Here is a 57,068-nt window from a genome sequence, read left to right on the forward strand (position 1 = left end):
TGACATGGACGACACCGACGATCTGGTGCCCGTCCGCCTCGCCGTACCTTCACGCTTCCGCCCCGACATCGACGGCGAGCGTCGCCCGTCGTCCACGCGCAGCACTCGGAACTCCACGTACGCCTACCGCGACAGCCACACCGATGTGAGTGACGGCATCGCGGCCACCGACGTGATCGACATGGCCGGCCGCCGTGGCGCCCACCGCAAGGAGCACGCCGGCGCCGTCAAGAGCCGCCTGATGATCGCCGCCATGGCCGCGGGCGCCACCGCCGCGGGCGCCTACTCGCTGGGCAATCCGACCGAGACCCACGCCGACGACACGATCCTGGCCTCCGAGGGCACCCACGTCGAAGGCGCGTCCGTCACCGGCTCGGTGGACGGCATGCAGATCGTCTCGGTCTCCTCCACCGCCGACACCTCGGTGCACGCCGAGGAGATCACCAAGGCCGCCGCCTTCGCGCAGGAGCGTGCCGAGCGCGAGGCCCGGCTGTCCCGGCCGCTGTTCGTCATGCCCACGAAGGGCTATGTCTGGACATCGAACTTCGGCTACCGCTGGGGTGTGCTGCACGCCGGCATCGACCTGGCGAGCCCGATCGGCACCCCGATCGTGGCCGTCTCCGACGGCGTCGTGATCGCCGCGGGCCCTACAGCGGGCTACGGCGCCTGGGTCAAGCTGCGCCACGCTGACGGCACCGTCACGCTTTACGGCCACATCAACACCTGGCTCGTCAGCGAAGGTGACCGGGTGATGGCCGGCGACCAGATCGCGACCGTCGGCAACCGGGGTTATTCGACCGGCCCCCACCTGCATTTCGAAGTTCTGCAGAACGGTACGAGCCGCATCGATCCGGTGCCCTGGCTGAACAAGAGAGGTCTCAGCGTCGGCAGCTATGTTGGCTGAGTGAGCGACGACGAGCAGTTGGCAGCCGATCACCCCGACGAAGACGACGACCGCACCCGCATCATCCGGCGCCAGCCGCAGGACCCGGTTTCCAAGCCCGTGCCGGCCGGCGACGAACCCCACACCAGCATCATCCGACGTCACCCCACCGGCGCCATTCCCACCGCGGCCGGCGCGGAACCGCAGACCAGCCTGATCTCCGGTATCACCGGCAGCTCCGGCAGCGAGGCGCAGACCGGCCTCATCGGCCCCGCGGACGACGCCCGCACGAGCTACGTGCCCCGCGCCCGGCCCGCGATCATTCCCCGCACCTCGCAAAGCACCAATCCGAGAACGGCCATCGTGGCGGCCACCTTCGCGATCCTCAGCGGCTGGGCCACCGGCGTCATCGCCACCGACCTGATCGCCGGCTGGTGGCGTACCGACCGATTGTTCTGCGTGGCCGTCGGTTTCCTGGCCGCGATCTCGGCTGCAGCAACCATCGGCGGGCTCATCGCATTGTTGCTGCGGCGCCGGATGAGCAGGCTGCTGGTTATCGTCGGCGCCGTCATCGGCCTGCTGATCTTCGCCAGTCTGTTCATCGCCGGGGCCCAGCTTCATCCGGTCGTCTACGCGATGCCGGCCCTTCCGCTGGCCGCCATCCTGTTCACGGCGCTGCCCTCGACCGGGCGCTGGAGCGCGCGCCGATAAGGCCAGGTCGATCACCGGTACACCGCGCCGTCGAAACTGCGGGCTTCCGGTCAGCCTGAGCCAAACCGTCGACCCGAAATCGGGGCCGGGAGTCTACTGGGGCGCATTCGCGTGTGTGCTCACGCATTTGACACCTTCGGAGGCCCGCCCCCATGTTCAACCGCTTGTTGCGCACCGCCTTTGCGCTCACCCTCATCACCACGGCGATCTCCTGCAGCAGCGACGACGACAACGCCGAGGGCTACACGCTGCGCGTCGGCGCCACGTCGGTGACGGGGACTCCCGCGGGCTCGCTGGGCTGGGGCGACAAGCAGGGCATCCTCACCGAGCAGCTGAAATCCGCAGGCGTCGGCAAGATCGAATACTCGTTCTTCCAGTCCGGCAGCGATGTCGCGTCGGCGCTGTTCGCCGGTGCCGTCGACGTCGCCGCCATCGGTGACAACCCCGCCCTGCGTGCCCGCAGCCGGGACCCGAAAGTAGTTCTGCTGTCCCTGGATTCGATCAACGGCGACGCTTGGCTGGTGGGCGCCAAGGGCGGGCCGACCGACATCAAGGGCTTGGTGGGCAAGGACATCACCGCCCCGCAGGGCACCATCCGCGACCGGGCCGCCCGCCAGCTCATCGACGCCGCGGGTCTCACCGGCCAGATCCACGTGCGCGACGTGCCGACACCCGAGTCCATCGCCGGGCTGAGTTCCGGCAAGATCGACGCGGCCATCCTGACCGGTGCCAGCGCGGCCGAGCTGGAGTCCAAGGGCTTCCCGATCATCGACAGCCTGTCGCGTCACGGGTTCGGCAGCACCGGCACCAACATCGCCCTCAGCTCGTTCACCGACGCGCATCCGGAGTTCGTCGGCGCCTGGCAAGAGGCCGTCACCGCCGTCAACCGCGACATCACCGAGAACTTCGACGACTACCTGGCCTGGGTCGCCAAAACCGACGACACCGACCTGAAGTTCGTCAAAGAGTCGACCCAAGCTGATGAGTTCAATACCGAACCGTTCCCCAAAGTCGGTGTGGACCAACTTGAAGCGGCATACAAGTTCCTCAACGCCGACGGTTCGTTCGACAACGAATACTCGGTGCGGGAATGGGCCGGAGCCAAGTCGTGACCGCAGCCGCCACCGGGGCCACGGCGGTCAGGACGACGACCACACGCCCGGAACTCGTCGACGTCGCCGGCGGCCACAGTCGACGAAAAGGCTTGTGGGCGCGCATCCCACGGCCGGTGCGCCGGCTGATGAGCCCGGCCCTGATCGTGGCCGCCTGGACCATCGGCTCAACGACGGGGCTCCTCAACACCGACCTGTTCCCACCTCCGACCGAGGTCGCGTCCACCGCGTGGCGGCTACTGGGTGACGGCCAACTCGCCACCCACGTCGGTGCGTCGGCCGTCCGCGTACTGACCGGCACGGTGCTCGGCATCCTCATCGGCGTCCTGCTCGCCGTCGTCGCAGGGCTCACCCGCACCGGCGAGGACCTGCTCGACTGGACCATGCAGATCCTCAAGGCGGTACCGAATTTCGCGCTGACGCCGCTGCTGATCATCTGGATGGGCATCGGCGAGGGACCCAAGATCGTGCTCATCACCACCGGTGTGGCGATCGCCATCTACATCAACACCTATTCGGGTATCCGCGGTGTGGACCGGCAGCTCGTCGAGATGGCGCAGACCGTGGAAGCGTCGCGGCGGACACTCATCTCGCAGGTGATCCTGCCCGGAGCGATGCCGAATTTCCTTGTCGGCCTGCGGCTCGGGCTGTCCAGCGCGTGGCTGAGTCTCATCTTCGCCGAGATGATCAACACCACCCAGGGCATCGGCTACCTGATGTCGCGGGCCCAGACCAACCTGCAGTTCGATGTCTCGCTGCTGGTGATCGTCATCTACGCGGTGGCAGGCCTGCTGTCCTACACGCTGGTGCGGGTCTTGGAGCGGCTCCTGCTGTCCTGGCGCAACGGGTTCGAGGGACTCGGAGCCCCGGCATGAGTTCAACTGTCGTCGACGTGCACGGCCTCACACGAGCCTTCGGTGAGCAGCAGGTGCTCAAGGATCTCGAATTGCAGATCGAGGACGGCGAATTCGTCGCCATGCTGGGGCGGTCCGGTTCGGGCAAGAGCACCCTGCTGCGCGTACTGGCCGGCCTGGACGGTCAGGTCACCGGGTCGGTGCGCGTTCCCCGCTCCCGGGCGGTGGTGTTTCAGAACCCGCGGCTGCTGCCGTGGCGGCGGGCTCTGGCCAACGTCACCTTCGCGCTGCCCGACGGCGGGCCCGACGCACCCAGCCGCACTGCCCGTGGGCGCGCAGCGCTTGAGGAAGTGGGGCTGACGGACAAGGCCAGAGCCTGGCCGCTGTCCCTGTCCGGCGGTGAGGCACAACGAGTTTCACTGGCCCGCGCGCTGGTCCGCGAACCTGACCTGCTACTGCTCGACGAGCCGTTCGGCGCGCTCGACGCACTGACCCGGCTCAAGATGTACGGGCTACTGCACGAACTCTGGTCCCGCAGGCAGATGGCTGTCCTGCACGTCACCCATGACGTCGACGAGGCGATCCTGCTGGCCGACCGGGTTGTGGTGCTCTCGGGCGGACGGGTCTCGCTCGACCGCCGCGTCGAGCTGCCCTTCCCGCGCACCCGCAGCGACGACGGCTTCGACGACCTGCGCCGGGCGCTGCTGGCCGAGCTCGGCGTCCGAGAGGAAGTGGGCCATGACCGTTCCCGCTGACCTCGAGGCCTACCGCACCGACGTCCTGGTGATCGGCGGCGGCCCCGCGGCCACCTGGGCAGCCGTCTCCGCCGCCGAGTCCGGGGCCCGAGTCATCTTGGTGGACAAGGGCTATTGCGGCACCAGCGGTGCGACGGCCGCCGGCGGCAACAACCTGTGGGCGATCGGACCCGGCCCGCGACGCGAGGATTCCGTGCGCGAACGCGAGCTGGCGGCAGGGCGCATCACAGACTCCGAGTGGATGTTCCGGGTACTGGCCACCTCATGGGACCGGCTCGAGGACCTCTCGCAGTGGGGTTACCCGTTCCCGGTCGGCGCCGATGGCCGCGAGATGCGCAGCAGCCTGCAGGGCCCGGAGTACATGCGGCGCATGCGGCGCAAAGCCCACCGCAGCGGCGTGCACATCCTCGATCACCACCCGGCCCTGGAGCTGTCCGCCGACCGCGACGGCGTCATCACCGGCGCCACCGGCATCGCCCGCCAGGACGGCGGACGGCCGTGGCGGATCACGGCGGGTGCCGTCGTACTGGCCACCGGCGGAACCGCTTTCCTGTCCGGAACATTCGGCACCAACGTCGATACCGGTGAAGGCCTGCTGATGGCTGCCGAGCACGGGGCACACCTGTCCGGCATGGAATTCTGCACCGCCTACGCGCTGGCCCCCGAATGGGGCGTGCACACCAAGGGCCGAATGCTGCAGTGGGGCAGCTTCTATGACGAGCACGGCCGCCCGTTCACCACCCAGCGGGGGCTGAGCGGACGCCAGGATGCCCAGCGGGCGCTGACCCGTGGTGAGCGGGTCTTCGCCCGGCTGGACCGGGCGCCCGAAGGAATCCGCCAGACCATGCGCGATGCTCAGCCGAACTATTTCCTGCCGTTGGACAAGGCCGGCATCGACCCGTTCACCACGGCCTACCCGGTCCGGATGGTCTACGAGGGATCCGTGCGCGGCACCGGCGGCCTGCGCCTGGTCGCACCGGATTGTGCGACAACCGTTCCGGGCCTGTACGCCGCAGGCGATGCGGCGACCCGCGAACTCATCACCGGCTCATTGTCCGGCGGTGGCAGCCGTAACGGTTCGTGGGCGATCGCCTCGGGCACCTTCGCCGGCCGCGGCGCCGCCGAGTTCAGCCGTCGCCACCGCGGACAGGTGGCTGAGCCTGCCGGCACGGTCCCCCGCTCACGCCCGGGCGCGCCCACCGTCGAGGAGGTGGTGACCGCCGCGCAGTCGCATATCCTGCCGCCGCAGCGCAGTTACCTGAAATCCGAAGAGCGGCTTCAGGAGTCCGCCGAGGCGCTGGAGCGCGTGTGGCGCGACATCGCCGACGGCCTGGCGCCGGTCTCCGCCCGCGATACCTACAAGCAGCGTCAGGCGCAGGCCATGGTCGCCGTGGCGCGCTGGATCACCGCGGCCTCACTGGCCCGGCCCGAAACCCGCGGCCTGCACCGCCGCGAGGACCTGCCCGACTCCGATCACCGCTACGAGCACCGCATCCTTGTCAGCGGCCTCGACAGGGTCTGGACCACACCCGATCCTGTCGCACCACACCTCATCTCCTCGGAGGCCGTGGCGTGATCGAGATCGTCAGCGGGTCCGCGTGCATCAAGTGCGATGTCTGCATCAAGGTGTGCCCCACCGACGTGTTCGACCGGGGCTCCGACGGCCTGCCGGTGATCGCCCGGCAGTCGGACTGCCAGACATGCTTCATGTGCGAGGCCTACTGCCCCACCGACGCGCTGTACGTCTCGCCGGTTTCCACACCCGTGGGTGCCGACAGCCCACACGCTTCCGAGTCGGCGGTCAGCGGTGCGGGTCTGCTGGGCGGTTACCGGGCGATGGTCGGTTGGGGTGGTGGCCGCACGCCCGGTTCCCGCCTGGACCAGAACCCGGTTCTTGCCTCGATTCCGCCGCTGACGGAGCCGCGGCTGACCTCACCGGCGGTGCTCGCCGAGGACCCTTGGAACCACCCGTGAGCGCTGCGGCACAGCGGGGCGGCATACATTCTTGAACCATGTCTGACGACGCACCCACGGCCGCCCGGAACCCGGCGGCGTCGGAGAACCAGCGACTGCTCCGTGCGGCAACCCTTTTCGCCCGACTGACACTGGCGACGGCATTCCTGTCCGCCGTCGCCGACCGATTCGGCCTGTGGGGCCCGGCGGGCACGCCGAACGTCGCGTGGGGCAACTTCGAGTCATTCACCGCCTACGTTCACGTCTTGGCGCCCTACCTGACCGGTGGATTGCTGCAGCTGACGGCTTGGCTCGCGACCATCGCCGAGGTCATCCTGGCCGTGGGGTTGCTGCTGGGTGTCTGCCTCCGTTGGGTGTCCTTCGGTACCGCGGCGCTGTTGGTCGTCTTCGGCGTCTCGATGTTCGTCTTCGCCGGCTTCGAGACGCCTTTCAGCGCATCTGTTTTCACCGCCGCCGCGGCGGCTCTGCTGCTCGGTCTGGCACCCGAGCACAGTCACATCTTTCGGCTGCACAGGCACGCCAGAGCCTGATGGCGGATTGACGCCCGCCGGCGTACAGAGCCCTGTTAGGTTTGCTCCGACGACGAGGGGGGAGCTTTCCAGATGAACACGATGCCTGCGCAGACCGGCCGCGGTACCGCGATCACCACTGCTGTGCTGAGTCTCGCCCTTGCGGGATTGAGCGCTGTTCTGACCGTGATCTTCCTGTTCACCCGTTTTCTGTTGGAGGCATTCGATCCGTCCTCGGAGGAGCGGCTCAGCGTCTGGGCCCCGACCGGTGTCGCCGGCGTCGTCGCGGCGATCTTCGCGGTGGCTTTCACTGTCGGTGCGGTGCAGTTGTTGCGGCACAAGCCAAGTGGCCGCGTCATCGTCATCGCCTGCAGTGTCGTCTTCGCCGGAGGGTGGATATACGGGGTTGCCACTGACAACCCCGGCCCCTCGTTGTCGTCGATCGTTCTGGTGGGGCTTCCGGTACTGACCCTGGTGTTCGCGCTGCTGCCCGGAACGAAGCAGTGGTGCGCGCGTTAGAGCTTCGTCACCGGAGCGTGGTTGTGCATGAGCTTGACGCGGCCCGCACTGCCGAAGTCGATCAGTGACATCGCCGACTCGCCCACGCCCGAGACTTCCTCGACGCGGCCGAGCCCGTACTTGTCGTGCGTGACGCGGTCGCCGGGCTCCAGCGTGATGACCGCCCGGTTGCGGGCGGGCGCGGGCCGTGACGGCGACGGACGCGGGGTTCCATAGCGGCCGGCGTTGCCGACCGGCGCGCTCAGCGATGACGACGGCTGCTCGACGCGCCGCCAGTTGATCAGATCCTCCGGAATCTCGCGCAGGAATCGCGATTCCGGGTTCAGCATGGGCTGCCCCCACGACGAGCGCACCTTGGCGCGGCTGAGGTACAGCCGCTTGCGCGCCCGGGTGATGCCGACATACGCCAGCCGTCGCTCCTCGGACAGCTCGTTGGGATCACCCAGTGCCCGCATGTGCGGGAACATGCCGTCCTCCCAGCCGGTGACGAACACCGCCGGGAATTCCAGGCCCTTGGCCGTGTGCAGCGTCATCATCGTCACCACACCCGCGCCGTCCTCGGGAATCTCGTCGGCGTCCGCCACCAGCGACACCCGCTCCAGGAACTGGGCCAGCACGCCGGTGTCGGGGATGTCCTCGTCGACCGGCTCGCCCTCATCCTGTTCGGCCAGCGCCCGGGCGTTGGCCAGATCAGTGCTGAATTCGTGTGCGACGCTGACCAATTCGTTGAGGTTGTCCAACCGGGCGAGATCCTGCGGATCACTGGAGGCCTCCAGTTCACGGCGGTAACCGGTGCGCTCGAGCACGGCCTCGACCAGATCCCCAAGCTCGTCGTCGAGCTTGCCGCGCAGCGAGTCGAGCAGCTGGACAAACGATGCGATGGCCTTCTCCGAGCGGGAATTGAGCATCGGCACCCGGCCCTCGGCGGCGGCCTGCAGCGCGTCGTTGAAGCTGGCCCCGGTGTTCTCGGCATACACCGCCACGCACGCCTCGGCCCGGTCACCGATGCCGCGGCGCGGGGTGTTCAGGATGCGACGCATGCTCACCGCGTCACCCGGATTGTCCAGCACCCGCAGGTAGGCGACGATGTCGCGGATCTCGCGGCGCTCGTAGAACCGCACGCCGCCGACGACCTTGTACGGGATGCCTGCGCGGATGAACACCTCTTCCAGCGCACGCGAGGAGTTGTTGGTGCGGTAGAACACCGCGACGTCGGAATACTTCAGGCCCTCGCTGTCGGCGAGCGCGTCGATCTCCTCCGCGACGAAGCGGGCCTCGTCGTGCTCGTTGTCGGCCACGTAGCCGACGATCAGCTCACCCTCACCCTCTTCGGTCCACAGCCGCTTCTCCCGGCGGCCCGTGTTGCGGGCGATCACCGAGTTGGCCGCGTTCAGGATGGTCTGGGTGGAGCGGTAGTTCTGTTCCAGCAGAATCGTCGTCGCGTCCGGGTAGTCGCGCTCGAAGTCCTCGATGTTGCGGATCGTCGCGCCGCGGAACGCGTAGATCGACTGATCGGCATCGCCCACCACGCACAGTTCCGACGGGCCCACGCCGGCGTCCTCGTCGACGTGGTGGCCCACCAATTCGCGCACCAACACGTACTGCGCATGGTTGGTGTCCTGATATTCGTCGACCAGGATGTGGCGGAACCGGCGCCGGTAGTACTGGGCGATCTGAGGGAAGGCCTGCAGGATGCCGACCGTCTCACCGATCAGGTCGTCGAAGTCCAGCGCATTGGCCGCGCGCAGCCGGCGCTGATATTCCCCGTAGACCTGGGCGATGATGCCGGCCATCTCCTCGGCCGCCTCCGACGCCTCGGCCGCCGCCTGCTCCGGACCGATCAGCTCGTTCTTCAGGTTGGAGATGCCGTTGGCCAGCAACCGCGGCGAGTACCGCTTGGTGTCCAGCCCCATGTCCTTGCCGATCATCATCAGCAGCCGCCGGGAATCGTCGGCGTCGTAGATCGAGAAGTTGGAGTTCAGCCCCGGCAGCAGCGAAGCCTGGTTGCGCAGGATCCGCACACAGGTCGAGTGGAACGTCGACACCCACATGTTCCGAGCCCTGGGGCCCACCAGCTGGACCACCCGCTCACGCATCTCGGCCGCGGCCTTGTTGGTGAACGTGATGGCCAGGATCTGCCCCACCCCGACGTCACGGGCGGCCAGTAGATAGGCGATGCGCCTGGTCAGCACCGCAGTCTTACCCGATCCCGCCCCCGCGACGATCAGCAGCGGCGACCCTTCGTGCAGCACTGCCTGGCGCTGCTGCGGGTTCAAGCCGTCAAGAAGTTCATCAACATCTGCAGCAGCTGGGGAGGCGACGGGGGAAGTGGTCATCTTGCGTTCAAACTTACCGCTGGGCGGGGACAGTTTTGCGCTGGCACGGGCCGACTGGGACTATCAGGCTGTGCCTGAGATCGATGACCTGCGTCGGGAGATCGACGAACTCGACGCCACCATCCTTGCCGCAGTCCAACGCCGCGCTGAGGTCTCCAAGCTGATCGGCAAAGCCCGGATGGCCTCCGGCGGCACCCGCCTGGTGCACAGCCGTGAAATGCAGGTCATCGAGCGCTACAGCGTGCTGGGGCCCGAGGGCAAAGACCTGGCCATCCTGCTGCTGCAGCTCGGCCGCGGCCGGCTGGGGCACTGAGCGTCAGCCCGCGGGCCTCGCGGGCTTCTTGAGTGAATCCAGCAGCCACGGAGTCAGCCACTGCACGGCCTCGGACGTCGGGTGCACGCCGTCACTGCGCATCCGGACGCCGTTGATCTTCGCGGTGTACTTGCCGTCCGGGTTCAGCTTGGCGTTGAAATCCAGTACCGACACGTTCGGCCGTTGCCCGGCCACGGTCCGCAGCATGGTGTTCCACGCCTGTACCCGGCCCGGTTGGTCCTCCGGATACAGCGTGCCGTCCGACCGCTCACCGCGGCGGTTGTACGGGGCCGTGGTGACTACCACCCGCGCCCCCGTAGAGCTCAGGATGTCCAGCGCGCGCGTGAGCTCACCTTTGAGATAGGCGTCGTAGGCCTCGTTGCCGATGTGCGTCCACCGCCCCCGCCACATCCGGTCCACGGCTTCCCAGCGCCCGATCATCAGCAGCACGGTGTCGGGGCGGTCATGCGAGATCCGCTGCGTCCACCGCTCCGGCCAGGAATCGCACTCGGGCTTCTGATTCAACGTCTCGCCGGCCGACCGGTAGGGGCCGCCACGCGCGATGCCGCAGCCGATGGTCGTGTAGTCGCTGAAGTGAAAACCGGGCGTGGCGGGCAGATACCGCATCAGTGTCCAGGCCACCGAGTCACCGAACACGGCGACGGTCCGGGTGCCGGGAGCCAGCACCGGGGGCGGTCCCACCGGGACGGCTCGCTCGGCACCGACGTCCTGCTCGGATGCGGCGGCGGCCATCACGTCCGGACCCGGGGGCCGGGCGGGTGCACCGACCGGGACGACAGTCATCGTCACCACCGCGGCGGTGGCCACGGTGGCCGCGGACAACCGCAGCATCGGGACATGCTGCGGGCGCCAATGCCGGACCGGCTGCTCGATCGCCCACCACGACACCCACGACACCGCGACGGTCACGGCGCATCGAAGCGCCAGCAGCGACCAGCCCTGAAGGCCGGTGCGCTCGCCGTTGAGGATCTGGAAGATCGGCCAGTGCCACAGGTAGACGCCGTAGGAGATGACGCCGAGGGTGACCAGCGGGTACCAGGCCAGGGCCCGGGCGACATACCCGTCCTGATCCAGGGCGACCGGGGCGACGACGAGCACCGCACCCAGCGCCACGATGATCAGCAGACCGTGGTGGAACTCGTCGGCGCTGCCGGTCGCCAGGTGCGCGGCCGCGGCCAGCACGGCCACCCCGATCACCGGCAGGATCCAGGCGACCCAACGCCGCCAGCGGGCCCGGATCAACGTGCCCGACATCGTCAACGCCGACCAGTCCCGCACCAGCAGTGCCGCCGCCGCGGCACCGATCAACAGCGCCTGCGCCCGGGTGTCGGTGCCGAAGTAGACGCGGTTGAGCTCGCCGGGATCGCCGGACAGCCAGATCGACGCCAGAGCCGAGGCGGCCACACCGAGCATCGCCAGCCCGAACACCACGACGCGGACGGCGCCGGTCGAGCGGCGGCGCACCAGCAGCGCCGCGGCCAGCACCAGCAGCGGCCAGATGACGTAGTACTGCTCCTCCACCGCGAGCGACCAGGTGTGCTGCAACGGTGACGGCGGAGCGCCCTGGCTGAAGTAGTCGGTATCGGCGGCCACGAAAACCCAGTTGGCCATCCAGAAGAACGCCGCGACCGCATCGTCGCGAAGCGAGGTCACCGCGTCCGAGGGAAACAGGGGGCGGGCGATCACGACGGCCAAGGTCATCAGCACCATGGCGGGCAGCAGGCGCTTGGCCCGGCGGATCCAGAACGCCTTGAGGTCGATGCGCTCGGTCCGGTGGTATTCGTCGAGCAGCAGTGAGGTGATCAGGAATCCGCTGAGCACGAAGAAGACGTCGACGCCGATGAACCCACCGGCCACCCCGGGCACTCCGCCGTGACCGGCGAGCACGAGAGCCACGGCGACGGCACGGATCCCGTCGAGTGCGGGGATGTCACGCCGGAAGGAGGCACGCCGACGCCGGCTGGCAGCACGGACTGGCGCCGCAGTCACGTCATGCCCTCCCGTCTTGCGTTGAACGCCAAGACTATCCCTGCCGAGCAGACGTGAATGTCCCCCGACACCGGCGTGTCGGGGGACATTTGCGGCTGCTCGCGCTGGGGGCTATTTCGTCAGCGCGATGTATTTCGTGTCGAGGTACTCCTCGATGCCCTCGGTGCCGCCTTCACGGCCGAAGCCGGATTCCTTGATGCCGCCGAATGGTGCGGCCGCATCCGAGATGACACCGCGGTTGATGCCGACCATGCCGGATTGGATGCCCTCGGCCACCCGCAACGCCCGGTCCAGCGACTGCGTGTAAACGTAAGCCGCCAAGCCGTATTCGGTGTTGTTGGCGGCGGCCACACCCTCGTCCTCGGTCTCGAAGCCGATGATCGGGGCGACCGGACCGAAGATCTCCTCTTTGAGGATGCGGGCATCGGCGGGAACATCGGACAGCACGGTGGCCGGGTAGAAATTGCCCGGCCCGCCCGGGGCGACACCGCCGACCGCGACGGTCGCGCCTTTGGACACCGCGTCGGAGACCAGTTCGGTGACGGTGGAGACCTGTTTGGAATTGATCAGTGGGCCCAACGTGGACGCGGGGTCGATGCCCTTGCCGAGGGTGAACTCGCTCATTCGCTTGACGAGCTTGTCGGTGAACTCCTCCCGCACGGCGTTGGCCACGTGGAAGCGGTTGGCCGCCGTGCAGGCCTCACCACCGTTGCGCATCTTCGCCAGGATCGCGCCGTCGACAGCCGCGTCAACATCGGCGTCGTCGAACACGATGAAGGGGGCGTTGCCGCCCAGTTCCATCGATGTGCGCAGCAGCTTGTCGGCGGATTGTTTCACCAGCGCCTTGCCCACACCGGTCGAGCCGGTGAAGGTCAGCTTGCGCAGCCGGCCGTCGTCGACCAGGGCGGAGGTGACCCCGCCCGGGTTGCTGGTCGGCAGCACCGACAGCACGCCCTTGGGCAGTCCGGCCTCATCCATCAGCTTGGCCAGCAGCAGCATGGTCAGCGGGGTTTCCTGCGCGGGTTTGACGATCATGGTGCAGCCCGCCGCGAACGCCGGGCCCATCTTGCGCGTGCCCATCGCCAGCGGGAAGTTCCACGGGGTGATGGCGTAACAGGGGCCGACGGCCTGTTTGGTGACCAGGATCCGGCCGGTGCCGGCCGGTGCCGGCGTGAAGCGGCCGGCGATGCGCACCGCCTCCTCGGAGAACCAGCGGAAGAACTCGGCTCCGTAGGCAACCTCGCCCTTGCTCTCGGCGAGCACCTTTCCCATCTCCAGGGTCATCAGTGCCGCGATGTCGTCGGCACGTTCGGTGATCTTCTCGAACACCGAACGAAGGATCTCGCCGCGTTTTCGCGGAGCTGTCGCCGCCCACTCGGCCTGCACCGCACAGGCGGCGTCCAATGCGGCGATGGCATCGGCGGCGGTCGCGTCGGCCACCGTGGCCAACACCTGATCGTCGCTGGGATCCAGCACGTTGAACGTCGATGCAGCCTGGCGTTCCTCACCACCGATCCAGAGACCCGTGGGCACGGATGAAATCAAGTCTTCAATGGCCATACATCCATCATGTACACCCTTGAATCGAGCACCGCACTAAGGTCGCAGGAATGAGTGCTGACATCACCGCAACCCCCGCATGGCAGGCATTGTCGAAGCACTACGACGAGATTCGCGATACCCATCTGACCGAGCTGTTCGCAGAAGATCCGAACCGCGGCACCGAACTCGCGCTGACCGTCGGCGATCTCTACATCGACTACAGCAAGCACCGCGTCACCCGCCGGACCCTGGAATTGCTGGCCGATCTGGCCCGCGCCGCCGGCCTGGAGGCCCGGCGCGACGCGATGTTCGCAGGTGAACACATCAACACCTCGGAGGACCGCGCGGTGCTGCACACCGCGCTGCGTTTGCCTGCCGACGCGTCGTTGACCGTCGACGGCCAGGACGTGGTGGCCGACGTGCATTCCGTGCTGGACCGGATGGGCGAGTTCACCGACCGCCTGCGCAGCGGCGAGTGGGCGGGTGCCACGGGTGAGCGGATCAAGACCGTGGTCAACATCGGCATCGGCGGCTCGGACCTGGGCCCGGTGATGGTGTACGACGCACTGCGCCACTACGCCGACGCCGGCATCTCCGCCAGGTTCGTGTCCAACGTCGACCCCGCCGATCTGGTTGCCACGCTGGCCGACCTGGACCCGGCCACAACGCTTTTCATCGTCGCGTCCAAGACGTTCTCCACTCTCGAGACGCTGACCAACGCGACCGCCGCGCGTCGCTGGCTGGTCGACTCCCTCGGCGACGCGGCGGTGTCCAAGCATTTCGTCGCGGTGTCCACCAACGCGAAGCTCGTGAGCGAGTTCGGCATCGACACCGACAACATGTTCGGGTTCTGGGACTGGGTCGGTGGCCGGTACTCGGTGGACTCGGCGATCGGACTGTCGGTGATGGCGGTGATCGGCCGCGAGCGGTTCGCCGAATTCCTGGCCGGTTTCCATCTGGTCGACGAGCACTTCCGCACCGCACCACTTGCCGCGAACGCTCCGGCCCTGCTCGGGTTGATCGGCCTGTGGTACTCGAATTTCTTTGGCGCACAATCGCGTGCGGTACTTCCCTACTCCAACGATCTGTCCCGGTTCGCCGCTTATCTACAGCAGCTGACCATGGAGTCCAACGGAAAATCGGTGCGCGCCGACGGGAGTGCGGTCACCACTGAGACCGGTGAGATCTTCTGGGGCGAACCCGGAACCAACGGCCAGCACGCCTTCTACCAGCTGCTGCACCAGGGAACCCGGCTGGTGCCGGCCGACTTCATCGGCTTCTCCGAGCCCACCGACGACCTGCCGACGGCCGACGGTACCGGCAGCATGCACGACCTGCTGATGAGCAACTTCTTCGCCCAAACCCAGGTGCTGGCATTCGGCAAGACCGCCGAAGCGATTGCCGCAGAAGGTACTCCGGCCGCGGTTGTCCCGCACAAGGTCATGCCCGGAAACCGACCGACGACGTCAATCCTGGCAACCAGGTTGACGCCGTCGGTGGTGGGCCAGCTCATCGCCCTCTACGAACACCAGGTGTTCACCGAAGGAGTGGTGTGGGGGATCGACTCCTTCGACCAATGGGGCGTCGAGCTGGGCAAGACCCAGGCCAAGGCGTTGCTGCCGGTGATCACCGAACCGGAGGCACCAGGCAAGCAGTCGGACTCATCGACCGATGCCCTGGTGCGCCGGTACCGGGTCGAACGCGGACGCTCCGCCTAAGGCCTTACGGCGCCGGGATGGAGGCGCAGCCTACGTTCGGAATGCAGCCCTCAGCACCGCCGGGACCGGCTGTACCACCGGGGCCGCCGGGGATCGAGCCAGTTGCGCCTTCAGGTCCGGCGGTGCCACCCGGGCCACCGGGGATCACACCGGTAGCACCTTCCGGTCCGGCCGCGCCACCAGGACCGCCGGGAATCGCGCCACTGGCGCCACCCGGGCCTGCGGTACCGCCGGGCCCACCGGGGATCTGGCCGCTGGCGCCGCCGGGACCGGCAGTGCCGCGGTCGGCGCAGGGCGTGCCGTCGGCGTTGACGCACGGGGGCGGAGGCGGCGGATCGGCCAGGCCGATCGGAGCGAATGCAACGGCCCCAGCCGCAGCGCCTGCAAAGAACATCGAGGCAATCAGTCTTGAGGTCATGAAGGTGGGCTACCCATGTTCACCCGGTGCCGAAACCCGGTACTGAAACGCGCTGCCGAACCTGGTGCCGAACCGGCTGCCGATCTTTAGTGCCGAACCCGCTGCTGTGTGGGGTCGAACCCGCTGCTGTCGAGGTTTCGAAACCCGGCGTAGGCGTCTCACCGCGGGCCTGGCGTGTCGCGGGCCCAACTCGGCGTGTCGCGCGGTGGAACGCGTTGTCGACCTGCCCGACTGTGCGCGACTTTTCAGCGACAATCGCCTCATCCACACCGTGAGCCACTCTGAACGCGGGCCGGTGCAGCACTTCTATCACTCCAGTTGGCTTCAGCCTCTTGAGTAACAGGATTCCGGTTGTCCGCCTATCAGCGACAGTGTCGCTCGTAGGCGGGCGCTGGGCAGACGAGTCCGGTGAGGCCAGTGGTACTGAAGTGCCAAAAGCGGCCAGCGACAAAGTGGCTGACGATACCGGTGATGCACGGGAGGCGATTGTCGCTGAAAAGTCGCTGACTGCCGGGCACATCGACACCCGCCCAGAAATCCGGGACGGGCGTGACGGCTGTGACTAGGCGAAGCGCTTGGTGTACTTCGGTGGCAGCAACCGCATCACCTGGGTCAGCGGCGCCCACGGCCAGCGCGGCACCACGGCCCGACCCTTCTCCTTCTCGATGGCGTCGACCATCGCGCGCACGCCGGTCTCGTTGTCGACCATGAGCATGGTGGTCGCCGACTTGGCGGTCATCTCCGACTCGATGTAGCCCGGTTCGATCACCGTCACCCGGATCGGGCCCTTGTCGTACTCGGCGCGCAGCGATTCCCCAAGCGACGTCATCCCGGCCTTCGACGCGCAGTAGGCGGCCTTGCCGCCGGGCACACCGGTATTGCCGAGCACCGACGAGATCAGCACCAGGTGACCACTGCCGGACTTCTTGAACATCTCCAGCGCCGTCTCGATCTGCACAAGACCGGCGATCAGATTGGTTTCGATGGTGGCCTTGTTGGCCCACGGCTTACCCTCGCCCAGCGGCCAGCCCTTGCCGATGCCGGCATTGACGATCACGCGGTCGATGCCGCCGAGTTCCTCGGACAACTCACCGAAGACCCGCGGCACGGCCTCATGGTCGTTGACGTCCAGCGCGGCGACCGCGACCTTGATGTAGGGATGCCGATCGGCCAGCTCGGCCTTGAGCTCGTCGAGCCGCTCGGTGCGGCGGGCACACAGGGCCAGATCACGGCCCTTGGCAGCGAACTGACGGGCCATGCCCGCGCCGAGACCAGAGCTGGCACCGGTGATGAGGATCTTCTGACGGGTCATCGCAGCAGGATAACCGAGTTAGACAACTGTCAAAAACCCGGCCGCTACTTGAGCAGTCGCGACATCCGCCGGTCGGCCAGCACCTTTCCCCCGGTCTGGCACGTCGGGCAGTACTGGAACGACTTGTCCGCGAAAGACACCTCGCGCACCGTGTCCCCGCACACCGGGCACGGCAACCCGGTGCGGGCGTGCACGCGAAGCCCGGAGCGCTTCTCCCCCTTCAGCGTTGCGGCCTGCTGGCCCACCGACCGTTCGACGGCATCGGTGAGCACCGAGATCATCGCGTCGTGCAGTGCCCCGAGTTGCGCATCGGTCAGCTTGCCCGCGGTCGCGAACGGCGACAACTTGGCCACGTGCAGGATCTCGTCGCTGTAGGCATTGCCGATACCCGCGATCACCTTCTGATCCGTGATCACCGTCTTGATCCGTCCGCCCTGTCCGGCCAGCACACCGGCCAGACCCGCCGAATCCAGCGACAGCGCATCGGGTCCCAGCGAGGCGATCTGCGGCACGTCGAGCGGATCGGCGACCACCCACACCGCCAACCGTTTCTGGGTTCCGGCCTCGGTCAGATCGAAGCCGACGGAGTCGCTGCGGCCCGATGTCGCCGCCGGGGCGGCTCCGAGGTGCACGCGCAGGGCGATCGGGCCCTTGCCCGGCTTGAGCGGCGTCGTCGCCAACTTGTCCGACCACCGCAGCCAACCCGCCCGCGACAGGTGCGTGATGAGGTGCCACGGGCCCACTTCCAGACCGAGGTACTTACCCCAGCGGTTCGCCCCGGTCACGGTCTGGCCGTGCAAGGCGGTGGTCGGCGGATCGAACGTCTTGAGGACCGACAACGCCGACACGTCGATCCGGGTGACCACCCGCCCCGTCGCATTCCGGCGCAGATGGTCGGCCAGCGCCTCCACTTCGGGCAGTTCAGGCATGGCTCCAGTGTGTCAGCGAAACGCCGCGCATGCTGTAGACATGTCCGACCGGCCTGCTCCCGGAGCGACCAACCCGATGCGCAACATCTTCGTGATCAACAGCGTGCCGCGGCGGTGGCCGTTCGCGTTGCGCGCCGGAATCTGCATGGCGGTACCGGTTCTGGTGGGCTGGCTGGCCGGCGACACCACCGCCGGATTGATCGCCACCATCGGCGGATTCACGTCGCTCTACGGCAGCGGCCGGCCCTACCTCAATCGCGGTGGATACCTGGCGGTGGTCGTGGTGTGTTTCGCCGCCGTGGTGGCCCTCGGGGATTGGGCATCGTCCGCGCCGTGGCTGGGCGTGCTGACCGTGACGATCATCGCCGCGGTCGCCACGCTGGTCTGCCATGCCCTGAGCGTCGGACCGCCCGGGGCTTACATGCTGGTGCTGGCCTGCGCGGCCGGTACCGGCACCCCGGCGACACTGCATCTGAGCCCGGGCCATCACGCCGCGCTCGTCCTGGCCGGCGGTGCATTCGCCTGGTTGGTGCACATGTCCGGCGCGCTCATCAGGCCGCGCGGACCGGAGAAAGCGGCCGTGGCCGCGGCAGCCGCCGCCGTCGCGGCCTACATCGACACCATCGGCGACGCCCCGGATGCGCAGGCCGCGGCGCGGCACCGCGCCGCCCTTCTCCTGCACACCGCGTGGGTCACGCTGGTCACCTATCAACCGGTACAACCCAAACCCGACCAGGCGCTGTACCGGCTGCGGGTCGTCAACCGCCGGCTGCACGTGCTGTTCGCCGAAGCCATGCGGGCCGCGGACAGCGGTCAACGGCCGGCACGTGACAGCGCCGCCCTGGCGCGGCACCTGGCCACGGTGCCGGCCGATGCCGTCACCGATGAGCATGGCGCCGAAGGCATTCCGCTGGGCCGCCCCAGCGCGCTGCAGCTACTGCGCCGGGCGGTGACGCCCGGTTCGGTGTCACTGCAGCTGGCACTGCGGGTGGGCATCGCGGTCGCGATCTCGGGCGTCATCGCCGTGCTGATCTCGCAGGCCCTGACGATGACGCACGCCTACTGGGCGATGGCCGCCGCGGTGCTGATGCTGCATCAAGGCTTCGACTGGCAACGCACGGTGGCCCGCGGCGTCGAGCGGACGCTGGGCACCTGGCTGGGGCTGGGCGTGGCAGGCGGGATCCTGGCGTTGCACCCGCAGGGCCTGTGGCTGGTGCTGGTCATCGGGGCGTTGCAGTTCATCATCGAGATGTACGTGGTGCGCAACTACACCCTGGCCGTCGTTTTCATCACGCCCGCCGCGCTCACCATCGCCTCCGGCGGTCAACCCGTCGACAACCTCGGCGAACTGCTGCTCACCCGCGGCAGCGACACCCTGATCGGCTGCGCGGTGGCCCTCGCGGTGTACTGGGCCACCCAACGTCTGCGCCACCCGACCGGCCTTCACCATGCGATCACGGCCACGCTCGACGCGGTCACGGCCACGTTGCCGCATCTGGCGGCCGACGACGCCACTTCCCCGTCGGCCCGTACGCACCGGCGCGATCTGCAGTTGCGCGCCATGGAACTGTTGCCTGCCTATGACGCGGGCGTCGGAGGTTCAGCCGCGCAACGCCTTGGGGCCGAACGCATGTGGCCGACGGTCGTGGCCACCGAACAACTCGCCTACCGCACGCTGGCGGCTTGTTGGGGCGCCGAGCGAGACCGCGACACCGAGGCCGGCGCCGAAGCGGCCGCCGACACCGCGGCCGCGCTGAGCGAGCAGGCGTCTGCCCTACGCGAGAGCCTTGACGAACGACAGTAGCCAGCTCACCAGCGACAGCACGATGGCCGCCCAGATGGCGGTCCACCAGAACTCGTCGATGTGCAGACCCCAACCCGTGGTGTTGTCGGTGATCCACGAGGTGATCCACAACATCAGCGCATTGATGACGATGTGGATCAACCCCAGCGTGAGGATGTAGAGCGGGATCGACAGAATCTGCACGATCGGCTTGACGAACGCGTTGACCAATCCGAAGATCACCGCGACGACGAAGATGATGCCGACCCGCGCGATGGTCGTGTCACCGCCGATGAAGTAGATCCCCGGCACGACGAGAGTGACCACCCAGAGCGCGAATCCGGTTATCGCGGCGCGCAGGAGAAATGAGCTCATGGCGGTCTAGTCTGCCGAGCGCAGCAGGTATGTGTCCATGATCCAGCCGTGCCGTGCTCTGGCTTCGGCACGCGCAGCAACGATTTCGTCGCCGATCTCGCCGACCGTTCCGGCATAGAGCAACTCATCGGGGGTGCCCAGATAAGCACCCCACCAGATCCGGGTCTGCGGCGGGCACTGCTGGAACGAACAGTCCGCGTCGAGCATCACCACGGCGCTGCCGGCCAGTCCGTGCTCGCGCAACTGGCGTCCGGTCGTGATCAGCACCGGTTCACCGACGTCGTTGAGCGGGATGCGGTGACGCGCGGTCAGCACCTGGATCGCGGTGATACCGGGGATCACGTCGTACTCGAAATCGACATGCTGCCCGACCATCTCCAGGATCCGCAGCGTGCTGTCGTACAGCGAGGGATCACCCCAGGCCAGGAAGGCCCCGACGCCATCGGGGCCGAGTTCCTTTTCGATCGCCTCAGCCCAGATCCGGGCCCGCTCGGCATGCCAGTCCGCCACCACCTGTCGATAGCCCGGCGCATCACCGGCCGCGGCGCGCGGCGGATCGACCAATTCGACGAAGCGATAGCCGGGATCGGTGATAAAACGGTCGCAGATCAGCTTGCGCACGGCGATCAGATCGTCGGCAGAGCCCCGACGCTGCCCCTTGTCCATCGCGAAGAACACCTGCGTGTCATTGAGTGCGGAAACGGCCTGAGCCGTGACGAAGTCCGGGTCACCGGCTCCGATTCCGATGACATGGATGCGACGCACCGTCGAAGGTTAACCGAACCGGAACGGAGTACCCCAAGTACCCGGTACCCGGGGTATTGACATCATGCATTGTCGGTACCTAACGTCGGAGTGAGGGGGACCACAAACGAAGGGAAAGTCAACGGTGACAACTTCGGTCAGACCCGGCGAAGGCTCGGCCAACGCTGCGCGGCGGGACGCGTTCTCCGAGCGCCTGCTCAAGGGTTCGGTTCGCAAGTCGTATGCACCCGTGGTGGATATCGACTGGCACGCGCCGCTGGATCCCGACAAGTTCTTCCTGCCGCCGAGGATCGTGTCACTGTACGGAACGCCGTTGTGGGACAGCATGTCTCGCGAAGAGCAGATCGAGCTGTCGCGCCAGGAACTGGCCAACACCCTCTCGGCGGGCATCTGGTTCGAGAACATCCTCAACCAGGCACTGCTGCGCAAGATGATGCACCAGGATCCCACCTCGAATTCCACGCACTACGAGCTCACCGAACTGGGCGACGAAACCCGCCACATGGTGATGTTCGGCAAGGCCATCGACAAGATCGGCGCCAAGCCTGTGCGGCCACGGCTGTACCAGCGCATCATCATCAACTCGCTGCCGTTCTTCTTCCGCGGCTCGGTCCTGTGGGTGGCCGCGCTGGTTGGCGAGGAGATCTTCGACTCGCTGCAGCGGCAGATGATGGACGACCCCGAGCTGCAGCCCATGGTGCAGCGCCTGATGCGGATCCACGTCACCGAGGAGGCCCGTCACATCCAGTTCGCGCGGGACGGCCTGCGCCAGCGCACTCCGTCGATGCGTTGGTACAAGCGCGCGTGGGTGGCCAACCTCAACGGCGTCGGCGGTTTCTTCTTCCGCTACCTGTTCACCAACAAGGTGCAGTACGCGCGCGTCGGCCTGAATGCCCGGGCCGCGCGCCGGATGGCACGGGCCAGCGCCCACCGTCGGGAGGTGCAGATCTCCGGCTTCGCCCCACTGGCCGCCTTCCTCGAAGAGGTCGGGCTGATGGGCCGCATCGGACGGCGCATGTGGCGGCGCTCGGGCTTCCTCCCGGCCAAGACGCCGCTGCCGCTCACCGCGGCTGCCACGCCCGCCGAAAGTTCCGAAGAAGGCGTCACAGAAGAGGTGTACGACGGTTTCGCGATCCTGGACAACGGTGACGGCGATCGCCGGGTTCACGTGCGCCTGACCGGCCACTTGGACCCGATCGACGGTCAATATCATTGGCGTGGAACGATTCTCGACGCGCCGAGCACCGTGGCGGCCGGCCGCGTGCGGTTGAGCATCGGGACCCGTACTGTCGACGCCCGCATCACCGAGCGCACCTCACAGGGCACCCACTCGATCGCCGGCGTCGGTGAGCCACCCTTCGAGCTCGATGACGTGGAGGTCAGCGCCGCCGGGTGAGAACCGAGCGGCCGAGCAACGCGACCGCGAACACCGCCCCGCCGATCCCCGAGATCAACAGCGGCAGTTGGCCGGGCTGACCCGGAATGGCAGTCCAGAGCAGCCCGGCCCACACTCCGGCGGCCAGCAGGGCGAATCCGCTGAGCCCCTGGAACACCCCCTGCGCACTGCCCTGCAGGTCGGAGCCGACCAGCGAGGAAACCCAGGCCTTGCTGACGCCGTCGGTGCACCCCGTGAACAATCCATAGGCCCCGATCAGCAGCCAGGCCAACAGCGGATCGTCGGTCAGGCCCAGACCCGCGTAGCCGATTGCGAAGAACACCAGGCCGATTCCGAACACCGGTAGTCGACCGATCCGGTCGGCGAGCAGCCCGGCCGGGAAGCTGGAGAGGGCGTAGACGGCGTTGTAGGTGACGTAGGCCAGGATCACCTCGACCACCGAGAAGCCGATCTCGTTGAGCCGCAACAACAACAGCGCATCGGGAAAGTTCACCAGGGCGAAGGCCACCAGCACGGCCGTCACCCGCCAGTACCGCGCGGGCAGCTCGCGCACCCGGGCGAACACCGGCTCACGCTGCTTGACCGGTTGGAGCTGCTCAGCACGCTTCCCTGTGCGCTTTTCCGAAACCAGGAACACCAGCGCCACGCTGAGGACTGCGGGCACCACGGCAACCCAGAGCAGCGGCGCGATCTGATGGTCGAGCAGTTCGTACCCCGCCAAGCCCAGCAGCGGACCGACGACCGCCCCGAAAGTGTCCATGGCCCGGTGGAATCCGAATACCCGACCGCGGGCGGTGGCGTCGATGTCGGCGACCAGCAGGGCATCACGTGGAGCGCCTCTGATGCCCTTCCCCAGGCGGTCCACGACGCGTCCCGCGAGCACACCGGGCCACGCACCCGCGGCCGCGACCATGACCTTTCCCAGCGCCGCCATGCCGTAGCCGGTGGCGATCAGGGGGCGCTTGGCGAATCGGTCGCCGAGCGGACCCGCGGCCAGCTTGGTCATCGCGGCGGCGCCCTCGGCCGCGCCCTCTACCGCGCCGACCACCGCGGGCGGTGCACCGAGCACGGCCGTCAAATAGACCGGCAGCAGCGGGTAGAGGAGTTCGCTTGCGGCGTCTTGCAGGAAGGACACGGCGGACAGCACCCGAACATTGCGGGTCAGCCAGGCGGGCACCCGGTCATCATGCCTGACGGTGCGCCTCCACGGCGGTTGCCGAAGCGATAGGTGGGATCCACGGCCCAAGAGGCCGTGGTGACACATCGGGCCATTCGCCTCCGACGGTTCTAGAACACGTTCTAGTCTTGCCTGATGCGGTTCACCTACGCCGAAGCCATGACCGATCCCACCTACTACATCCCGCTGGCCCAAGCGGCCGAGGCGGCCGGCTATCACGCCATGACGATCGCCGACAGCGTCGCCTACCCGTTCGAGTCCGACTCGAAGTACCCCTACACCCCTGACGGCAACCGGGAGTTCCTGGACGGCAAGGCATTCGTCGAAGCCTTCGTGATGGCCTCGGCCCTGTGCGCCGTCACCACCACGCTGAAGTTCAACTTCTTCGTGCTCAAGTTGCCGATCCGGCCGCCTGCCCTGGTCGCCAAGCAGGTCGGCTCGCTCAATGCGCTGTTCGACAACCGGCTGGGCCTCGGCGTCGGCACCAGCCCGTGGCCCGAGGACTACGAGTTGATGGGTGTGCCGTTCGCGCGACGCGGCAAGCGGATGGACGAGTGCATCGACATCATCCGCGGACTGACCAGCGGTGAGTACTTCGAATACCACGGCGAGTTCTATGACATCCCCAAGACCAAGATGACGCCGGCGCCGTCGAAGCCGGTGTCGATCCTCGTCGGCGGACACGCCGAGGCCGCCCTGCGCCGCGCGGCCCGCAACGACGGCTGGATGCACGGCGGCGGTAGCCCTGAGGAGCTCGACCAGCTGTTGACGCGGCTCAACCAGATCCGTCAGGAGGAAACGGACACGGCCCAGACCGACGATTTTCAAATCCACGTGATCTCGGGAGACGCATTCACCCTCGACGGGATCAGACGGCTCGAGGACAAGGGCGTCACCGATGTGATCGTCGGCTTCCGGCTGCCCTACATCATGGGCGACGACCCCGAGCCGCTCGACCGCAAGATCCGCCATCTGGAGAAGTTCGCCGAGAACGTCATCGCGAAGGTCTAGCGAGGTCCCGGCGGGCTGTCCGTGCGCCGCTTTCCACACCTGGGTCGTGCCCGGCGTCTGCCAGCAGCCCACGTGTGGAAAGCGGTGCACTTTTGGGCTGCCGTTTGAGGGAACACTCGCCGCCCCGTTAGCGTTGCACCCGCCGTTCTCGCCCAACGCTGCCCGAGAGCTCAGTCCGGCAACCCCCTGAAAGTGCCGGGATATTCAGTCGACTCGGAAAGCCTGCGAATGACGACGTCCCTCGAACGTGCCACTCCGATGGGCGGCCCACCGCCCGTCGGAGTGGGCGGCCCGCCGCCGCGCGCCATCGTTGCGCCCGATCCCACGGTGCGCATGCTCGCGGTGCTCGCCCTGGCCCTCGGCGGCTTCGGCATCGGCACTACCGAATTCGTCGCTATGGGGCTGCTGCCCGACATCGCGGCCGGATTCGGCATCAGCGAGCCCACCGCGGGCCACGTCATCTCCGCGTACGCGCTCGGTGTCGTGGTCGGCGCTCCCGTCATCGCGGCGCTCACCGCCCGCTGGCCCCGCAAGGCCCTGCTGCTCACGCTGATGGCGGTGTTCACCCTCGGCAACCTCGCCAGCATGCTGGCGCCCACCTATCCGACCCTGGTGATCGCCCGGTTCGTCGCTGGTCTTCCACACGGCGCGTTCTTCGGGATCGCCGCGCTGGCCGCCGCCCACCTGATGGGCCCGCAGAACCGGGCCAAAGCCGTGGCCTATGTGTTGTGCGGGCTGACCGTCGCGACCGTGTTGGGTGTTCCGCTGGCGTCCTGGCTCGGCCAGGCCCTCGGTTGGCGCAGCGCCTTCGGCCTGGTGGTCGGCGTCGGCCTGATCACCCTGATCGCCCAGTGGCGCTGGTTGCCCGCACAGCTGCGCACCATGCACGTCACCAGCCCGCTCACCGAACTGGGTGCGCTGCGCCGTCCACAGGTGTGGCTGGCGGTGCTGGTCGGAATGATCGGCTTCGGCGGCATGTTCGCGGTGTACACCTACATCAGCACCACCATGACCGATGTGACCGGCCTGCCGCGGGCGACGGTTCCCGTGGCGCTCATGGTGTTCGGCCTGGGCATGGTCGTCGGCAACCTGATCGGCGGCCGGTTGGCCGACACCTCGGTGATCCGCGCCCTGTACCTCTCGCTCGGTTCCCTCGCCGCGCTGCTCGCCGCGTTCTCGCTGGGTGCGCACAGCCCGTGGACCGCGCTGCCGCTGCTGTTCGGCATCGGCGTGGCCGGCTCGGCCGTCGGGCCCGCGCTACAGACCCGGCTGATGGACGTCGCGCGCGATGCCCAGACCCTCGCCGCTGCCCTCAACCATTCGGCGCTCAACATCGGCAACGCCACGGGCGCCTGGGTGGGCGGCCTGGTGATCGCGGCCGGTCTCGGTTACACCGCGCCGGCCGCCGCGGGCTCGCTGCTGGCGATCGGTGGCCTGCTCGTGTTCACGGTGTCGGTATCACTCCAGAAGCGGACCGCTGTTCGGTGACGACGGGATGATGTGCACCGCGGCTTCTTCGGCAGATGCCGCACCGCCGTCGATGCCGACGTCAGTCCCGAGCAGCTCTGCCTCGTCGTCCACGCCGAAACCCGCATCGGGGGCGACCAACCGACCCGAACGCCGATCTCCGACCTCGTCGTCACCTGCCTGCTCGTCGACATAATCGGATTCGTCGAGCCGCATGGCCGGATCAGGTTCTTCCTCGGCCAGGAGCTCATCGAGCGTCTCGTGCTCACGCGGTTCGCGCCAGCGGTCCGGCGGCGAGTAACCCTCGTCCAGCAAGTCGTCGACCCCCCGGTCGATCAGGGTGTCCTCTTGAGTCAACTGGTCGTCGTCGTCGACGCTGTACCCGTCACTACTCATCTTTCAACGATGTCACAGCCGACGGCTACCTGAGCCGGTGTTGGCCCGTGGAGATGGACCCGAGATGTGCGCGGCGCGAATGCCGTCGACCGTCACCGAGACCGTCCCCGATCAGGACTCGCACGGTGGGCCATCCCGAGCCCGGCAGGCGGGCTGCCTTCCTGAGAAATTCCACACTTTCAGCTGAGAATCATGGAATTTTCGAACCCGAATCCGGATTAAACGTTATAGGCAGCGACCGGACGTAGTGGGACTTCCGGTGCGGCCTGCAACGGAGGGTTGGGAAATGAAGACATCTACCATTGCCGCATTAGCCGCGGGCACACTGGCCGCGGGCGCGTTCTTCGGTGGCATCGCCGCTGCCGCACCGACCGGACAGTCGGCCGAACAAACCGTGAAAAGCCTGCAGACCAGTGGATACCACGTCATCGTCAATCGCACGGGCACCGCACCTCTGGCCAACTGCACCGTGCTGGGTGTGCGCCAGGGGCAGACCCATGCCACCAACGATTCCAGGGGCGGCGGTTCGATCAATACCACCGTCATTTCGAAGACGGCATATGTCGAAATCGCGTGCTGAATAGGGAATAAAACCGGGCACACATTTTCCGAACACACCATTCCGGACATAGCGGTCCGGTGAAATTCGGTGCCCGCAATCGGCCGCACGATGAGTGCGGCCGATTTGTTTTGGGGCGGGGGCCCGATCGGGAGCGCCTGGCTTGTCGGGGGGTCGGCGTACGGTACCGAACATGAGTTCGATAATGGTCTCCGAGCGAGACATCGAGCGGACGATTGTCGGTGAGGCACTCGATCACCTGCACGCCGCCTGTAAAGAAATCGACGCGCTGTCGGTGCACGCCCTGACACGGTCGGAACTCCACGAGGTTTTGAGCCGGCTCGACGCCGGGGAGAAACGACTGGCGACCGCCCAGCAACGGCTGCTCGGGCGGATGGTCGCCACCAACACCGCATCGCCGCCGCGGTTCGATCCGGCCGCCGTGCTCGCCAGACGGCTGCGGATCTCACCGGCCGAGGCGCAGCAACGGATAGCGGCTGCCGGGCAGACATCCGACTGAGATCCGCATGAAAGTTCGGCGGCGCCGGCAGTGGGTATCCCACCCGTCGTGGCATTTGATCTCACCCCCACCGCGGCACAGCATGACCTGGGCCGCCGTACACACGAGTTCGCCGAACAGGTCATCCGGCCGGTCGCCGCCGAATACGACCAGCGGCAGGAGTTTCCCTGGCCGGTGCTCGAAGAAGCGGCCGTCCAGGGCTTCTACAGCCCGCTGTTCTATCGGGACCTGATCGGTGATCCCACGGGGTTGTCCTTGCCGATGTTCATGGAGGAGCTGTTCTGGGGCTGCGCCGGAATCGGATTGGCCATCGTCATGCCGGCGCTGGCGCTGTCGGCGATCGGCCAGGCCGCGTCCCCGGAACAGATGCTTCAGTGGGCGCCCGAATGCTTCGGCACCGCCGGTGATCTCAAGCTGGCCGCCCTGGCCATCTCTGAGCCCGAGGGCGGCAGCGATGTGCGAAACCTCCGCACCTACGCCGTCCGGAGCGGGCCCGGCGCGGAGGCGGACTGGATCATCAACGGCCACAAGATGTGGATCGGCAACGGCGGTATCGCCAACGTGCACGTCGTCAACGCCGTCGTCGACAAGGACCTCGGCCACAAGGGGCAGGCGTTGTTCGTGGTGGAAGGCGGCACGCCCGGTTTGGAGATGGTGCGCAAGCTCGACAAGCTGGGCTGCCGCGCCTCACACACCGCGGAGCTGAAGTTCAACGACGTCCGGGTACCCGCCGGCAATCTGCTCGGCGGCCACGAGAAGTTGGAGCGCAAGCTGGCGCGGGCTCGAGAGGCGGTCGAGGGAGGCAGGAATTCCGGGTCCGCCACGCTCGGAACCTTTGAACAGACTCGGCCGATGGTGGCCGCCCAGGCACTCGGAATCGCCAGGGCGGCATTGGAATACGCCACCGAGTACGCGAACCGCCGGATCGCCTTCGGCGGCCCGATCATCGACAACCAGGGCGTGGCGTTTCCACTCGCCGACCTGGCCACACAGATCGATGCCGCCCGGCTGCTCACCTGGCGCGCCTCTTGGATGGCCGCGACCGGCGTGCCGTTCGAGCGTGGCGAAGGCTCGATGTCGAAGCTCGCCGCCAGTGAGGTTGCTGTACGGACCACTGAGCGGGCCATCCAGACCATGGGCGGCTGGGGTTACGTGACGGATCACCCGGTCGAGAAGTGGTACCGGGATGCCAAGCTGTACACCATCTTTGAGGGCACCAGCGAAATCCAGCGCATGGTCGTCGCGCACGCGCTCGGCGCCGCCGACGGTAAGCCGCCACTGCACGTCGACCTGGAACCGTCGGGTGGGCCTTTGAACAGGTGGTTCGGCCGCGGAACGCCGCTGCGCACCCGCACCGCCGATGCCGCGCTGTCCGCCAAGGACCGCATGCCCGAGCCGGTCATGCGATTGGCGATGAAAGTCTTACGCCCGCCCCGCAGGTAGGAGGGGGACCGGATAGATTCCACCTCCATGACCGTCTCCGTCACCGTCGACGAGCTCGTAGTCGCCGACCCACCCGACGCCTGGACGCGAGCCGGGTTCAGTGTTGACCCCGGCGGAGACGCGGCCCCGGTCTGCCGGGTCGGCGACGTCCGCATCCGACTGGCCGGCACCGATCGCGGCACCGGCATCGTCGGGTGGTCGTTGAGCGGCCTGCCATCGTATTGCATTGACGACATCGACGGCATCCCGACGACGCGGAGCACCGCCACGTCGGACACCTCCACGTCCGACACCGCCATCACAGCACCGGCCACGCACCCCAACGGCGCCACCGCGATCGACCACGTCGTGCTGCTGTCCCCCGACCTGGACCGCACGGTCGCGTCGCTGGCCGCTGTGGATCTGGCTCCGCGCCGGGAACGCAACGGCGAACTCGGCGGGCGGCCCATCCGTCAGGTCTTCTTCCGGCTCGGCGAGGTGATCCTCGAGGTGGTCGGTTCACCGGAGCCGGCGGGTGACGGCCCGTCGACTCTGTGGGGGATCACCTACGTCGTCGCCGACATCGACGCGACCGCCGAGTTCTTCGGTGATCACACCGCGCCGGTCAAAGACGCCGTCCAGCCAGGCCGCCGGATCACCACGGTCCGGCACAAGAGTTTCGGGATGTCGGTCCGCACGGCGGTGATCTCCGCGACTCCTCGCCGCTGACGTGTGTCGGGATACCGGCCGCTCGATGCTGTTGCCTATCCTCAGCGCATGACCGACGCCGGAAACCTCAGCAGCGACGTCGTAGTCATCCATACCGACGGCGGCTGCCGCCCGAACCCCGGCCCGGGCGGATGGGGAGCCGTGCTGCGCCTGCGTGAGCACGTGCGGGAAATGTACGGCGGCGAGCCCGGAGTGACGAGCAACAACCGGATGGAGCTGATGGCCCCGATCATGGCGCTCGAGGCGCTCACGCGGCCCGTGGTGGTGCATCTCCACACCGACAGCACCTACGTTCGCAACGGCATCACCAAGTGGGTCCTCGGCTGGCAGCGCAACGGCTGGCTGACCGCGGCGAAGCAGCCGGTGAAGAACGTCGACCTCTGGCAGCGACTGCAGGCCGCCTGTGAGCGGCACGAGGTCGAGTGGTTCTGGGTGAAGGGGCACTCGGGTATCGCCGACAACGAGTTGGCCGACGTCCTGGCCACCCGGGGTATGGACGAGGCGATCGCCGCGGCCAGTCTCGGCGTCTAGTCAGCTTCCGGGAATCACGATTCCCACACCACTTCATCGGGTGTCTTGTCCGGCCGTAGCCCACGCCAGCTGGGCTGGCGCAACCGGTGGTCCGAGGTGCGCTCGCTGTAGCGCACCTCCCCCACGAGTTCTGGCCGTACGAATGTGACGCCCTTGGCATCGAGCTTCGGCAAGGGCTCGACGAACGGTGACTCCTTGGTATGCAACGGTTTCAGTATGCCTTTGAGCTTTGCCAGCTCTTTCTCGGTGAACCCGGTACCGACGCGCCCGGCGAAGTGCAGGCCGTCGGGGCCGGGCACGCCGAGCACCAGGGCGCCGATGCCGCTGCTGCGCCCGCCCTCACCTTGACGCCAGCCGCCGATCACCACTTCCTGGGTGTTCCAGATCTTGTCCTTGATCCACGACGCCGAGCGCCGGCCCGGCTGATAGGTCGAATCCCGTTTCTTGGCGACCACACCTTCGAAGCGACTCTTGCGGGCATGTTCCATGGCCTCGGGACCGTCACCGGCCAGCTGCTCGGGCACGATGAGTCCACCGCCGACGGCCAAGGCATCCAACACCTTTCGACGATCCGAATACTTGGCCCGCAGCAGGGATCTGCCGTCGAGCCACAGCACGTCGAAGGCCCAGAACTCCACCCGGGTGGAGCGGGCCCGGTTCTGCATCTCGCCGAAGCTGGGCACCCCGTGGTCGTCGAGCGCCACCGCCTCACCGTCGAGCACCACATGGTGTTCGGCGAGGTCGGCTGCCAGTGCCCGCAATTGCGGATACTCGGCGGTCACGTCCCGCCCGCGGCGCGAACGCAGTTGCAGCCGGCCATGATCGGCCTCGACCAGCAAACGGTAGCCGTCCCATTTGCCCTCGAACGCCCACTGCGTGGCCTTCAGCTTGGCCACCGAACCTTCTGTCGCCAGCATCGGCGCGAAATCCTTGGGATCGGCCGACTTCTGCTCTTTCATCCGGTGCGCGAGCCAGTTCTTGCCGTCGGTCTGGATCAGCGCGTAACGCCCGGAGATCTTCTCCCCGTGCAGCGTGACGATGACCTCCCCACCCTTGTCCGGGCCGTCGGGCGCATTGTCGTTGAACTTCTCGGCCTCGTACGTGCCGGTATCCCAGACGATGACCTTGCCACCGCCGTACTCGCCCTTGGGTATCTCGCCGTGGAACGTCAGATATTCCATCGGGTGATCCTCGGTGTGCACGGCAAGGTGATTCACCGATGTGGTGTCCGGAAGATTCTTGGGTACGGCCCAGCTCACCAGTACGCCGTCGCGCTCGAGCCGGAAGTCGTAGTGCAGCCGTCTGGCGTGGTGCTCCTGGATGACGAACTTGTCGTTGTTGCCCGTCGCGGGCGATTCCCGCGGCACCGGCTCAGGAGTCTTGGCGGCGTCACGCATGCTGCGGTACGTGGTGAGTTTGTCCGCCCCAGGCACGTCTTCGTCGAGCCCGGCCAGTAGGTCGCCGTCATCGGAAACCCGTTGCAGCACTTCATCGAAGCGCAGGTGGCGCAGATCCGGATCACCGATTTCCTCCCAGCTCCGCGGCGCGGCGACGGTCGGATGCTCCCGTCCTCGCAGCGAGTAGGGCGCGATGGTGGTCTTGGCCCCGCTGTTCTGACTCCAGTCCAGGAACACCTTCTGCGCCCGCAGGCTGCGGGTCATGGTGGCGGTGACCAGTTTGGGCATCGCCTGTTCCAGTTGCACTGCCACTCGCTTGGCCAGTACCGAGGCCCCCCGGGAGCTGATCGGATCTGCCAGCGGCACATACAGGTGCAAGCCCTTGCTGCCGCTGGTGAGCGGGTACGTCGTCAACCCGATATCGCCCATCAGATCGCGCACCGCCTGGGCCACCTCGCACAATTGCGGCATGGTGACGCCCTCGCCGGGATCGAGGTCGAACACGATGCGGGTGGCCGGGCCCTGACTTCCGTCGGGGGTGAACCGCCATTGCGGCACATGCACTTCCAGCGAAGCCTGCTGCCCGATCCATGCCAGGCCCTCGCGGGTGTTGATGACGGGGTACGCCGTGGTCCCGGATTTGTGCACGATGGTGCCGCGCTCCAGCCACTCCGGGGCCGAAGAGGCCAGCTGCTTTTCGAAGAACGACGCCTCGGCAACCCCGTTGGGCCAGCGCTTGCGGGTCACCGGCCGCCCGGCGATGTGCGGCAGCATCACCTCGGCGATGCTCAGGTAGTAGTCGAACACCTCGGCTTTGGTGGTGCCCGACGCGGGATAGAGCACCTTGTCTGGGTTCGTCAGCCGAACCCGCTCATAGCGCTCCACGACGCCCCTCCATGACGCAAACGTATACCCACATCCGAGACACAGACCCCGTCGACATGTGAGCATGTCCCGATGGCCTCCAACCGTCTGCACAGTTTGCTCCCGCGAATGGCGCTGGCCGTATTGATGCCCGCGGCGGCCGTTTTCGGCGGTCCAGCGCCCGCGGCAACCGCCGAACCTTGCTCGGACATCGAAGTGGTGTTCGCCCGCGGCACCGGCGAGCCGCCCGGCATCGGCCGGGTGGGCCAGGCGATGGTCGACCGGCTCGCAGCCCTGGTCGCGCCCCGCAACCTCGGCGTCTACGCGGTCAACTACCCGGCCGGGATCAACTTCCTCACGACCGCCGACGGCGCGAACGACGCGGCCGGTCACATCGCCTGGCTGGCCGATCAATGCCCCGGCACCCGGGTTGTGCTCGGCGGCTTCTCACAAGGAGCGGCGGCAGTGTCGATGCTGGCCGGGGTACCGCCGATCGGTGACCGGATCGGCACAATCGGCTCGGCTCCCCCGTTGCCGCCGTACAGCGCTGACCGGGTGGCCGCGGTCGCGGTGTTCGGCAATCCAGGCAACAGGTTCGGCACACCGCTGTCGGGCACCGGGCAGTTCGCCGGACGGGCCATCGACCTGTGCAGCCCCGGCGATCCGATCTGTATCCAGGGGGGACGCACCCGCGCCGCGCACAGCAACTACGAACTTCCGCCCTATCCCGATCAGGCGGCTGGTTTCATCGCGGGACGGCTCTAGCCCACGCCACCTACGATGGAGCCATGAGCCGGGCCCTGGTCATTGGCGAGGCGCTGATCGACGTCGTCGAGAGCGACGGCAGGATCAGTGGTGAATATGTCGGCGGCAGCCCGCTCAACGTGGCCGTCGGCCTCGGCCGGTTGGGCCGCGGCGTCGACTTCCTCACCCACATCGCCGGGGACGACCGGGGCCGGCGCATCGCCGATTATGTGGAAAACTCTGGTGTGCAACTGGTTTCGGGTAGCACGACAGCCAGCCGAACACCTTCCGCGCTGGCCACCCTGGACTCCGCCGGATCGGCTCATTACAGCTTCGACATCGACTGGCAGCTGGCAGGCACACCCGAGGTGGCCACGCCGCTGCTGGTCCACACAGGTTCGATCGCCACCGTGCTGGAGCCGGGCTGCCGCGCTGCCGCCGCTCTGCTCGACGCCTACCGCATGTCGGCAACCATCAGCTTCGATCCCAACATCCGGCCGGCCGTGATCCGGGACGCCGACATCGCCCGCGGGCGCATCGACCGGCTCGTCGAGCGCGCTGACATCGTCAAAGCCTCCGAGCAGGACCTGCGCTGGATGGATCCCCGGCACTCCCCCGAACAGATCGCGCGGGCCTGGCTGGAGGTGGGCCCGTCAATCGTCGCGGTGACCTCGGGCGAGCGGGGCGCCTTCGCGGTGTGCCGGGCGGGCACGGTGTCGGTTCCGGCGCGGCCGGTGCAGGTGGCGGACACCGTCGGGGCCGGCGATGCCTTCATGGTGGGCCTGCTCGATGCGGTGTGGTCGTTGGGGTTACTCGGCGCAGACCACCGTCGCGAGCTGGGGCGGATAGGCACCGAGGCCCTCGAAGATGTCCTGGAGTCCGCGGCGCTGTCGGCGGCGTTGACAGTGGCCCGCCCCGGTGCCGACCTGCCGGACGTCGCCGCGCGGGACGCCGCGGCACAGGCGTGAGTGGCGGTCAGGCGCGGCCGATCACGTCCGCGATGAGCTCGGCCACCAGGTGAGCCTGCGTCTCGGCCAGGCGGGCGTATCCGCACACCAGCCCCTGGGCGCCGGCGGCCTCCGAGGAGCCCGAATAGTACGCAGCCAGCGGCGAGACGCTGACACCCCGATCACGGAGTGCGGCAGCGATCGCGATGTCGTCGCTCCCGTCAGGCAGCCGGAGCACCAGGTGAAGCCCCGCCTCGACTCCCTCCAGTCCTGCACCTGTGCAATGCGTTTCGAGCGCTTCGACGAGCGCTGCCCGCCGCGCCGCGTACGTCCGGGCCGCCCTGGCGAGGTGACGGGTCATCGCACCCGACTCGATGAACCGCGCCAGCGCGAGAGAGGTTACCCCGCAGACTGATTCACCACTGGCGTTCAGCGCATCGACCACCGCGTGCCGCAGAGCCGGCGGTGGCAGCAGCCAGGCGATCCGGAGCGTGGGCGTGAGCATCTTGGACGCCGTCCCGATGTAGACCACGCGGTCTCGGCCGCCGTCGATACCGCGCATTGCGGGCAGTGCGGAGACGTCGTACCGGAATTCGCCGTCGTAGTCGTCCTCGATGAGCAGGCTGCCGGTCCGGGCCGCCCAGTGAACCAGGCGGGCACGGCGGGACACGGGTAGTCGCGCCCCGAGCGGATACTGATGTGCCGGAGTGCAATACACGGCCGCATCGGAATCCCGCAACGCTTCCGGGTCGAGGCCGTCTGCGTCGACCGGCACGGCGCGGGGCCGGGCTCCGCACAACTCGAACGCCCGCCGCGCCTCGTCATAACCCGGTTCCTCGAACGCGATGTCGTGGCCGGTCAGACCGGCGGCCGCGGTGACGGTACGCAGTGCCGAGGCCACGCCGGGCACGATGATCAGTTCACCGGGGTCGGCGACGATGCCGCGGGTGCGCCGAAGATGGCCGGCCAGTGCCAGACGGAGTTCGGCATGCCCGTCCGGCCCTGCTGCGAGGGCCGGAACGGGTGCGGCCGCGGCGGCCCGCCAGGCACGCCGCCAGTCAGTGGTCGAGATCAGCTGCGGATCGGGGTGACCGGGCATGAGATCCCACGCCGGCGGCTGCTGACGCGGTTCGGGTGGCGGCGCGGCGGCCGCGCCGCTCGAGTCGACGTGCGAAGCCGCACCTGCGCGGGCTGCGGCGTCGGCGCCGTCGGCGATCCGGGTGCCCGATCCGAGCCGAGCGGTGGTGTAGCCCGCGGCGGCGAGCTCGTCGTACGCGTCGACCACCGACGAGCGGGCCACGGCGAGTTCGGCAGCCAGGCCGCGTGTCGATGGCAGCAGGTCGCCGGGACCGAGCCGGCCCAGCCGGATCTGTTCGATGATGGCCGCCGCGACGCGCTGGCGCAGCGGTGACCCGTCGTCGGGAAGCCGCAATGCCAGGTGCAGCTCGGGTGCGTGGCGCGCCATGCCGCCACAATAGTGGTCTGCCCTTCTTCGCCAATTCTGGATCTTCTGGCCATGCCGGAATAGCGCCAGAATTCAGGGCGTGAAGCAGATCAGGAGACTCCAGGAACACGCCCGCGGCCATCGCACCGACCTCGACTCGGTGCTCGACGCTGCGTCCGTGGGGACGCTCGCGACCGTGGTGGACGGACAACCGTGGGTCGTGCCCATGCTCTACGCCCGCGACGGCGATCGGGTGATCCTGCACGGGTCGACGGGGGCCGGAGCCCTGCGACACGTCGCGGCCGGGTCGCCTGCCGCGTTCTGCGTGACTCTTCTCGACGGAATCGTGGTGGCGGACACGCTTTTCGACTCCACGGCCAACTATCGATCAGCTGTCGTACGCGGGCACCTGGCCGTCATCGATCCGGGTGAGGCCGCCTACGCACTGAATCTGATGAGCGATTCACTGATTCCCGGCCGCAGTTCGGAGGTGCGGTCCAGCACCAAGAAGGAGCTCGCCGCGACGCTGACGATGGCCCTCCCGATCACGCCCGACGGCTGGACCGTCAAGGTGCGCGACGCACCGCCAGAACTACCGGATGACGCGGCCGATTCCGGCGGATGGGCCGGAGTGGTGCCATTGCGGACCGTGGCCGGTGATCCGGTCCCCGCGCCGTGGATCGGCACGGATGTCGAGCCGCCCGAGTCGGTGTACCGCCTGGTCAAGGGCAGCTGACGCGGCGCACCGAGCCGCTGGTTCTTCGCACACGCGCCGATATCAAGCCATACTGGGCAAATGCGATCCATCTGGAAGGGTTCGATCGCCTTCGGCCTGGTGAACGTGCCGGTCAAGGTCTACAGCGCGACCGAGGACCACGACATCAAGTTCCATCAGGTCCACGCCAAGGACAATGGGCGGATCCGCTACAAGCGGGTCTGCGAAGTATGTGGCGAGGTCGTCGAGTTCCGCGATATCAACAAGGCGTTCGAATCCGACGACGGACAGATGGTGGTGATCACCGACGAGGACATCGCCACGCTGCCCGAAGAGCGCAGTCGCGAGATCGAGGTCGTCGAGTTCATCCCGGCCGAGCAGCTCGATCCGTTGATGTACGACAAGAGCTACTTCCTGGAGCCCGACTCGAAGTCCTCGAAGTCATATGTGCTGTTGGCCAAGACTCTCGCCGAGACCGAGCGGGTGGCCATCGTGCACTTCTCGCTGCGCAACAAGACGCGGCTGGCCGCGTTGCGGGTCAAGGACTTCAGCAAGCGCAACGTCATGGTGATCCACACCCTGCTGTGGCCCGATGAGATCCGCGATCCGGATTTCCCGGTGCTGGACAAGGAAGTCGAGATCAAGCCGGCCGAGTTGAAGATGGCCGGTCAGGTCGTGGAGTCGATGACCGACGACTTCAAACCGGACCGGTTCCGCGACGACTATCAGGAACAGCTGCATGAGCTGGTTCAGGCGAAACTCGAAGGCGGAGAGGCATTCGCGGTCGAAGAGCAGCCCACCGAACTCGACGAGACCGAGGATGTGTCCGACCTGCTGGCCAAGCTGGAGGCCAGCGTGAAGGCCCGCGGCGGCGGCGATTCCAAGGAGCCCGCCAAAAAGGCGCCCGCCAAGAAAGCACCGGCGAAAAAGGCTGCGAAGAAGGCTCCGGCCAAGAAGGCCGCCGCCAAGAAGTAGCTCAGCGGCGGCAATCCAGATCCACGTACACCGTTGTGTACTGCAGGTTCTGTCCGGGGTTGAACGACGTGATGCTTGCCGCACCGGCCGGTACCTGCGGTCCGGTGACCGAACGCCCTTGGCGGACGGCGCTCACCGTGCACTCGTCGATCGCTTTGGTGCCGACCTTGCTCAAGATCACCCGGTATCCCTCACTCTGCAACTGACTGATGGTCTCGCTCGCCGACGCCTCGCTCGGTGCGGCGGCAGCCGTCGCGGCCGATGCCGCTCCGAGTCCACACAGCCCGACACCTACGGCAAGCACGTTCCTCATGTTCTGCGTCACTGGATTAGCCGATCCTTCCGATTCCGTTGAAGTGGGCTAAACCGTAAGTCGCCGAATTCCGTTGTCCGACAGACTCATACCGAATCCACACTGGTTAACGCACAGCGAACACCGCGGAAACACTGTGTTTACATCGAGGCAGCGGAACCGCCGTCAGGCCGGAACGTCGACGCGTAGGGCCTCGTGTTCATCCAGAATCCGGCGCAGCGCCGCGTCCATGGGATGGGCCGACTCGAGGTCATGGCTGCACCGGCGATCGACGGCGACCACCGCGGCCGGCCGCAGGGGTGTGTGGTCGATCTGATCGACGAATCCGTCGAACATCGTGCGCGGGGTCGCCAGGTAGTAGAGGCCGTGACGAGCGTCGACGAACCGCGCGCCGTACATCAGGCCGCACTGAGTGATGACGAACAACTCCGATGCCGCATGCACAGGGCCCGGCTGACCCAGCTCCTGCTCACCCCATGCTTCCGCTGCCATTCGGGCCGAGGCCAACCGGTCCTGCAGGTCATCGGTGCATGCCAGCAGCCGGTGGACGAGGGTGCCCGCCGTCGACGGGTAGTGGTCGATCGCGGGGCTGAAGTACCGCGCGAAAACGTCGCCGAAGAAGTCATAGCGCTGCTGGGTCATTGCGGCTCCCACCTTGAGCTGACCCCTCAATTGTGCGCCCGCACCCGGCGGCCGCGCAGCGGCTTTGGGCAACCCATCGCGACACGCGAAGCAACATGCGGGACGACTAGAACGTGTTTCAGAAACAGCCCACAGCCGGCGTACGACCCTGCTAGCGTGGCGCCGAGCCACAGAACGGAGCGCACGTGATTCTGGACAGATTCCGCCTCGACGACAAGGTCGCGATCGTGACGGGAGCGGGGCGTGGGCTGGGTGCCGCCACCGCGCTCGCTTTCGCCGAAGCTGGTGCCGACGTGCTCATCGCGGCCCGCACACAGGCTCAACTCGACGAGGTGGCCGCCCAGATCGCCGAGACCGGACGCAAGGCGCACGTCGTCGTCGCCGACCTCGCCCACCCCGAGGCCACCGCCGAGCTCGCGGCCGCCGCGGTGGAGGCGTTCGGGAAACTAGACATCGTCGTCAACAACGTCGGCGGCACCATGCCCGCGCCGCTGCTGAACACCTCGACCAAGGACCTGCGCGACGCGTTCACCTTCAACGTGTCGACCGCGCATGCGCTGACGTGTGCGGCCGTGCCGCTGATGCTCGAGCACTCCGGCGGCGGCAGCATCATCAACATCACCTCGACGGTGGGGCGCCTGGCCGGACGCGGATTCGCCGCCTACGGCACCGCGAAAGCCGCCCTCGCGCACTACACCCGGCTCTCCGCACTGGATCTGTGCCCCCGCATCCGCGTCAACGCCATCGCCCCGGGGTCGATCCTCACCTCGGCGCTGGACATCGTCGCCTCCAACGACGCGTTGCGTGATCCGATGGAGAAGGCCACCCCGCTGCGTCGGCTCGGCGACCCGGCCGACATCGCCGCCGCCGCGGTGTATCTGTCTTCCCCGGCGGGCAGCTACCTGACCGGCAAGGTGCTCGAAGTCGACGGCGGCCTGAACATGCCCAACCTCGATCTGCCCATCCCCGACCTCTGAGGAGAACAATGACCATTCGCGTTGCGGCGGTCGGCACCGGAAACGTCGGCAAGCATGCGCTCGCGCAACTCGTCACCAATCCGGACTACGAACTCATCGGAGTCTGGGTGTCCTCGGCGGCCAAGGCCGGTAAAGACGCGGGAGAGCTTGCCGGCCTTGATGTTTCGACCGGAGTTCTGGCCACCGATGATCTGGACGCCATTCTGGCCGACAAGCCGGACTGCGTGGTGTACACCGCTCTGGCCGACCACCGGTTGCCCGAGGCACTCGAGGATTACCGGCGCATCCTGGCTGCCGGGGTCAACGTGGTGGCCAGCTCCGCGGTGTTCCTGCAGTACCCGTGGGGAGTCCTGCCGGCCGAGCTGATCGAGCCCATCGAGAGTGCCGCCGAGGCGGGCGGCGCCAGCATCTTCGTGAACGGTATCGACCCCGGTTTCGCCAATGACCTTCTGCCCCTTGCTCTTGCCGGCACCTGTCAGCAGATCGAGCAGATCCGGTGCATGGAGATCGTCGACTACGCCACCTACAACAGTGCGGCGGTGATGTTCGATGTGATGGGCTTCGGCAAGCCCATCGACGAAACCCCCATGCTGCTGCAACCGGGCGTACTCAGCCTGGCCTGGGGTTCGGTGGTCCGGCAGCTCGCCGCCGGCGTCGGCATCGAGCTCGACGAGGTGACCGAGGAGCACACCCGGGTCCCGGCGCCCGAGGACTTCGACATCGCGGCCGGGCACATCCCGGCCGGCACCACCGCGGCATTGCGGTTCGAGGTACGCGGCATGCGCGACGGAAAGGCCGCAGTGGTGCTGGAGCACGTGACGCGGCTGCGCGCAGACCTGTGCCCGGAATGGCCCCAACCCGCCCAGGAGGGCGGCTCGTACCGCGTTGTGGTGACCGGCGAACCCTCCTACACGCTGGATTTGTGCCTGAGCAGCCCCAACGGCGACCACAACCACGCCGGTCTGGTCGCCACCGCGGCGCGGGTGGTCAACGCGATCCCGGCCGTGGTGGCCGCGGATCCGGGCATCGTGACCACGCTCGATCTGCCGTTGATCACCGGTCGGGGTCTGTACGCTGCGGCTAGAACCCCGTTGGAAGGATCGCTGCCATGAGAATTCGCTTCACCACGCTCACCGGTTGTCTGATCGCCGGCGGCGCTTCCGCGGCGATCGCCTTGGCCCCGCTGGCCTCGGCCGAACCCAGCGCTCCGAGCGAACCTCGCCTGCTGCCGCAGTGCGAGGTGACGGGCGGCAGTTCGGTCGAGGGCGGGCAGACCACCGAGTGCGCGTCGGAAGGCAACGTGCAGATCGACTCCACCCCGCCACAGCCCGGTTACGGGATGTTTCCCTGGGACGACGAGTTCTTCGTTCTCTGACCAGCGCTGACAACACTTTTCAGACGTAGACTTGCTCCAGCGATCGGAGCAGGTCATGACCAACATCTCTCGGTGCCTGGCCGCGTTGCTGGCGGTGCCGTGTTTCGCGATTCTCACGGCCCCGGCCGGTTCTGCCGCACCCAAGTGCACCAACACCGGACCGACCACCACGCAATGCCAAACCAACGGCAGCACTCAGATCGTCACCTCACCGCCGGCGATGAACTACGGTCCCTGGTACGGCTGGGGATTCGGAACCGGCATCATTCTTGGATGGTGAAGGTCATTTTCGGCACGGCAGTCTTGTCCGCCGCAGTAGGGCTCGTCGCCGCGCCGCCGGCGTCCGCCGACCCGCAATGCACCGATGTCGGTGGCGCGACGCGTTGTTCGAGTCCCGGCAATGTGCAGATCAACACCAATCCCCCGCAACACGGGCCGTACCTTCCCTACGGCTGCGATCCGGCGTACGCGGCGCTCTGCTACGACAACATCCCTGGGATCGCGATCGACATCGGCGGCGGTGGAGACCACAACGGCGGTGGTGGCGGAGGGCGTCACCCCCACCGCCGTTGACCACCGAGGCAAGGTTTCGGGTACCCTAACTTTTCTATTCGCATACCCGGATAGAAGGTGGGGACGTTGTTAGAGGACACCAAGGTGCGCACGACGCCGAGCTGGATACTGCTCGGACCGGCGTTCGTCGCCGCGATCGCCTACGTCGACCCCGGGAACGTCGCCGCGAACGTCAGCGCAGGCGCACAGTTCGGCTACCTGCTGGTCTGGGTCATCGTCGTGGCCAACGCCATGGCCGGCCTGGTGCAATACCTCTCGGCCAAGCTGGGCCTGGTCACCGGTCGCTCACTGCCCGAAGTGGTCGCCGACCACACGCGCACCCCGACCCGGATCGCCTACTGGATACAGGCCGAATTGGTCGCGGTGGCAACCGACCTCGCCGAAGTCGTGGGTGGAGCGATCGCCCTACACCTGCTGTTCGACCTACCGCTGCTGATGGGCGGTGTCATCACCGGCGCCGTGTCACTGCTACTGCTGAGCGTGCAGAACCACCGCGGCCAACAGGTGTTCGAGCGGGTGATCACCGGACTGCTGATGATCATCGCGATCGGCTTTCTGACCAGCCTGTTCGTCGAGCCTCCTCCGGCCGCCGACGTCGCGTCCGGCCTCATCCCCCGATTCCAGGGCGCCGAAAGCCTGCTGCTGGCCACCGCGATGCTCGGCGCCACGGTGATGCCGCACGCGGTCTACCTACACTCCGGCCTGGCCCGCGACCGCCATGGCCACCCCGAGCCGGGCGCCCGGCGACGGCGTCTGCTGCGGGTCACCCGCTTCGACGTCGGCCTCGCGATGCTGCTGGCCGGTGCGGTGAACCTGGCCATGCTGCTGGTCGCGGCCACCAACCTGCAGGGACTCGACAACACCGACTCGATCGAGGGTGCCCACGCCGCCGTCCGCGACACCCTGGGCCCGACGGTCGCCCTGCTGTTCGCCATCGGACTGCTGGCCTCCGGGTTGGCCTCCACCTCAGTCGGCGCGTACGCGGGCGCGATGATCATGCAGGGGCTGCTGCGTCGCTCCTACCCGTTGTTGCTCCGCCGATTGGTCACCCTGATCCCGGCGCTGGCCATCCTGGCCATCGGCGTCGACCCCAGCCGCGCCCTGGTGCTGTCACAGGTCGTGCTGTCCTTCGGCATACCGCTGGCTCTGATCCCGCTGGTGCGGTTGACCAGCAACCCGACCCTGATGGGCGACGACGTCAACCACCGCGTCACCACCACACTCGGATGGGGTGTTGCCGGGTTGATTAGTGTGCTCAACGTGGTGCTGATCTATCTGACCGTGACGGGCTGAGTGCTTCACCCGTACTTCGCCTACGGCTCGAATCTGTGCGTGACACAGATGGCCCGGCGCTGCCCGGGCGCGCTCGATCCCCGACCGGCGCGCCTGGACGGCCACGGCTGGCTGATCAACCAACGCGGCGTGGCCACCATCTCGCCGCTCGACGCCGGACATGTGCACGGCGTTTTGTGGCAGGTCACCGACCACGATCTGGCCGCACTCGACATCGCCGAGGGAGTGCCGGTGCGCTATCGCCGGGGCCGGCTGACCGTGCACACTGCGGGCGGGCCCGAACCGGCCTGGGTCTACATCGACCATCGCGTCGAACCCGGCCCGCCACGGCCCGGCTATCTGGAACGGATCCTGGCCGGTGCGGCGCACCACCGGCTCCCACACCCATGGGTCGAGTTCCTGCGATGCTGGGCCGGCTAGTCCTTGGCCACACAAGCCGCCAATTCACCTATCACGTCGGCGATTTCGCGCCGCCTCCGCCAAGCCAGACGCTGCCGCATCGCGCCGTTGCCCTCGGCCGCGACGCACGCGATCTCGTCACGCACCATCTCGTAATCACCCAACCGGAGCAACGCGGGCCGCACCGATTCGACGAATCGGTCGAGTAACTCGCGCAGCGGGACCGTCGACTGGTCTCCCAACAGATCGATGCCGTCGCCCTCCAGGCCGTCGTGAGCGGCCTTCCAATGGGCCGCGCGAATCTGGTAATCCGCCAAACGCGGAACCGATTGGCCGTCGTCGTGCCCGTGCAGCGCCGTCATCACCCCGGCGCGGATCAGCGTGGCGACCAGCACCGTCTCGGCCACGGTGGCCGGCACGTCGGACACCCGCACTTCCACGGTCGGGAAGTTCGCCGACGGACGGACATCCCAATAGATCATGCCGTCGTCCAGCGCAGCGCCTGCCCGCTCCATCATCCCCACGGCAGCGTCGTACTGCGCGGCCGAATCGAAATGCGGCGGAGGCCCTGAGCTCGGCCACCGCGACCACAGCACGCTGCGGAAGCTGGCGTAGCCGCTGTCGGTGTTGCGGTAGATCGCCGAGTTGGCGGTCAGCCCCAACAACACATGCAGCCAAGGCCGCATCCAGTTGCTCACATAGATGGCATGCGACCGGCTGGGCACCGCGACGTGGACGTGGCAGCCGCAGATGCCCTGTTCGTGGGCGATCATGCCGAATCGGTGGGCGATTCTGCGGTAGCGCGCCGTCGGAGTCACCGGAAACCGGTGCGGCACGGTCGGCGGCAGCCCGACAGCCAGCAGCTGGGCCCCGCTGGCGGCGGCGGCCTCGCCGGCAACCCGGCGGAGCCTGATCAGCTCGGAGCGCAGAGCGCTACTGGAGTCCATCACGTCCGTGGTGGTTTCGACCTGGCAGCTGGTCAGCTCCAGTTGCAGGTCCACCCCGTGTTCGGCGGCGTAGGCGGCGACCTGTTTGTTGCGAGCGATCGGTTCGCCGCGCTCTGGATCGACGAGCAGGAACTCCTCCTCGACACCCACCGTCGGCAGACTCACCACGGCTGAGAATTGCCCGCCGCAGACGCCCCCAAACCTTCAGCTGCCGTGCCTAAGATCGGGTGATGCCCAACGATTTCCGCTTTGGTGTCAGCCTGCGCGCCACCGGATCCCAAGCTCAGATCGCCGACGCGGCACGACGGGCCGAAGATCTCGGCTTCGACGTGCTCAACGTGCCCGACCATCTCGGTGCGCCCGCCCCTTTTCCCACACTGACCGCGGTGGCCGCGGCGACCAGCACGCTGCGCATTGGGACGTTCGTGCTCAATGCCGGCTTCTACAAGCCGGCACTGCTGGCACGCGACGCCACCGCGCTGCGGGATCTGTCCGACGGGCGCTTCGACCTCGGCCTCGGCGCGGGCTACGTGCAAGAGGAGTTCGAAGCCGCCGAACTGCCGTTCCCCAGCGCGCGCGCCCGTATCGACTATCTGCGCCACACCATCGACCACCTGCGTGAGCACGCACCCGACATTCCTATCCTCGTGGCGGGTAACGGTGACCGGCTGCTGACGGTGGCGGCCCAGACCGCAGACATCATCGGCCTCACCGGCGGCGACGGCGTCACCGACGGCAACAGCGACCCATTGGCTGAGCGAATTTCGTTCCTGCGCAACGCAGCCGGTGACCGGTTCGACGAGCTGGAACTCAACATCGCGATCACGGCGATGCCCGCCCCCGGCAGCGAGATGCCGATTCTCAACGTTCCCCGGCACTTCCTACCCGGGCTCAGCGACGAAGAGCTCCTGCGGCACCCCGGGGTGCTCTCGGGCTCGGTGAGCGCCATCGCCGACCGCATTCGCGGTCTGCGTGAGAACTACGGCATCACCTACATCATCGTGCAGATCGCCCATGCCGAGACGTTCGGAAAGGTGATCGCCGAACTCCGGTGAATGTCCTGACCGGCATGGCCCGGGCGCAATCCGGGTATCACTGACCTCACCGCACAAGCCGGGAAAAGGAAGTGGTGAACGACATGTCACACGCCGCAGACGACCTCAGCAAGGCGCCCACGCCGGATCCGGCCGAGGACAACGCGTTCTTCCCGTCGCCCTACTCGTTGAGTCAGTACACCTCAGCCACAACCGACTTCGCCGGCGTCGAACACCCAGGCGCCTACACCGAGGGCCGGTGGAAGATACTCATGATCGCCACCGAAGAGCGCTATGTGTTGTGCCAGAACGGCAAGATGTTCTCGACGGGTAACCATCCGGTGGAGATGCTGCTGCCCCTGCACCACCTGATGCAGACCGGATTCGACGTCGACGTCGCGACCATCACCGGATATCCGGCCAAGCTGGAACTGTGGGCGATGCCCCACGAGGACCACGCCGTCACATCGACCTACGAGGCCCTCAAACCCAAACTCAAACAACCCCTCAAGCTCTCCGAGGTCGTCGCAGATCTCAAGCGAACATCCGACTATCTCGCCGTCTTCATTCCCGGCGGACACGGCGCGGTCGTCGGGCTGCCGGGCAGCGAGGCGGTGGGCCAGACACTGAACTGGGCCCTGGACCACGGCCGGTTCATCATCACCCTGTGCCACGGCCCGGCCGCACTGCTGGCCGCCGGTCTCGGCAAGGCCCGCTCACCGTTGGCCGGATATTCGGTGTGCGTGTTTCCCGACTCGCTGGACGAGGGGCCCAACATCGATATCGGTTACCTGCCCGGGCGTCTGCAGTGGCTCGTCGCCGACCTGCTCGCCAAGCAGGGGCTCACCATCGTCAACGACGACATGGCCGGCACCGTGTACCAAGACCGCCGGCTGCTCACGGGCGACAGTCCGCTGGCTTCCGACGCGCTGGGCAAACTGGCCGTCGACTGCCTGCTCGACGCGCTCGGGCAGCAGCATCAGGCCTGACCGGGGACCCGAGGCGGCACCGGCACGGTGGGTTTCGCGACCCTGCGTTTCAGCCGGGCGCTTCTCAGCACCTGGGCGGCCATGTTGGTGGATGTGATCATCGGGATCACGCCGAGAAACGTGCGCTCGGAGGGCGTATGCCCGTGCAGCTGTTCGAGGCTGCCGAACACATAGAAGCACCCGATGCAGAACAGCGTGGCGGGAATGGCCAGGGCCAGCATGCTGCCGCGGTCGGCGAGGACCTCCCGGGCCAGGGCCAGTTCCTCATCGGTGAGCGGTTCGCGCTTGCGGACCTTGCCCAGCGTTGCCGCCAGCGTGCCGATGGCAAGGTCCGACGTCACATGAACCCGTGCCCGCATACGGCGGGTGAACACGAACGCGGCGGTCGCCGATACCCAGATCAACGCGAAGGCGATGATCGCCAGAAGGCCGAACAGGCTCGAAGTCGTCATGTCACACCGCCTGTCGTTGCCGCACGGGGCGCTTTCGCAGCGGACGCTGCCGGATGAACGTCGGCCACCAGAACCACGGGCCCAGCAGGCGCAACAGGCATGGCACGATGAACGACCGCACGATCAGCGTGTCGAGCAACAGGCCGATGCAGACCGTCGAACCGAGCTGACCGATGGTGCGCAGGTCGCTGATGAGCATCGCCAGCATCGTGAATGCGAACACCAGACCCGCCGACGTCACCACCCCGCCGGTGCTTCCGAGGGCGCGGATCAGCCCGGTGTTGAGTCCGGCGCCCGTCTCCTCCTTCACCCGCGCGATCAGCAACAGGTTGTAGTCCGAGCCGACCGCCACCAGGATGATGAACGTCAGCGGTAGCACCAACCAGTGCAGGTGCAGCCCGATCAGGTGTTGCCACACCAGCACCGACAGCCCGAAGGCGCCGGCATAGGAGAATGCGACCGTGCCCGGAATCACCATGGCCGCCACCAGACTTCGGGTCAGGTACAGCATGATCAGGAAGATCAGCACGAATGCGGCGATCGCCACGATCAGCAGATCCGACGCGGCGTAGGTCTTGATGTCCTTGTTGTTGGACCCGGCGCCGCCGATGTAGATCTTGGCGCCGGCCAGTGACGTTTCCTTCAGCGCCATCTTGATCGCGTCGGGGAACTGCTCGACGTGGTCGATGCCTTCGGGCCCCATCGCGTTGCCGTCGTGGGTGACGATGAACCGGGCCGCCTTGCCGTCCGGTGACATCATCAGCTGCATACCGGTTTTGACGTCCTCGTTGTCGAACGCCTCCCTGGGAATGTAGAAGAAGTCGTCGCTGCGAGACCGGTCGAAGTCGTTGCCCACGTTGATCAGGTCGTAATACGTCTGGTCGGTCTGTGTGGTCTGCAGATGCGCCGGTCCGTAGTTGTTGGTGATCACGCCGAGCAGCGAACGACTGTCCGACATCATCCGCTCCAGTTGCGAGATCATCTGCGGCAGCAGCCGGTCGACGGCCTCGAAGGATGTGACGGCGTTGGAGATCTCGGCATCGAGGCTGTCGATACCGTCCAGTGAATCGAACAGCGAGCGCATCGCCCAGCACGCGGGGATGTTGAAACAGTGCGGCTCCCAGTAGAAGTAGTTCTTCAGCGGGCGCAGAAAATCGTCGAGGTTGGAAATGCCGGCGTTGACGTCGTCGGTGACCTGTTTGAGGTTCTCCAATGTGAGTACGGTGGAATGGAATTCGTCCGACAACTGCTGGGTCAGTCCGATCACCTGCTGCAGCACCTCGACCGAACGTTGTTGAATCTCGGCCTGCTTGTCGGTGTTCTCGTTCTGCAGCTCGTTGAAGGGCAGCTGCTGGCCGCTTCCGCTGCCCTGGGTGGTGAACAGGTACGGAATCGTCGCGTGCTCCAACGGGCGGCCCAGCGGTCTGGTGATGCTCTGCACCATCGCGACACCGGGCAATCGGATCAGGCTCTTGGCGACCCGATCCAACGAGATGAAGTCGGCCGAGTTGCGCATGTCGTGGTCGGACTCGATCATCAGCATCTCGCTGAACAACTTGCTCTGCGAGAAGTGGCGATCAGCGGCCTGGAAACCGAGATTGGCCGAGGCCGCGGCCGGTTGGTACGCACGGTCGTCGTAACTGACCCGATAGGTCGGCAGGAAGACCGCTCCGGCCAGGACAACAGCGCAGCTGGCCACCAAGATCGGCTTGGGCCAGCGCACCACGCTCGTCCCGATGCGCCGATACAGGTGGCCCTTGGTGACTCGTTTCGGATCGAACAGGCCGAACAAGCTGCCGAGAGTGAGCAACGACGGCGCCAGCGTCAGGGCCGCCGCGATGGTGAACAGCATGCTGATGGCGACGGCCGGTCCCATGGTGTGGAAGTAATCCAGGCGCGCCAGACTCAGGCAGTAACACGCCCCGGCGATCGTCAACCCCGAGCCGATGATGATCGGCGCGACACTTCGATAGGCGGTGTAATACGCGGCTTCTCGGCTCTCACCGGCCTGTCGGGCCTCCTGGTAGCGGCCGAGCAGGAATATCCCGTAGTCCGTTCCGGCGCCCAGTGTCAGCGCCACGACGATGTTCACCGCGAACGACGACAACGGGATGACGCCGAGGTGCCCGAGCGTGGCGATGACACCCTTGGCCACCAGCATCTCGATCAGGACGCTGACCAACGGCACCAGCAGGGAGGAAACCGAGCGGTAGACCATCAGCAGCATCAGCACGATCAGGATGATCGTCAGGATCGTGATGTTGTTCAGGCTGGAGTTGGCGATCTCCAGGGTATCCGCGGCCAGCGGTGCGGCCCCACTGACGTATACCTTCAGCCCGGGCGGCGGGGTGTCGTCGGCGATGATGTCGCGGACCGCCTGGACGGATTCGTTCGCCTGCAACTGCCCGATGTTCCCCGCGAGCCGCAACAACACGAATGTCGCTTTGCCGTCGACACTTTGGGCGCCCGCGGCGGTGATCGGCTTGCCCCACAGGTCCATGACGTACTGGACGTGCTCGGGGTCGTGCTTGAGCCGCTGCATCAGATCGTCGTAGTACCGGTGATCGCCGTCGTCGAGCGGCCGGTCGGCCTCCAGGACCAGCATGGTGAGGCTGGTGGACGTGGACTCCTGGAACTTCTCACCGATGCGCAGCATCGCGACCTGCGATGGCGCGTAGCTCGGGATCATCGAGCCGGCGAGCGCCTCGGCGACGCGCTCCACCTGCGGGACGAAGGTGTTGGTGCTGACTGCCACCAATGCCCAGAACACGATGATCGGCACGGCCAGGATCCGTACCGTTCGGGCGACGACGGGCCGGCCGTCCCGATGCATACTCACGCCGACTTCACCCGGCAGGTGACGTCCGCGTCGGAATGGGTCGACGATTGCTCGTCGCGCACAACGTCATTCACCAACATCCGGCAGCCCACCTCGCCACCGTCGACCTGCACCGAGATGCTGCCCGAGACCACGGTGAGCGTCGTCGTCTCGGTGTGCGTCCAGGGCAGCTCGGTGACATCGACCTTGTGGGGATGCCCGTCGATGTCGACGTAGCTCAGTATTCCGCCGTTGCCGAGGGACCCGAACACCTCGTAGGTGAGCCGCTTCGGCGTGAACTGCTCGGGCGCCTGCGCCGCCAGGACGGTCGGAACCGGCCCCGGCTCCGACATCTGGTGCACCTTCCACACCCCGAGCCCTCCGACCACGAGAGCGATGACGGTGACCAGCGGCAGCCATCCCTTGCCCAGGACGGTCCGGCCTCGTTGGCCGCGGCGCGCGCGACGGCCTCGGGTGCCCCGCCCGCTCACGGGTTGCTCGCCGATCATGACGGAAATATATATCGCATACAGGAACCATTACTCAAGACGTCCGCAGCACCTGGGCACACATTCACAGCAGGCTGACAGGCAGGAACTGAATGGCTGCGATGGCATAGAACACCGGTATTGGCGCGACTTCCGTGGGTGCGCCACTGCTGATGTCGCGACCGCGCACCAGGCGAGGGAGCGCTCAAATTGCTCAATTTACTTCCTGTCAATGATATAAATGAGCCGTGACCGGCACCCCCACCGACAGCAGCGTGGAAGCGATTTCGGCGATGCTCGTGGCGAGCGCCGATCTGATGTGGCGCCACCTCGCCGATCGCAAGGGATTGAGCGCGAGCGCGACGCTGGTGCTGGTCCGCCTCAACCGGGAGGGACCGATGCGGGTCACCGCCCTCGCCGAGGCGGAAGGGGCGAGCCAATCGGGCATGACGCAGCTGGTACAACGTCTGGAAAGCCAAGGGCTGCTGGAACGTTGTAGCGATCCCGACGATGGACGGGCGTGCCTGGTGAAGGTCAGCGAGGGTGGCCGCCGGCTGTGGGAGGAACGTGCCGTCGTCCGCAAGCAACGCATCGCCGAACTGTTGGCCGCGTTGCCGGAGGATGACCAGACGACACTGTGGCTGGCCGCGCAAGTCGCGGCCCGGCTGGTCGATCAGATGCGCGAGATCGCCGACGCTCCGGACATCGCCGGCGACTAGGGTGATGCCACAGACCTTCACCCGTCGACGATCACACCGGCCACCGTCGCAGCGAACCCCGGAAATCTCGTGGTTCTCGACCGCACCGGTGCTACGTCGACGCCGATCCCCAGGAGGCGAACGCAATGGCCATGGACGGCTCAGTCACGGTGCGGATGCCCGCGCCGGCAGACCAGATCTGGGACCTCATCTCCGACGTCCGTAACACCGGGAAGTTCTCGCCGGAGGTGATGGAAGCCGAGTGGCTCGACGGTGCGACCGGCCCCGCGCTCGGCGCGCGGTTCCGCGGGCACGTCAAGCGCAACGAGATCGGGCCGATCTATTGGACGACGTGCAAGGTGACGGCGTGCGAACCGGGGCGCGAGTTCGGCTTCGCGGTCCTGGTCGGGGACCGGTCGGTCAACAACTGGCACTACCGGTTGGAGCCCGCCGGAACCGACACCGATGTCACCGAATCCTTCCGGATGACACCAGGAGCGTTCACCGCCGTGTTCTCACTTCTGGGTGGGCAGCTCCGTCGTCGTCGCAACATCCGCGACATGCGCAAGACCCTGGAACGGATCAAGGCGGTCGTGGAGGGCTCGGAGCAATAGCAGCCAGGGCGCTGGTCCCCGTGGCGATGCCAAGCGGCATTTAGTTATGCTTATTATTGCTTAGGCATACATATCGGGGCCGGATCACCGGCGCCCGGACATCGGGACATCACGCGGTCGGGAGTGATGTGACCAGGCCACTGGTCATCATCGAGGAGATCGGCATGACGGCACTCATCCCCCCGCCTCTCGACCTGCGCTCTTTGCAGCCCGCCGAGCCGCTGCCGCGGCGTCGCAGGCTCATCCCCCGGTCACGCCGAGGCAAGGCGGCCATCGCCGGTGGACTGGTGGTGCTGCTCGTCGCCGGACTGCTCGGCGCGACGTACCGCGCTTCGCCGGGAGGCACGTTGTGGGGCGTCCAGAAGTCGATCTTCCCCGACCACGCGCAAGAGGTGGCCTTGACCGCTGTCGTCGACGACCTGAAGAAAGCGCAAGACATTCTCGGGAGCGGACAGCAACCCACACCGGATCAGTTGACCGACGCGCGCACGGCACTCAATCAGGCCAAGAAGAGCCTGGACTACGTGTCCCCATCACCTCAACGCACCAGCCTGCAGAACCTCTATTTGCAGCTGACACAACAACTTCTGCAGTACACACCCGATACGGTCCAACGCCTGACGGCGCTGCCGGTGCCACCTCCAGCGCCCCAGGCACCCGACGCGGCACCGACCAGCGCGGCCGCGCCAACCTGGGGGTACACGACCCAGAGCGCCGACGAGTTCATTCCGCCCCCACCCGATGTTCCGGCCGCCCCACTGGCGGACTGGCCCCAGCCGGTCGATCCTCCGTTGACACCCAACCTGGGGTACCTGGGTTATTACGATCCATCCTGGAACCAGCTCTACGGCTACGACCGCAACGACTGGTACAACTACGACCTCGGTGGCTACAACCAGTACGGCTTCGACTTCCTTGGTTACGACCGGTGGGGCTACGACCGCTGGGGATACGACCGGTGGGGCTATGACCGCTGGGGATACAACTGGGCCGGCTACAACTGGGCGGGCTACGACCGCCAAGGCTGGGACCGCAACGGCTGGAACGAATGGGGTCAAAGGCGCGACTACCCAGGTGACCCGCGCAGGCGGGACTGGTACGACCGCCACCATCCGTACAGGCAGTACTACCAGTGGAAGTTCCACATCCACGATCCGGTGTACCGGCGCACGCAGTGGAACAAGGCCCACGGCTTCAACCCGGATCGGTACCGAGACTGGAACCGGCACCGGGATTGGCACAATCCGCGCCACCGCGACTGGGCGCCTCCTCGTCCAGTCGTCAACGTGGACATCCACGTCTCGCTGCCGGTGGTGAACCTGAACGCCTCACTGTCGCAGTTCATCTCCAACGACAAGGCGACAGCTACGGCTCGGCCGCTGATGAAGAGCCTCGCCGACAAATCCGCGCGTGACTTCGCCGATGAACTGACCCCGCGGCACTACACCCTCACCGGGCCGCCGCTGGAGTCGGCGCTACGTAAGCAGCCCGACACAGTCACCGCAAACCGCGAGACATCAGTTGCCCCACCGGCTTTGACAGCACCTGCGCCTGCGGCTCCGCCGTCGAAGGTGTCACCGGAGTTCACTGCGCCCAAACTTGAACCGGTGCCCGCCTACACACCGCCCACGGCCGACGAACCGCGGGAAAAGCGGGAGCCGCGACCGGACAACGTTTCGCCGGGAACCGACTCCGATCCGTCCTCCGGGAAGACTGCGATCCCGCCAAAAGCAGGCGACCCCGACCACGGCGGGGCCCTGCCGCCCGAGTTGAGGCCGGAGACCCCCGATACTCCTGCGGAGGCCACGTCGCCGAAAATGGAGAGCCCACCCAACCCTGCGGTGACACCTCCCCATGAGGACTCGTCGCCGCACCCGGACAATCCCGTTCGTGAGACGCCGGCCGCGCCGGAGCCACCCGCACAGGAGGCCCCGGCTCAGGAGGAGCCACCCCGGCAGCGGACGGCTCCAGAATCACCGGCACAGCCTCCGGTCCGGGAAAAACCGCAGCAGCGGAGCACACCGGAACCGCCAGCGGAGGCTCCCGTCACGCAGGCCCCGGTTCAACAAGCCCCCGCCCCTGAGGCGCCGGTCAAGCAAGCGCCGGCGCCTGAGGCCCCGGCGCGCGAGGCGCCCCAAAGGCAGGACCCGCCCTCATACGAGGCACCCGTTCGGCAAGCACCGCCCGTGCGCGAAGCGCCCGCTCGGCAAGATCCTCCGAGACAGGCACCGCGCGCACACGAGGCGCCACGAGGGGATTCGGGGCCTCGTCAGGCGCCCGAGCAGCCGAAGTCAAAGGGGCCCAAGTGTTCATCATTTCCGATGTGTTGAGGCCCGGCTTCTAGCCGTTCATGGTCCGATGCGGATCGGCGCCGGATTCCACAGGCCGCTGCGAGTGGCGGTGCCGAGGTCGAGGTTGGCTTCGGGCGCATCGACGATGGGGGTGAAGCGACGCAGGGAGCCCCAGTCTCGTCCCCAGTCCCGGGACAGATAGGTGGGCATGACCTGAGCGCGTAACAGGAGGTCGGTGATTCCCAGCGGACCGCCGTTGTCACCGCTCTGCCAGGTGTCGGGCATCTCGACCTTGGCCGGGTAGTCCGGGGAAATCCGGTATTTGGGGACTTGAGTGACACCATTGGCATGCAGCATGGGTTGCTGGCAAGGGAACACCAATCCCACGGCCCAGTCCAGCAGAACCGGTTCAGTGGACCCCAAATACTCTTGCACCGACCGCAATTCGGGCATTCGCGGTGGTGTGACGGCCACCCAGTCACCAACGTTGAGTGAACGGTCGTCGGCAATCACCCGGACGAAGCGGGCATCGGCGGGAATCTCGGCGCGGGGGAAACGCAAGTTACGCCAAGCGGGTTGCGGGCCGATGTCATATGGGGTCAGCCGGCCACCGGGCACCGGGGCGCCGTCGGGTCCGGGTGTCCCGTACTCGAGGGCAACGGTTTGCGCTGCGGTGTGCCCGGACAACACGCTGTTTCCGGTGATGGTGCCGGCGGCGGTGATCACCACGAGCGGGTGGTCTTTGTCTGCAGCAGGCAGTTGATACCACGCCGAGGTCAACGTGCTGACTTGTTGGGGGCCGGCGGTGAAGCTGGCCGCGACCGGTACCCGCGCGGGATCCAGGTTGTAGGGCACCACGACGCTGGACCCGTTGACCCCGGGCCGGTCCAAGGCGGTGGGGGCATCCCAGTCGTAATCGGTTCCGGACTTGGGCTGGCTCTGCCAGATCGCCTCGGCCAGTGTGTGTTCGGGTACTCCGTCGGGGCTGAAGCCGATGGATTCGCTACCTCCCAGCGGCCCCAGTGCGCCGTACCGTCCGGGCAGAGCGGTCAGGAAGCCGATGTTGGGGTCGGGTTCGACGAGGACGTCGTCGGCGAGCCCGCACCCGCCGGCCAGCTCGCGCAGGTTGGCCCACCCGTTGGAGTAGCTGGGGTACTCCTTGATCGCTCCGGTCAGCATCGAGCCGGCCGATACCACCACCATGAGCCCCGCCGCGACCGGCACGGGTGCGGTAGTCACGACGCGGATCAACCGCGTTTCGGGACGCGTCGGCGCGGCCATGTGCAACCAACCGGCATAGCCGGCGGTCAGCAGACTCAAGGCGAAAAGGACGGCGCTGGCGGTGACCGGCCCCCAGTGCGGACTGCTGTCGTTGAACGGCACTCCGTAGCTGGATACGTACCAGTAGCCATTGGTGGATGCGAAACACAAAGCGAGAACGAAAATTACGGTCGCCGCGAAGGCCACCCGGTTGCGCGCCGACCGCAGCACCGTCGGCCCCAGCAGTACGGTCGCCACCGCGGCCATGGCGGCGCCCACGGCGGCAAACAGCCCGAAATGGTGGATCCACTTTGTCGGCGCGAACGTCAGCAGGAACAGGGTGGCGAAGATGACACCCATCAACCGCCACACCGGGCCGGTGGCAATCCCCGGAATCCGCTTGCGCCGCAACAACAACAGTATCGACGGGAACAGACACGCCATCGTGATCAGAATTCCGAAACGCCGAGACAGGGCGGCGTCGGTGGTCGGCAACACCAGATAGAAGTAGCGCAGGTTCTCGGTGTACCAGGGCTGAGCGGGGCCGATGGTGGTGCGCAGTGCCGTGGCCTCGCGCACCGCGGCGATGGTCTGGTCGGCGAAGATCACCGTCAGTACGACGACCCCGGCCGCCGCCAGCGGCAACAGCACCGGCCAGATCCCAACCGTTTTCGCGCGGGCGACGATGATGCGCAGGATCGGGCGCCCGCCTGCCAGCAGGACGGCGACAGCGATGATCCCCGTGGGCTGGATCCCGAGCGTGAATGCGGCGACGACAATCGCGAGCCCTACCGGGGTGGCACGGCGGGTGATGATGGCGCGTTCGACGAGCACGTAGGTGATCAGAGCGCCGGTGGCGATCTGGCCTTCGGGCCGCAGCCCGTTGTTGAACGGCATCCACGCTGCGATGAACACCAGCGCGGCCGCCCACACCGCCACGCGGTTGCCTGCCACCGCTGGACCGAGCCTGGGCAGCACTTCACGGGAGAGCAGCAGCCAGCACACCAACGCGCAGATCAGATCCGGCAGACGCAACCACAGGCTGGCGTGGCTGACATGGGTCATGGCGGCGATCAGTTCGTAGTACCAACCGAACGGGTCCTCGGGACTGCCGAACCAGCGGAAGTAGTTCGCCATGTAGCCGGCATGGCTGGCGGTGTTCGCCATGCCGAACTGATAGCCGTCATCCGAGGACCCCGCGCCGGCGACGAACCAGAACACCGACACCGCGATCACGGTCGCGTCCACCCCGTTGAAGTAGCGCCAACGAGCGGGAACGAGTCGGCGCCCGCGGCGCCCGTCGAGACGGTCCAGGCGCCACAATGCCAGCAGCCCAACGACAGTGCCCAGAATTCCGGCGAGCATCGCCACCGTTTTCAGCGGTGACGGCGAGCTGGTGAAGCGGGTGTCGATCGTCGCGGACAGGGTCAGTCCGGGCGGGGCCGGACCAACCAAATCGGTGAACACCCCCACGATCTGGGGCCGTAGGTTCGGGTCGGCGTATCCGCCGCGCAGTGTCGTGCCAGTGTCGGGATCGGTGAGTCCGCTCACCGTGGCGAACGTGCCCGCCGTCGATGAGGACACGTCGAGCCGTTGACAGGCCGGATCCGCCGTGCGGTTGCGTGGCACGCTGAGAATGACCACATTGCGTGCGATCACGTCGACGCGTTGTGCGGTGGCCGTCACGAACAATCCGTTGAGCATGGCCTGTTTGCCGGCCGCCGGCGCCGTTCCCAACACCAGCTCAGCCGCATTCGGCATCTCGCGAATCACGGTGCACGGCACCGAAGCGGTCATCGATACCGGCGTCAACGACATCAGTGGTGCGGTGACACTGCCCAGCTGCCCGGCTTGAGGCCAATTGAGCGTCGCGGTGGTCTGCACGACCGGCAGCACCGGGATCAGGACACTGGCGACAAACCCCACCAGCCCGGCGACGATCGCCACCCATCGGGTCACCCGTAATGGTCGGCGCGGTTGAGCCGCCGGCCCGTCAACGGGTGCACCGTCGGCGACAGAGGTGGCGTCGCGCACCAGGCTCACCGGGCCACCCCGGCCCTCGTGTTCGCGCGCACCGCACCATCAGTATCCGAAGCAACTGTTACAGTCAAGTGTGCCGCGGCCGTTCGACCACGCCAAACGTGAAGAACTACTGGCCACTGCGGGCGCGATCTTGGCGCGCACCGGCGTGGTCGATACCTCGCTGCGCGAGCTTGCGTCGCAGATGGGAACCAGCGCTCGGATGCTGGTCTATTACTTCGGCAGCAAGGAGCACCTCACCCTCGAAGTCCTGAACCGCCAGCAGCGTGCGGCGATACCGCGGACCGAGGAGTTAGATCTTCCGGACTCGATTGCAGCGCACCGAAAATGGTGCTTCGAGGACTGGTATGCGTGCACGCGCGGTGAACGCCGAGACAGTCTCCGGATCGTGCTGCAGGTCTTTGGTGCCGCATGCGGGGTCGACAGCGCCTATCGCGAATATACCTGGGACACACTGTCCTTGCTGACCCGCAACTCCAAGGCCCGCCTGCAAGCACTCGGTATGCCTGCCCACGTCGCCGAAACCCGTTCACGTATCGCGCTGGCGGCGTTCCAGGGCTTCATCATCGAGTTCTTCACCGCTCCCGATCCGGCCTTCGTCGACGACACCTTCGCCAGATTCGTCGACGAATTCCTGCTCGCACCGTTCGATGCCGAAGACCCAGCGGGCTCCCCCGATGCCACCGATTCGCCGCCCGCCGACTAGCATGAATCGTCCCTGTGGGTTTTTTCGACACCTATTCCGATAGGTCC

The 57,068-nt window shown here is 67.0% G+C and carries 55 protein-coding genes and 1 pseudogene (1 of these 56 only partly in view); 37 read left to right on the forward strand and 19 right to left on the reverse strand.

Going from position 1 to position 57,068, the window contains the following annotated elements:
• The 9 genes from QQ25_RS25540 to QQ25_RS25580 all read left to right on the forward strand — a co-directional run.
• On the forward strand, window positions 1–904 hold the 3' portion of the coding sequence (locus tag QQ25_RS25540) for a M23 family metallopeptidase (protein ID WP_039324702.1). Its footprint begins 212 nt before the window's first position; the window shows 904 of its 1,116 coding nt (coding positions 213–1,116); its start codon lies beyond the left edge, outside the window; the stop codon is at window positions 902–904.
• On the forward strand, window positions 905–1,594 hold the full coding sequence (locus QQ25_RS25545; RefSeq protein WP_052236077.1) for a hypothetical protein: 690 nt from the start codon (window positions 905–907) through the stop codon (window positions 1,592–1,594).
• Window positions 1,595–1,746: 152 nt separating this feature from the next.
• Complete coding sequence (locus tag QQ25_RS25550; protein WP_039381894.1) at window positions 1,747–2,706, forward strand: ABC transporter substrate-binding protein; 960 nt, start codon at window positions 1,747–1,749, stop codon at window positions 2,704–2,706.
• Window positions 2,685–3,581 carry an ABC transporter permease gene (locus QQ25_RS25555; RefSeq protein WP_039381896.1) on the forward strand — a complete coding sequence of 299 codons (897 nt, stop codon included), beginning with the start codon at window positions 2,685–2,687 and terminating at the stop codon, window positions 3,579–3,581. The genes QQ25_RS25550 and QQ25_RS25555 overlap by 22 nt, the downstream gene beginning before the upstream one ends.
• Window positions 3,578–4,315, forward strand: coding sequence for an ABC transporter ATP-binding protein (locus QQ25_RS25560; protein WP_039324708.1), 738 nt, complete (start codon window positions 3,578–3,580; stop codon window positions 4,313–4,315). The genes QQ25_RS25555 and QQ25_RS25560 overlap by 4 nt, the downstream gene beginning before the upstream one ends.
• On the forward strand, window positions 4,299–5,891 hold the full coding sequence (locus QQ25_RS25565) for an FAD-dependent oxidoreductase (protein ID WP_039381897.1): 1,593 nt from the start codon (window positions 4,299–4,301) through the stop codon (window positions 5,889–5,891). Before QQ25_RS25560 ends, QQ25_RS25565 begins: the two co-directional genes overlap by 17 nt.
• Window positions 5,888–6,289 carry a 4Fe-4S dicluster domain-containing protein gene (locus QQ25_RS25570; protein ID WP_039381899.1) on the forward strand — a complete coding sequence of 134 codons (402 nt, stop codon included), beginning with the start codon at window positions 5,888–5,890 and terminating at the stop codon, window positions 6,287–6,289. The genes QQ25_RS25565 and QQ25_RS25570 overlap by 4 nt, the downstream gene beginning before the upstream one ends.
• 38 nt (window positions 6,290–6,327) lie before the next feature.
• On the forward strand, window positions 6,328–6,819 hold the full coding sequence (locus QQ25_RS25575; RefSeq protein ID WP_110812359.1) for a DoxX family membrane protein: 492 nt from the start codon (window positions 6,328–6,330) through the stop codon (window positions 6,817–6,819).
• 72 nt (window positions 6,820–6,891) lie between these two features.
• On the forward strand, window positions 6,892–7,317 hold the full coding sequence (locus QQ25_RS25580) for a hypothetical protein (RefSeq protein WP_039381900.1): 426 nt from the start codon (window positions 6,892–6,894) through the stop codon (window positions 7,315–7,317).
• Here QQ25_RS25580 and pcrA read toward each other — a convergent pair.
• Window positions 7,314–9,653, reverse strand: coding sequence for a DNA helicase PcrA (gene pcrA / locus QQ25_RS25585; protein WP_039324716.1), 2,340 nt, complete (start codon window positions 9,651–9,653; stop codon window positions 7,314–7,316). The genes QQ25_RS25580 and pcrA overlap by 4 nt on opposite strands.
• Before the next feature lie 19 nt (window positions 9,654–9,672).
• On the opposite strand from pcrA, the gene QQ25_RS25590 reads away from it, so the two are divergent.
• The gene (locus QQ25_RS25590; protein ID WP_407661827.1) at window positions 9,673–9,966 is read left to right on the forward strand and encodes a chorismate mutase; all 294 of its coding nucleotides are present in this window, start codon (window positions 9,673–9,675) and stop codon (window positions 9,964–9,966) included.
• Between the two features lie 3 nt (window positions 9,967–9,969).
• On the opposite strand, the gene QQ25_RS25595 is transcribed toward QQ25_RS25590, so the two are convergent.
• Together QQ25_RS25595 and QQ25_RS25600 are read right to left on the reverse strand one after the other, a co-directional pair.
• On the reverse strand, window positions 9,970–11,976 hold the full coding sequence (locus QQ25_RS25595) for an SGNH/GDSL hydrolase family protein (protein ID WP_039381902.1): 2,007 nt from the start codon (window positions 11,974–11,976) through the stop codon (window positions 9,970–9,972).
• Window positions 11,977–12,087: 111 nt separating this feature from the next.
• Window positions 12,088–13,536 (reverse strand): NAD-dependent succinate-semialdehyde dehydrogenase, encoded by a 1,449-nt coding sequence (locus QQ25_RS25600; RefSeq protein WP_039381904.1) that lies wholly within the window; start codon window positions 13,534–13,536, stop codon window positions 12,088–12,090.
• Window positions 13,537–13,586: 50 nt separating this feature from the next.
• On the opposite strand from QQ25_RS25600, the gene pgi reads away from it, so the two are divergent.
• Entirely contained in the window at window positions 13,587–15,236 is a 1,650-nt protein-coding gene (pgi, locus tag QQ25_RS25605; protein WP_039324722.1) for a glucose-6-phosphate isomerase, read from the forward strand.
• A gap of 4 nt (window positions 15,237–15,240) precedes the next feature.
• Here pgi and QQ25_RS30295 read toward each other — a convergent pair whose 3' ends face one another.
• The 3 genes from QQ25_RS30295 to QQ25_RS25615 form a co-directional block, all read right to left on the reverse strand.
• Entirely contained in the window at window positions 15,241–15,654 is a 414-nt protein-coding gene (locus tag QQ25_RS30295; protein WP_234711982.1) for a hypothetical protein, read from the reverse strand.
• A 562-nt stretch (window positions 15,655–16,216) separates the two neighbouring features.
• The gene (locus tag QQ25_RS25610) at window positions 16,217–16,966 is read right to left on the reverse strand and encodes an SDR family oxidoreductase (RefSeq protein WP_039381906.1); all 750 of its coding nucleotides are present in this window, start codon (window positions 16,964–16,966) and stop codon (window positions 16,217–16,219) included.
• A gap of 44 nt (window positions 16,967–17,010) precedes the next feature.
• Window positions 17,011–17,895, reverse strand: coding sequence for an Fpg/Nei family DNA glycosylase (locus tag QQ25_RS25615; RefSeq protein WP_039324726.1), 885 nt, complete (start codon window positions 17,893–17,895; stop codon window positions 17,011–17,013).
• A gap of 40 nt (window positions 17,896–17,935) precedes the next feature.
• Between QQ25_RS25615 and QQ25_RS25620 the strand changes: the two genes are divergently transcribed.
• Entirely contained in the window at window positions 17,936–19,699 is a 1,764-nt protein-coding gene (locus tag QQ25_RS25620) for an FUSC family protein (RefSeq protein WP_039381908.1), read from the forward strand.
• On the opposite strand, the gene QQ25_RS25625 is transcribed toward QQ25_RS25620, so the two are convergent.
• Entirely contained in the window at window positions 19,670–20,053 is a 384-nt protein-coding gene (locus QQ25_RS25625) for a phage holin family protein (protein ID WP_039324731.1), read from the reverse strand. The two genes, QQ25_RS25620 and QQ25_RS25625, sit on opposite strands and share 30 nt — an antisense overlap.
• A gap of 6 nt (window positions 20,054–20,059) precedes the next feature.
• Window positions 20,060–20,818, reverse strand: a complete 759-nt coding sequence (gene cobF / locus QQ25_RS25630; RefSeq protein WP_039324733.1) for a precorrin-6A synthase (deacetylating) — start codon at window positions 20,816–20,818, stop codon at window positions 20,060–20,062.
• A gap of 124 nt (window positions 20,819–20,942) precedes the next feature.
• On the opposite strand from cobF, the gene QQ25_RS25635 reads away from it, so the two are divergent.
• Window positions 20,943–22,214 carry a diiron oxygenase gene (locus tag QQ25_RS25635; protein ID WP_039324735.1) on the forward strand — a complete coding sequence of 424 codons (1,272 nt, stop codon included), beginning with the start codon at window positions 20,943–20,945 and terminating at the stop codon, window positions 22,212–22,214.
• Here QQ25_RS25635 and QQ25_RS25640 read toward each other — a convergent pair.
• Entirely contained in the window at window positions 22,198–23,391 is a 1,194-nt protein-coding gene (locus QQ25_RS25640; RefSeq protein ID WP_039381909.1) for an MFS transporter, read from the reverse strand. The two genes, QQ25_RS25635 and QQ25_RS25640, sit on opposite strands and share 17 nt — an antisense overlap.
• 135 nt (window positions 23,392–23,526) lie before the next feature.
• Here QQ25_RS25640 and QQ25_RS25645 point away from each other — a divergent pair, with 135 nt between their 5' ends.
• Window positions 23,527–24,402: an LLM class flavin-dependent oxidoreductase gene (locus QQ25_RS25645; protein ID WP_039381912.1), complete on the forward strand. Its 876-nt coding sequence runs from the start codon at window positions 23,527–23,529 to the stop codon at window positions 24,400–24,402.
• Between the two features lie 258 nt (window positions 24,403–24,660).
• The gene (locus tag QQ25_RS25650; protein ID WP_052236147.1) at window positions 24,661–25,890 is read left to right on the forward strand and encodes an MFS transporter; all 1,230 of its coding nucleotides are present in this window, start codon (window positions 24,661–24,663) and stop codon (window positions 25,888–25,890) included.
• Here the strand turns inward: QQ25_RS25650 and QQ25_RS25655 are convergent.
• Window positions 25,861–26,265, reverse strand: coding sequence for a DUF5709 domain-containing protein (locus QQ25_RS25655; protein WP_039381913.1), 405 nt, complete (start codon window positions 26,263–26,265; stop codon window positions 25,861–25,863). The two genes, QQ25_RS25650 and QQ25_RS25655, sit on opposite strands and share 30 nt — an antisense overlap.
• A 286-nt stretch (window positions 26,266–26,551) precedes the next feature.
• Between QQ25_RS25655 and QQ25_RS25660 the strand changes: the two genes are divergently transcribed.
• From QQ25_RS25660 to rnhA, 5 genes are all read left to right on the forward strand, one after another.
• Entirely contained in the window at window positions 26,552–26,845 is a 294-nt protein-coding gene (locus tag QQ25_RS25660; RefSeq protein WP_039324743.1) for a hypothetical protein, read from the forward strand.
• A gap of 172 nt (window positions 26,846–27,017) precedes the next feature.
• Entirely contained in the window at window positions 27,018–27,344 is a 327-nt protein-coding gene (locus QQ25_RS25665; RefSeq protein WP_234706204.1) for a hypothetical protein, read from the forward strand.
• A gap of 48 nt (window positions 27,345–27,392) precedes the next feature.
• Window positions 27,393–28,787, forward strand: a complete 1,395-nt coding sequence (locus QQ25_RS25670) for an acyl-CoA dehydrogenase family protein (RefSeq protein WP_039381915.1) — start codon at window positions 27,393–27,395, stop codon at window positions 28,785–28,787.
• Window positions 28,788–28,814: 27 nt separating this feature from the next.
• A complete protein-coding gene (locus tag QQ25_RS25675) occupies window positions 28,815–29,495 on the forward strand; it encodes a VOC family protein (protein WP_039381916.1) in 681 nt (226 codons plus the stop codon).
• 48 nt (window positions 29,496–29,543) lie between these two features.
• The gene (rnhA, locus tag QQ25_RS25680; protein ID WP_039324751.1) at window positions 29,544–30,026 is read left to right on the forward strand and encodes a ribonuclease HI; all 483 of its coding nucleotides are present in this window, start codon (window positions 29,544–29,546) and stop codon (window positions 30,024–30,026) included.
• 14 nt (window positions 30,027–30,040) lie between these two features.
• Here the strand turns inward: rnhA and QQ25_RS25685 are convergent, their stop codons facing one another.
• The gene (locus tag QQ25_RS25685; protein ID WP_039381918.1) at window positions 30,041–32,308 is read right to left on the reverse strand and encodes an ATP-dependent DNA ligase; all 2,268 of its coding nucleotides are present in this window, start codon (window positions 32,306–32,308) and stop codon (window positions 30,041–30,043) included.
• A gap of 126 nt (window positions 32,309–32,434) precedes the next feature.
• On the opposite strand from QQ25_RS25685, the gene QQ25_RS25690 reads away from it, so the two are divergent.
• Together QQ25_RS25690 and QQ25_RS25695 are read left to right on the forward strand one after the other, a co-directional pair.
• Complete coding sequence (locus QQ25_RS25690; RefSeq protein ID WP_052236148.1) at window positions 32,435–33,052, forward strand: cutinase family protein; 618 nt, start codon at window positions 32,435–32,437, stop codon at window positions 33,050–33,052.
• Window positions 33,053–33,075: 23 nt separating this feature from the next.
• On the forward strand, window positions 33,076–33,999 hold the full coding sequence (locus QQ25_RS25695) for a carbohydrate kinase family protein (protein ID WP_039381920.1): 924 nt from the start codon (window positions 33,076–33,078) through the stop codon (window positions 33,997–33,999).
• A 7-nt stretch (window positions 34,000–34,006) separates the two neighbouring features.
• Here the strand turns inward: QQ25_RS25695 and pdxR are convergent, their stop codons facing one another.
• Window positions 34,007–35,443, reverse strand: coding sequence for a MocR-like pyridoxine biosynthesis transcription factor PdxR (gene pdxR, locus QQ25_RS25700; protein ID WP_039381922.1), 1,437 nt, complete (start codon window positions 35,441–35,443; stop codon window positions 34,007–34,009).
• 79 nt (window positions 35,444–35,522) lie between these two features.
• Here pdxR and QQ25_RS25705 point away from each other — a divergent pair, with 79 nt between their 5' ends.
• Complete coding sequence (locus QQ25_RS25705) at window positions 35,523–36,158, forward strand: pyridoxamine 5'-phosphate oxidase family protein (protein ID WP_039381924.1); 636 nt, start codon at window positions 35,523–35,525, stop codon at window positions 36,156–36,158.
• 60 nt (window positions 36,159–36,218) lie between these two features.
• The gene (gene ku, locus QQ25_RS25710; RefSeq protein ID WP_039324761.1) at window positions 36,219–37,112 is read left to right on the forward strand and encodes a non-homologous end joining protein Ku; all 894 of its coding nucleotides are present in this window, start codon (window positions 36,219–36,221) and stop codon (window positions 37,110–37,112) included.
• A gap of 1 nt (window position 37,113) precedes the next feature.
• Here ku and QQ25_RS25715 read toward each other — a convergent pair whose 3' ends face one another.
• On the reverse strand, window positions 37,114–37,437 hold the full coding sequence (locus tag QQ25_RS25715) for a hypothetical protein (RefSeq protein ID WP_234706205.1): 324 nt from the start codon (window positions 37,435–37,437) through the stop codon (window positions 37,114–37,116).
• A 153-nt stretch (window positions 37,438–37,590) separates the two neighbouring features.
• Complete coding sequence (locus QQ25_RS25720; RefSeq protein WP_039381925.1) at window positions 37,591–38,067, reverse strand: glucose-6-phosphate dehydrogenase; 477 nt, start codon at window positions 38,065–38,067, stop codon at window positions 37,591–37,593.
• 185 nt (window positions 38,068–38,252) lie between these two features.
• Here QQ25_RS25720 and QQ25_RS25725 point away from each other — a divergent pair, with 185 nt between their 5' ends.
• From QQ25_RS25725 to QQ25_RS25755, 7 genes and pseudogenes are all read left to right on the forward strand, one after another.
• Window positions 38,253–39,044 carry an SDR family oxidoreductase gene (locus QQ25_RS25725; RefSeq protein ID WP_039381927.1) on the forward strand — a complete coding sequence of 264 codons (792 nt, stop codon included), beginning with the start codon at window positions 38,253–38,255 and terminating at the stop codon, window positions 39,042–39,044.
• An 8-nt stretch (window positions 39,045–39,052) separates the two neighbouring features.
• Entirely contained in the window at window positions 39,053–40,156 is a 1,104-nt protein-coding gene (locus tag QQ25_RS25730) for an NAD(P)H-dependent amine dehydrogenase family protein (RefSeq protein ID WP_039381929.1), read from the forward strand.
• A complete protein-coding gene (locus tag QQ25_RS25735) occupies window positions 40,153–40,419 on the forward strand; it encodes a hypothetical protein (protein ID WP_039381931.1) in 267 nt (88 codons plus the stop codon). Before QQ25_RS25730 ends, QQ25_RS25735 begins: the two co-directional genes overlap by 4 nt.
• Before the next feature lie 55 nt (window positions 40,420–40,474).
• Complete coding sequence (locus QQ25_RS25740) at window positions 40,475–40,699, forward strand: hypothetical protein (RefSeq protein WP_039381932.1); 225 nt, start codon at window positions 40,475–40,477, stop codon at window positions 40,697–40,699.
• Window positions 40,693–40,992: a hypothetical protein gene (locus QQ25_RS25745; RefSeq protein ID WP_039381933.1), complete on the forward strand. Its 300-nt coding sequence runs from the start codon at window positions 40,693–40,695 to the stop codon at window positions 40,990–40,992. The genes QQ25_RS25740 and QQ25_RS25745 overlap by 7 nt, the downstream gene beginning before the upstream one ends.
• A gap of 66 nt (window positions 40,993–41,058) precedes the next feature.
• The gene (locus QQ25_RS25750; RefSeq protein ID WP_039325110.1) at window positions 41,059–42,285 is read left to right on the forward strand and encodes an Nramp family divalent metal transporter; all 1,227 of its coding nucleotides are present in this window, start codon (window positions 41,059–41,061) and stop codon (window positions 42,283–42,285) included.
• 48 nt (window positions 42,286–42,333) lie between these two features.
• A pseudogene (locus tag QQ25_RS25755) lies at window positions 42,334–42,696 on the forward strand (gamma-glutamylcyclotransferase family protein); the annotation flags it as partial.
• Window positions 42,697–42,701: 5 nt separating this feature from the next.
• Here the strand turns inward: QQ25_RS25755 and QQ25_RS25760 are convergent.
• Entirely contained in the window at window positions 42,702–43,781 is a 1,080-nt protein-coding gene (locus QQ25_RS25760) for a glutamate--cysteine ligase (RefSeq protein ID WP_409370979.1), read from the reverse strand.
• Window positions 43,782–43,861: 80 nt separating this feature from the next.
• On the opposite strand from QQ25_RS25760, the gene QQ25_RS25765 reads away from it, so the two are divergent.
• Window positions 43,862–44,686: an LLM class F420-dependent oxidoreductase gene (locus tag QQ25_RS25765; RefSeq protein WP_039324774.1), complete on the forward strand. Its 825-nt coding sequence runs from the start codon at window positions 43,862–43,864 to the stop codon at window positions 44,684–44,686.
• Between the two features lie 83 nt (window positions 44,687–44,769).
• The gene (gene hchA, locus QQ25_RS25770) at window positions 44,770–45,654 is read left to right on the forward strand and encodes a glyoxalase III HchA (RefSeq protein WP_039382626.1); all 885 of its coding nucleotides are present in this window, start codon (window positions 44,770–44,772) and stop codon (window positions 45,652–45,654) included.
• On the opposite strand, the gene QQ25_RS25775 is transcribed toward hchA, so the two are convergent.
• Genes QQ25_RS25775 through QQ25_RS25785 form a run of 3 tightly spaced genes read right to left on the reverse strand, consistent with a single transcriptional unit; the run spans window position 45,645 to window position 49,433 of the window.
• Window positions 45,645–46,106 carry a hypothetical protein gene (locus tag QQ25_RS25775; RefSeq protein WP_039381937.1) on the reverse strand — a complete coding sequence of 154 codons (462 nt, stop codon included), beginning with the start codon at window positions 46,104–46,106 and terminating at the stop codon, window positions 45,645–45,647. The two genes, hchA and QQ25_RS25775, sit on opposite strands and share 10 nt — an antisense overlap.
• Window position 46,107: 1 nt before the next feature.
• Window positions 46,108–48,963, reverse strand: coding sequence for an MMPL/RND family transporter (locus QQ25_RS25780; RefSeq protein ID WP_039381938.1), 2,856 nt, complete (start codon window positions 48,961–48,963; stop codon window positions 46,108–46,110).
• Complete coding sequence (locus QQ25_RS25785) at window positions 48,942–49,433, reverse strand: MmpS family transport accessory protein (protein ID WP_082017687.1); 492 nt, start codon at window positions 49,431–49,433, stop codon at window positions 48,942–48,944. The genes QQ25_RS25780 and QQ25_RS25785 overlap by 22 nt, the downstream gene beginning before the upstream one ends.
• 227 nt (window positions 49,434–49,660) lie before the next feature.
• On the opposite strand from QQ25_RS25785, the gene QQ25_RS25790 reads away from it, so the two are divergent.
• The 3 genes from QQ25_RS25790 (at window position 49,661) to QQ25_RS25800 (ending at window position 53,054) form a co-directional block, all read left to right on the forward strand.
• A complete protein-coding gene (locus QQ25_RS25790; protein ID WP_039381940.1) occupies window positions 49,661–50,131 on the forward strand; it encodes a MarR family winged helix-turn-helix transcriptional regulator in 471 nt (156 codons plus the stop codon).
• Window positions 50,132–50,262: 131 nt separating this feature from the next.
• Window positions 50,263–50,724 carry an SRPBCC family protein gene (locus QQ25_RS25795; protein WP_039382628.1) on the forward strand — a complete coding sequence of 154 codons (462 nt, stop codon included), beginning with the start codon at window positions 50,263–50,265 and terminating at the stop codon, window positions 50,722–50,724.
• A gap of 128 nt (window positions 50,725–50,852) precedes the next feature.
• Window positions 50,853–53,054: a hypothetical protein gene (locus QQ25_RS25800; protein ID WP_052236079.1), complete on the forward strand. Its 2,202-nt coding sequence runs from the start codon at window positions 50,853–50,855 to the stop codon at window positions 53,052–53,054.
• An 18-nt stretch (window positions 53,055–53,072) separates the two neighbouring features.
• Here the strand turns inward: QQ25_RS25800 and QQ25_RS25805 are convergent, their stop codons facing one another.
• A complete protein-coding gene (locus QQ25_RS25805; RefSeq protein WP_082017688.1) occupies window positions 53,073–56,318 on the reverse strand; it encodes an arabinosyltransferase domain-containing protein in 3,246 nt (1,081 codons plus the stop codon).
• 70 nt (window positions 56,319–56,388) lie between these two features.
• Here QQ25_RS25805 and QQ25_RS29870 point away from each other — a divergent pair, with 70 nt between their 5' ends.
• The gene (locus tag QQ25_RS29870) at window positions 56,389–57,021 is read left to right on the forward strand and encodes a TetR/AcrR family transcriptional regulator (protein ID WP_052236080.1); all 633 of its coding nucleotides are present in this window, start codon (window positions 56,389–56,391) and stop codon (window positions 57,019–57,021) included.
• Window positions 57,022–57,068: the final 47 nt, after the last annotated feature.

The organism is Mycolicibacterium setense, from assembly GCF_000805385.1.
Classification (GTDB): domain Bacteria; phylum Actinomycetota; class Actinomycetes; order Mycobacteriales; family Mycobacteriaceae; genus Mycobacterium; species Mycobacterium setense.

Excerpts from the sequence above, each read along its gene's own strand:
- QQ25_RS25730 (WP_039381929.1), top strand. The coding sequence starts at position 39,053 with ATGACCATTCGCGTTGCGGCGGTCGGCACCGGAAACGTCGGCAAGCAT.
- QQ25_RS25775 (WP_039381937.1), bottom strand. The coding sequence starts at position 46,106 with ATGACGACTTCGAGCCTGTTCGGCCTTCTGGCGATCATCGCCTTCGCG.
- QQ25_RS25575 (WP_110812359.1), top strand. The coding sequence starts at position 6,328 with ATGTCTGACGACGCACCCACGGCCGCCCGGAACCCGGCGGCGTCGGAG.
- QQ25_RS30295 (WP_234711982.1), bottom strand. The coding sequence starts at position 15,654 with ATGACCTCAAGACTGATTGCCTCGATGTTCTTTGCAGGCGCTGCGGCT.
- QQ25_RS25795 (WP_039382628.1), top strand. The coding sequence starts at position 50,263 with ATGGACGGCTCAGTCACGGTGCGGATGCCCGCGCCGGCAGACCAGATC.
- QQ25_RS25720 (WP_039381925.1), bottom strand. The coding sequence starts at position 38,067 with ATGACCCAGCAGCGCTATGACTTCTTCGGCGACGTTTTCGCGCGGTAC.
- hchA (WP_039382626.1), top strand. The coding sequence starts at position 44,770 with ATGTCACACGCCGCAGACGACCTCAGCAAGGCGCCCACGCCGGATCCG.
- rnhA (WP_039324751.1), top strand. The coding sequence starts at position 29,544 with ATGACCGACGCCGGAAACCTCAGCAGCGACGTCGTAGTCATCCATACC.
- QQ25_RS25625 (WP_039324731.1), bottom strand. The coding sequence starts at position 20,053 with ATGAGCTCATTTCTCCTGCGCGCCGCGATAACCGGATTCGCGCTCTGG.
- QQ25_RS25740 (WP_039381932.1), top strand. The coding sequence starts at position 40,475 with ATGACCAACATCTCTCGGTGCCTGGCCGCGTTGCTGGCGGTGCCGTGT.
- QQ25_RS25695 (WP_039381920.1), top strand. The coding sequence starts at position 33,076 with ATGAGCCGGGCCCTGGTCATTGGCGAGGCGCTGATCGACGTCGTCGAG.
- QQ25_RS25785 (WP_082017687.1), bottom strand. The coding sequence starts at position 49,433 with ATGATCGGCGAGCAACCCGTGAGCGGGCGGGGCACCCGAGGCCGTCGC.
- QQ25_RS25645 (WP_039381912.1), top strand. The coding sequence starts at position 23,527 with ATGCGGTTCACCTACGCCGAAGCCATGACCGATCCCACCTACTACATC.
- QQ25_RS25580 (WP_039381900.1), top strand. The coding sequence starts at position 6,892 with ATGAACACGATGCCTGCGCAGACCGGCCGCGGTACCGCGATCACCACT.
- QQ25_RS25565 (WP_039381897.1), top strand. The coding sequence starts at position 4,299 with ATGACCGTTCCCGCTGACCTCGAGGCCTACCGCACCGACGTCCTGGTG.
- QQ25_RS25610 (WP_039381906.1), bottom strand. The coding sequence starts at position 16,966 with ATGACCCGTCAGAAGATCCTCATCACCGGTGCCAGCTCTGGTCTCGGC.
- QQ25_RS25560 (WP_039324708.1), top strand. The coding sequence starts at position 3,578 with ATGAGTTCAACTGTCGTCGACGTGCACGGCCTCACACGAGCCTTCGGT.
- QQ25_RS25550 (WP_039381894.1), top strand. The coding sequence starts at position 1,747 with ATGTTCAACCGCTTGTTGCGCACCGCCTTTGCGCTCACCCTCATCACC.
- QQ25_RS25665 (WP_234706204.1), top strand. The coding sequence starts at position 27,018 with ATGAGTTCGATAATGGTCTCCGAGCGAGACATCGAGCGGACGATTGTC.
- QQ25_RS25600 (WP_039381904.1), bottom strand. The coding sequence starts at position 13,536 with ATGGCCATTGAAGACTTGATTTCATCCGTGCCCACGGGTCTCTGGATC.
- QQ25_RS25675 (WP_039381916.1), top strand. The coding sequence starts at position 28,815 with ATGACCGTCTCCGTCACCGTCGACGAGCTCGTAGTCGCCGACCCACCC.
- QQ25_RS25615 (WP_039324726.1), bottom strand. The coding sequence starts at position 17,895 with ATGCCTGAACTGCCCGAAGTGGAGGCGCTGGCCGACCATCTGCGCCGG.
- QQ25_RS25690 (WP_052236148.1), top strand. The coding sequence starts at position 32,435 with ATGCCCGCGGCGGCCGTTTTCGGCGGTCCAGCGCCCGCGGCAACCGCC.
- pcrA (WP_039324716.1), bottom strand. The coding sequence starts at position 9,653 with ATGACCACTTCCCCCGTCGCCTCCCCAGCTGCTGCAGATGTTGATGAA.
- ku (WP_039324761.1), top strand. The coding sequence starts at position 36,219 with ATGCGATCCATCTGGAAGGGTTCGATCGCCTTCGGCCTGGTGAACGTG.
- pgi (WP_039324722.1), top strand. The coding sequence starts at position 13,587 with ATGAGTGCTGACATCACCGCAACCCCCGCATGGCAGGCATTGTCGAAG.
- pdxR (WP_039381922.1), bottom strand. The coding sequence starts at position 35,443 with ATGGCGCGCCACGCACCCGAGCTGCACCTGGCATTGCGGCTTCCCGAC.
- QQ25_RS25555 (WP_039381896.1), top strand. The coding sequence starts at position 2,685 with ATGGGCCGGAGCCAAGTCGTGACCGCAGCCGCCACCGGGGCCACGGCG.
- QQ25_RS25620 (WP_039381908.1), top strand. The coding sequence starts at position 17,936 with ATGTCCGACCGGCCTGCTCCCGGAGCGACCAACCCGATGCGCAACATC.
- QQ25_RS25650 (WP_052236147.1), top strand. The coding sequence starts at position 24,661 with ATGGGCGGCCCACCGCCCGTCGGAGTGGGCGGCCCGCCGCCGCGCGCC.
- QQ25_RS25745 (WP_039381933.1), top strand. The coding sequence starts at position 40,693 with ATGGTGAAGGTCATTTTCGGCACGGCAGTCTTGTCCGCCGCAGTAGGG.
- QQ25_RS25655 (WP_039381913.1), bottom strand. The coding sequence starts at position 26,265 with ATGAGTAGTGACGGGTACAGCGTCGACGACGACGACCAGTTGACTCAA.
- QQ25_RS25735 (WP_039381931.1), top strand. The coding sequence starts at position 40,153 with ATGAGAATTCGCTTCACCACGCTCACCGGTTGTCTGATCGCCGGCGGC.
- QQ25_RS25765 (WP_039324774.1), top strand. The coding sequence starts at position 43,862 with ATGCCCAACGATTTCCGCTTTGGTGTCAGCCTGCGCGCCACCGGATCC.
- QQ25_RS25660 (WP_039324743.1), top strand. The coding sequence starts at position 26,552 with ATGAAGACATCTACCATTGCCGCATTAGCCGCGGGCACACTGGCCGCG.